The following is a 55,674-nucleotide window of genomic DNA, read 5'->3' as shown; positions in this document are numbered from 1 at the left end:
ACGGTCCGCCCCGCCGAAGCAGATGTTGGTGCAATAGCCTTCGGGTGCCTCGTGGAACTCGAGCAGATCCCCGGCCGGCGAGAACACGCTGATGCCGCCGCGCACCAGGGTGGCGACGCAGATGTTGCCGCCCTCCTCCACCGCCAGCGAATCGAATCGCTGGAAGCCGGGCAGGCCATGCACCAGCCGGCCGCCGTTCGGAGACGGCCAGGCTTCGTGCCCGAGCTGTCCGCGCCCGGTGACGGGGTAGGACCAGAGCCGGCTGGTCTCGGTCTCGCTCACGTACAGCGTGCGGCCGTCCGGAGACAGGCCGACGCCGTTGGGCGTCAGCACCGGGTGCGCGGCGCGGCGGATGAAGCTGCCGTCGGCGCGGGCGTAGTACACCGCGCCGCGCAGCATGCGGTCCTCGAAGGTCTTGCCGAAATCGCTGAACCAGAAGCCGCCGTCGGCGTCGAACACGATGTCGTTCGGGCCGTGCAGCGGAACGCCATCGCAGTGGGTGTAGAGCATCCGCACCGCGCCGGTGGCGAGGTTCACGCGCTGGATCGCGCCGCCCTCGTAGTCGGCGGCCGGGCCGGTCGGGCGCGTGAAGCCCTCGTCCGTGCGCCAGCTGAAGCCGCCGTTGTTGCAGACGTAGCAGTGGCCGTCCGGTCCCATCGCCGCACCGTTGGGACCGCCGCCCAGCGTCGCCACCACGCTCAGCTCGCCCGAGGGCAGGACGCGGGTCAGCCGGCCGGCGGCGATCTCGACCACCAGCACGCTGCCGTCGGGCAGCGCGACGGGGCCTTCGGGAAATTGCAATCCGGTGGCGATCACCTCGCCCTGCAACTTCAGGTTCACGGTCTCTCCTTGCTTCATGCGTGGGCCGCCTCTGCCGCTTGCTGCCGCGCGCCCAGGTAGGCCTCGATGGCCTGCTGCCGTCCTTCGCGGGTGCGCAGCGCCTGGGCGTCGAGCTCGCCCACGATGTGGCCGTGCCGCATCACCCAGGCGCGTGCCGCCAGCTTGGCAGCGGCGTGGAAGCTCTGCTCGACCAGCAGCGCGGCCAGCTTCTGCTCCCGCTGGATCACGGCCAGCCGCTCGTAGACGCGGGCCACCAGCAGCGGCGCCAGTCCGAGTGAAGGCTCGTCCAGCAGCAGCAGGCGCGGCGCCGACATCAACCCGCGGCCGATGGCCAGCATCTGCTGCTCGCCGCCGCTCAACAGGCCCGCTGGCGACTTCAGGCGGTTGGCGATTTCTGGGAAGAAGTCGAGCACGACCTGGCGCCGCCGCGCACGCGTGGCGGCATCGACGAAATAGGACCCGAGCGTGAGGTTGTCGGCGACCGAGAGGTCGGCCACGATCGCCCGGCCCTCGGGCACGTAGGCGATGCCGGCGCGAAAGCGCCTGGCCGACGACCAGCCGCTGATGTCCTGGCCTTCGAACAGAACACGGCCCTGCGCCGGCTCCAGGCCGGCGATCGCCCGCAGCGTGCTCGACTTGCCGGCGCCGTTGGCGCCCAGCAGCGCCGCCACCGTCGCCCTCGGCACGCCCAGGGCGATGCCGTGCACCACCGGGCCGGCGCCGTAGCGCACCGTCAGGTTCTCGACCTGCAGCAGGTCCATGGCGGCCTCACTCATCGTCGTCTCCGAGATAGACGCGCACCACGTCCGGGTTGGCGCGAACCTGCGCCGGGCTGCCCGAGGCCAGCAGCCGGCCCACGTTGAGCACGTGGATGGTGTCGCACACCTCCATGATCAGGTCCATGTCGTGCTCCACCACCACCATCACCAGTTGCGGCGAGCGCAGCCTCATCAGCGCCGTCGAGAGGTCGCGCGTCTCGACCGAGTTGAGTCCGGCCGCGGGCTCGTCGAGCAGCAGCACGCGCGGCGCGCCGGCGATGGCGCGGGCGATCTCGGCGAGCCGCAGCACGCCCGGCGGCAGGTTGGCGGGCGCCTCGTCGGCCACCTGCGCGATGCCGAGCCGGGCCAGCGCCGCCAGCGCGAGTTCGCGATGCAGCGCACGCTCGCGGCGGCCGCGCGGCAGCGGCAGGAAGGCATCGAGCCAACCCGCGGCCGATTGGCGGTCCAGCCCGATCATCACGTTCTCGACGATGCTGAGCTCCGGGCACAGCGCCACGTGCTGGAAGCTGCGCGAGAAGCCGAGCGCGGCGCGGCCGGTCGGCGCGATGCCCTCGAGGGCGATGTCGCCCAGGCGCATGCGGCCCTGCTGCGGCGCGTACAGCCCGGTCAGGCAATTGAAGAAGCTGGTCTTGCCGGCGCCGTTGGGGCCGATCAGCCCCGTGATCTCGCCGGGCTGCATCTGCAGCGCGATGCCCTGCAGCACCTGGATGCCGCCGAAGGACAGCGCCAGCTCATCCACGACCAGCGGGAGCGTGGAATCCATGGCCACAGCGACGCTCATGAATGGCCTCCCTCGAGGCGCGCCCGCACGGACGCCGGCAGCGCATTGACGCCGAGCACCACCGCCAGCAGCGCGCCGCCGTAGAGGATCGGCACCCAGTCGCCGGCACCGGCGAGCAGCAAGGGGACCAGCGTCAGGAAGATGCCGCCCACCAGGCTGCCCGCGAAGGACATCGCATGCAGGCACACCACCGAGCCGACCAGCAGGAAGATCGACGTCCACAGCGTGAAGCTGTTGGGCGAGACGGTGGACGAACTGAAGGACAGCAGCGCGCCGCCGATGGCGGCGATCGCGGCGCTCAGCGCCATGCACGACAGGCGGGCCCAGCTGCGGCGCACGCCGAAGGATTCGGCCGCATGCGCCGAGGTGCGGATCAGCAGCAGCGCCATCGCCTGCCGCGAGCGGCGGAAGTGGCGCAGCAGCAGGGCCACGGCAACCAGTCCGACCAGCGGCAGGTAGTAGCGCTGCAGGTTCTTGGGCACGCCCGGCAGCGCGTCGAGCTTCACGTAGAGCCCCTCGTAGCCGCCAGACACGCTGGAGAAATGCAGCAGCAGTTCCGGCAGTGCCAGCGCCAGCGCCATGGTCGTCACCGCGAGGTAGATGCCGGACATGTTGCGCGACGGAAAGGCGAACACCACGCCGAGCAGCGCCCCGAGGACCGCGGCCAGCGGCAGGCTGGCGAGCAGCGAGAGGCCGAGGTACTTCTCGACCAGGGCGACCGTGTAGGCGCCGGCGGCGACGAACACGCCATGGCCGATCGAGACCTCGCCGCCATAGCGCACCAGGAAGCTCACCGAGATGATCGCGATCGCGTTGGCGAAGCAGACGCCGAGCGTGAAGGTCCAGTAGCCGCCGGAGACCAGCGGCAGCAGCAGCAGCACCAGCAGGCCGAGCGCGCTGCCGGTCTTGCGGGCCCAGCCGCCGGCGGCGGGCCGGGCCTCGGGGCCGGACGGCGCCGCGGCGGCGGCGGAGGCGAGGGTCGGACGGATCGGCAGGCTAGACACGGGCACCCCCTCGAATGGCGAGCACGCCCTTGGGAAACACGTTGAGCACGAGCAGGATCGTCACCAGCAGGTAGCTGTTGTTGAACTCCGCCGAGACGTAGAACGACAGCAGGTTCATCAGCACGCCGATGAAGATGCCGCCCACCACCGCGCCCGCCAGGCTGCTGAAGCCGCCGACCACGGCGGCCGCGAAGGACTGCAGCATGAAGGAGGCGACGCTGGTGGACGACAGGAAGGTGGTCGGCACGATCAGCAGCGACGCGACCAGCCCGAGCAGGCCGGCCACCACCCACGAGAACACATGCACCCCGCGCAGGTTCAGCCCGCAGACCCGGCTGGCGAACGGATTCGCCGACACGGCCCGAAAGGCGATGCCGATGCGGGTGCGCTCGATCAGCAGGTAGAGCAGCCCGATCGCCAGGGCCGTCACGACCAGCACCGCCAGGTCGTAGGAAGACACCTGGAGCGACCCCAGGTGCAGGCGCCAGCGCGGCAGGGGCAGCTCCATCGACACCACGTTGGAGCCGAACAGCAGCTGCGTCAGGCCCTGCACGACCAGGCCCACGCCCAGCGTCGCGATGGTGCTGATCAGGTCGGACTTGAACACCAGCGGCGCGATCAGCAGGTAGCTCAGCGCCATCACGGCGACCATGATCGCCAGCGTCAGCAGCACGCCCGCGAGCCACGGCATGTCGGCGAAGGTGCCGGCCGTGAAGCCGAACACAAGAAAGGCGGCGAACCCGGCGAGGTTGCCGTGCGCGAAATTCACGACATTCGAGCTCTTGTAGATGAGCACGATGCCGATCGCGCCCATCGCGTACAAGGAGCCGCTGATGATGCCCGCCCAGACCAGGCCGATGAAGTCGGACATGGGGTCAGGCGTTGTCGGCGGCCGCGGCGGGCGCCGGACCGAGGTTGCGGTCGATCAGCTCGATCACCGCCGGGAAATAGCGCCCGCTCCAGCCCTGGCTCGCGGTCGCCGCGTAGTAGCGCTGCGCCAGTTCGGTGACATGCGCCGAGGTGCCCACCTGCTTCGCCAGCTCGAGCATGTAGCCGATGTCCTTGAGCGCGTATTCAGGCGGGAAGGCCTTCTCGGGGAACTGGCGCGGCAGCATCGCCTTGCGGCCGTGGTTGCGCAGCACGAAGCTGTCGCCGGAGCCCTTGGAGACGGCGTCGAGCAGCACGCCCGGCTGCACTCCGGCGCGCTCGCCGATCACCATCATCTCGGCCAGCGCCATCGTGTGCTCGAAGACCAGCGCGTTGTTGATCAGCTTCACGACCTGGCCGCAGCCCAGCTCGCCGCAGCGCGTCACGTCCGAGCCGATGTAGCGCAGCAGCGGCTCGATCCGTGCGAACAGCGATTCGCTCGCGCCGACCATGATGCTCAGCTCGCCGCGCTGCGCGGCTTCGCGGGTGCGCGCCACCGGGGCGTCGGCGAACTCGACGTCGCGCTGGCCGAGCGCGGCGCCGACACGGCGGGCGCTCTCGACCGTGGTGGTGCTCAGGTCGACGATGACCGAGGGACGGCGCCCACCGGCAGCAAGACCTTGCGGCCCGAGGCAGACCTGCTCGACCTGCGGCCCGCCGGGCAGCGAGAGGAAGACCACGTCGGCCTGCGCCGCCACCTCGGCCGGCGTGCCGGCGCGGCGCGCCCGCGTGCCTTCCAGCACCTCGAACGCATTCGGGTTCATGTCGAAGGCGATGAGCTCGCCCGCGTGCTTGGCGGCCATGTTGCGGCACATCGGTCCGCCCATCACGCCGAGACCGATGAAGCCGATCACTGCTGCTGCGTCTGCCATCTGATGCGTCCTTCGTCAGTCCATCCACATGCCGCCGCTGATGTCCAGCGACGTGCCCGTGATCCAGTTGGAGGCCGGCGAGCACAGGAACAGCGCCGCCTGCGCGATGTCCTCCGCGTTGCCGTAGCGGCCGAGCGGCACGGTGGCGTTGGCCGACGGCGCCACGCTGCCGCCCGTGACGTTGGCCCACATCGCCGTTTCCACTGGGCCGGGCGCCAGCACGTTGGCGTAGACGCCGTGCGGCGCGCCGGCCTTCGCGACCCAGCGCATCATTCCGTGGACCGCGGCCTTCGAGGCCACATAGGCCGGGCCCGAGGCGACGCCGCCGTTCTTGGCGGCGATCGACCCGGCCGCGAGGATCTTGCCGAAGCCGCGCTCGCACATCAGCGGGAACAGCTTGCGCGTCGGGTTGACCACGCCGCGCAGGTTCACCGACATGATCGCGTCCCATTCTTCATCGGTGCTGTCGGCCAGTGGCGTGCGCGCGATGATGCCGGCGCACAGCACCAGGATGTCCACCTTGCCATGCTCGGCGATCACCTCGTCGACCACCCGGTCGGTCTCGGTGCGGGACACCACGTCGTAGCGGCGATACGCGATGCCGGGGCCGATGTCCTCGTGCTCCGCCCGGTCGGTGGCGACCACGTGCGCGCCGGCCGCCTTGAAGGCCCTGGCGATGGCGCGGCCCATGCCGCCTGCGCCGCCGGTGATCAGCGCGACCTGGCCTTCGAGGCTCGCCGGTCCGCTCAAGTGCTGTGCCATGTCTCTTGTCTCCTGCTTCGATGATGTGAATGTCTGGGTACGCGCGCCGGGTTCAGTCGAAGGCCGCGGTGGCCGACATCGCCAGTTCGCCGTCGGGGCCGCGCGCCCACAGCGCCAGGCTGCCGTCGGCCAGGGCCTGCCCCTCGAGGCGGAACGCACGGTCGACGAACAGCGGACTGACACCGCGGAAGTCGAACTGCGCCAGCCGCCTGCCGCCGCCGTGTTCGACGGCCAGCTGCTGCAGCAGGGTCGCGGTCAGCGGGCCATGCACCACCAGGCCGGGGTAGCCTTCCTCGTCGCGCGCATAGGCGGGGTCGTAGTGGATGCGGTGGCCGTTGAAGGTCAGCGCCGAATAGCGGAACAGCAAGGTCGTGTCGGGCTGGAACGCGCGTCCCCACTGGGCCTCGCCGTCGTGGCGCTGCGGTGCCGGCGCGGGCGCGGCGCCCGGCGGCGTCGGCTCGCGATAGACGATGTCCTGTTCCTCGACGATGCACGGACGGCCTTCGCAGGCGATGGCGTGCGCCACCGTCACGAACCAGAGCGAGCCGCGCTTGCCGACCTTGTTCTCCACCCTCAGGATGCGGCTGCGCCGGCTCGCCTCGGCATCGACCGGCAGGTCGGCCAGGTAGCGCACCCGGCTGCCGGCCCACATCCGGCGCGGCAGCTCGATCGGCGGCAGGAAGCCGCCGCGCTTCGGATGGCCGTCGAGCCCGAGTTCGCTGCGCCGCGCCGCCGGGTTGAAGAACAGCCACTGCCATCCCGGTGGCAGCGGGTCGCCGGCGGCAGCTGCGGTGTCGAGGTCCAGCGTGGCGGCCATGGCCTGCACCGCGGACGCGAGGATGCGCTGCGTGCGCTCCTCCTCGCGGCCGATCCAGTCGTCGTATGCAGTGCTCAAGTCAGGTCCTCAAGACAGTTTGGCGTCGAACACTTCGGCCGGGAAGGGCCGGAACTCGCGCAGCAGCTTGAAGCTGCCGTCGGGCATCGCCTGGATGATCCCCTCCTGGCGCACGCCACGGTGGTCGCCGGGCCTGAAGGTCACGTTGCGCGCACCGCCGATGGTCTGGCTGGTCATCGTCTCCATCACGTCCACGAGGTTCTCCCGTGTCAGGGGCTTGCCGCTCGCCAGCAGGGCCTGGAAGCCCTTGACGAACAGCGCCCCGTTGCTCCAGCCGTTGAGGCCGAAGACGCCGATCGGGTCGTTCGGGTAGTACTTGGCGACGTTGTCGCGGTAGGCCTTGACCTCGGGTTCGTCGGAGGTGACCGGCAGCAGCCACGAGGAGAAGTAGGCCCCGTCGAGCAGCGATCCGGCCAGCTTGCGGGTGGTCGGGTCGGCCGTGAAGAAGGGGCCCATCCACTTGGCCTCGTAGCTGATGCGCTCGGCAGCCTTGAGCGCCGCCGCCAGGTTGGCGTTGGAGCCGAACAGGATCACGACCTCGGCCTTCGCGTTGGCGAGCCGGCGCACATGCGGCGTGAAGTCGGTGCTGCGGACCTCGAACGGAATCGACTCGGCCGGCTGCTTCTTGCGCGCTTCCATGTACAGGTCGAAGCCGCGCTTGGCCGAGCGGCCCAGCTCGTCGTTCTCCCAGAGCAGGGCGACGCGACTGGCGTTGAGGCCGCTCCAGGCGTAGTCGAGATTGGACGCCGCCGACCAGCCGTAGTCCGGCAGCAGGGGGAAGACCAGCCGCTCGGAGAACAGGGCACTGGCGCCGCCGATCGGCCCGATCATCGGCAAGCCCACCTCCTTGGCATAGGGAATGACGGCCACCGACTGGGCGGTGCCGGTTGCGGCGGTGAGCGCGAAGATCTTGTTCTCCTCGACCAGGCGGCGCGTCACGGCCACGCTGCGCGCCGGCTCGTAGCCGTCGTCGTAGGTGACCAAGTTGATCTTCCAGCCGCTCAGCGCGTTGCTGTCGTTGGCCCACTTGAAATACGAGTCCGCCGCATGCGTGAGGATCGTATAGAAGGGCACCGGCCCCGTGATCGGGGTGAACGCCCCCACGGTGACGGTCTTGCTCGCCATGTCGATGCCGGGCGACACCTGCTGCGCCTGGGCCCAGCCCGGCAAGGCGACCGAGGCGGCGGCGGCGCCACTGTAGAGAAATGTCCTTCTGCGCATGACGTTGTCTCCTGGATGTTCTTGAGGTCTGGTGGGCGAGTCACAGCTCGTAGAATGCATTGTATAAATTGCATCATTGACCGAAATCCGGGTTTGCCCCAGGTTAAACAAGTGTTTTCGGCTTTTCTGCTGTTGCCAAGAAAATATAAAATGCATTCATATTCAGGAGACATCACCCATGGAGCAATCCGTTCTGGCCGGACGCCGTGTGATCGAGCTGGGCACCATGCTCGCCGCACCCTTTGCCGCGCACATCCTCTCGCAGCTCGGCGCCGAGGTCATCAAGGTCGAACCGCCGCGCGGCGACCCGACGAGAAGCCTGGTTCGAGGCGGCCCGAGCGGCACCTTCATCGCGTACAGCCACGGCAAGAAAAGCGTCTGCATCGACCTGTCCGACCCGGAAGGACATGCCGCGTTCTGCAAGTTGCTGGCAACGGCCGACATCTTCATCCACAACCTGGCACCGAAAGCGGCGCGCAAGCTCAAGCTGACGCGTGCCGACTGCGAAGCGGTGAATCCCCGCCTGGCTTACTGCCACATCCGCGGCTACGCGGCGGGCCCGCAAGAGGACGATCTGGCCTCGAACCCCGTCGCCGAAGCGTCCTCCGGCGTGATGGAATCCAACCGCATCGACGGCCGGCCCAGCCGGCTCGGGCCCTCCTACCATGACCAGTTCGCCGGCGCCTACGCGGTGATCGGCATCCTGGCCTCGATGCTGGGATCGAAGGCAGGCCGGCCCGTGCGGCCCGTCGAAGTGGGTCTCTACGAGACCGGCCTCCATGTCGCCTCGCGCGACCTGACCGGTGCCCAACTGAAGCTGCAACTGCTGGGCCGGCCGGAGCGTGAACCCAACGGCGAGTTCAGCATGCCGGGCTACGGGGCCTACGCCACCCGCGACGAGCGCTGGATCTATCTGTTGATGCTGACGGACGCCCACTGGCTCAAGTTCTGCCGCGCCATGGCCTTGCCGCAGGCCGGCGACGCCTCCCTGGGCAGCCTGCGCCAGCGCAAGAAGGCGCGCGAGCAGGTGGAGGACATCGTGAGATCCGCCGTGGCGGCCTGCACCTTCGACCAGGCCGCCGCGCGCCTGAAGGCCGGGGATGTCGGGTTCACGGAGGTACTGCCGCTCGAGCACGTGCTCGACGCGCCGCAGGCACGCCAGCCGGGCAAGCTGCGGCGGGTTCACTATCGCGGACTCGGATTCGACGTGCCCGAGTTCCCGCGGCTGGACGCGGCGACCGACAAGGTCGCCACCCTGCCCCCGCCCGAGCTCGGCGAACACACGCTGGAGCTGCTGAAATCCGCGGGGGTGGCAGCGCAGAAATGCGACGAACTGCTCGCCCACGGCGTCATCGGCTCGCCCAAGCCCGACGATTTCGCCTGGGCCGCGGTGCGACATGCGGCCTGATGCTCAAGCGAACGGCTGCAAGCCGAACCGACCGAACACCCGATACTGGAGCGAACCGACATGATCCACCCCGCCGCGCGAAAGGTCCTCGTTGCATGCCTGTTGTGCGTTGCCGCCGCGGCCCACGCGGCGGACTATCCTGCGCGCCCGATCCGCCTGCTGGTGGGCTTCCTCCCGGGAGGCGGGGCCGATTTCGTCGCCCGGCAGGTCGCACAGCATCTCTCGCAGGCGCTGGGCACCAGCGTCGTCGTCGACAACAAGCCGGGCGCCAACGGCACCCTCGCAGCCGCGGACGTGGCGCGCATGCCCGCCGATGGCTACACGCTCCTGCTGGGTGTCAGTGCCAGTCAGTCGATCAGCCCGGTTCTCATGCCCAAACTGGCCTACGACCCGCTGCGCGACTTCACGCCGATCACCCAGATCGGCTACACCCCCCTGGTGCTTGTCGTCAACAACCGCACGCCCGTCAACAGCGTGGGTGAGTTTGTGAAGTACGTGAACGCGCGCAGCGAGCCGGTTGCCTACGGCTCGGCGGGCACGGGCAACATCACCCATATGGCCGCCGAGCTCTTCGTGCAATCGACCGGCACGACCAAGCTGCGGCATATCCCCTACAAGGGGAGCAGCCAGGTCATCACCGACCTGATCGGCGGCCACATCGCCGCCTACTTCGACACCTTGCCTTCGTCGCTCCCGTTCATCCAGAGCGGCCAGCTCAGGGCGCTGGGCGTCACCAGTGGCCGACGGTCCGGCGCCGCGCCCGAGATCCCGACCCTGCGCGAGGCGGGTGTGCCCGACTACGAAGCCACGACCTGGTTCGGCGTCTTCGCGCCGCCTGGTCTCAGCGCCGAATTGACCAACCGCCTCTACGAGGCGATTCACGACAGCATGGACACGCCCGCAGCCCGCCAAGCGATGACGATGCGCGGCGTCGAGCCTGTTCTCGAACCACCGGCGCGCTTCCGATCGGAACTGGAGGCCGATATTGCCCGCTGGCGCGAGGTCACCCGCAAGGCGAAAGTCAGCTTGGACTGACCATGCTGAACTGGCTCCGGCATGTCGGATCGGCTGTTCATCGCCTCGTCGTCGCGTCGGGTGCATTGGTCGGCGCCGCCTACATTGCGCCGGCCGATACGCCGCCGGATGCAGTGTCATCGTGCGACATCGCCGACCGGTCTTCGCAGGGCGGCGCGGACCCTCTCAACCCTTGAGCATTCGCATGATGGCTTGGGCCACCAGCACTGCCTTGCATGAAGACGAGCCCGGGCGTGCGGCGGAAAACCCTTCCCCGCGCTTCCACCAACATCCCGCGGCTAGTCGGCGCGCATGCCTGTCTTCTGAATCAGCGGGCCCCACTTGCCGCGCTCCGCGCGCGCGAACCGTCCAAGTTCCTCCGGCGTACCGCCTCCGACATCGAAGCCAAGCTCCAGGAAGCGCGCCTTGGTTTCAGGCTGCGCAAGGATCTTGTTCACCTCCGCATGGAGCCGCGCGATCACGGCCGCAGGCGTACCCTTCGGCGCGTACAGCGCATTCCACGCGATGACCTCGAAACCAGGCACGCCTTGCTCGGCCACTGTCGGAACGTCGGGAAGAAGCGAGGTCCGCTTCCCGGAGGTCACCGCCAAGGCCTTGAGCTTGCCGGCCTCCACCTGCGGCCGTACCGCTGTGACCGTGTCGATCATCAAAGGGATCTGTCCGCCCAAGACGTCCGTCAAGACTGCCGTGGACCCCTTGTAGGGAACGCCGAAGAGAGGGCTGGCGGTCTTCTCTTTCAGGAATTCGAACACCAGGCGCGCCGTCGTGCTGGGAATGCCGATGTCGGCGGACTTCGGGCCGGTCTTGGCGCCATTGAGGACGTCCTGCAGCGAACCCAGCGGCGAGCCGGCCTGTGCGAGCAGGACCATTGGAAAAGTCCCGATGAGGATGATTGGATCGAATCCCGTCTCGGCATTGAAGCCGGAGGACGCATACATGAACTGATTGAGGACATGCGTCCCATTGGTCCCCATGGTCAAGGTGTAGCCGTCGGGCGCGGCGCGAGCGACCAACTCGGTGCCGATGTTGCCACCTGCCCCGCCCCGGTTCTCGACATAGAACGTTTTTCCCGTCGCCACGCTCAGCCGATCCGCGATGTAGCGCGTCGCCACGTCCGTGCCCTGCCCGGCCTGGTAGGCGACAACGATCTTCACGGGCTTCGAGGGGTAGTCGTCGGCATGGGCCGTGCCCGCCAGCGCCACCACTGCGGCGAGAAAAGCCATCTTCACTGCGTACTTCATCTTTGTCTCCTTCTTGGTTTCATTCGAGCCGGATCGGGTTTCGCAAGGCAGGCTCCGCAGGGAGCCACGCATTGGCAGCTTCTCAGAGCATGCCGACGAAGCTGCGCAGCTTGTCGGAGCGGCTCGGGTGCTTGAGCTTGCGCAGCGGCTTGACCCGTTCGCCGGACGCCGCGGCAGCCGGATCACCCGGCGTCGCGCTGGCTGCGCGGCGTGCACGTTGCTGGCGTTCGATGACGACGGTCGTCTCGACCGGGAACGGCTCGGAGTTGTGCATCAGGCTCCTAGCGCTGCGCTTGAGCCGGGAGCACGCCACTGTCACGAAGCGCGGCGACCTCCCTGGCGGGAATTCCGGCCTCCGCCATGACCTCGTCCGTGTGCTGGGCGTAGCTTGGCGGGGATGAACTGGGCGCTCCAGGGGTCCGCGACAGCCGAACCGGCAGGCCGACGCCCCGGTACCCCTCTCGTTCGACGACCATCTTGCGGTGCAGCGTGTGGTCTTGACCGAAGGCTTCGGCGACAGTGTTCACCGGCCCGGCCGGCACGCCACACTGCATCAGCCTCTGGCACAGCACTTGCCGCGAGCAGGCGCTCAAAGCCTCCTCGATCCGAGCCCGCAACTCGGGCCGATGGGCGAGGCGAAGCGAATTGTTGATGAATCGAGGGTCGGTGGCCAACTCGGGGCGACCGACGCTTTCGCAGAATCGACGGAACTGCCCGTCGTTCAGGATGCCGAGAAAGATCTCGCCATCGCCGCACATGAACTTGTCATAGGGTGCGATGTTGGGATGCGCGCTGCCAAGCAGTCCGGGTGTCTGGGCTGAGCTCAACCAGTTGGCTGCGTGCGGCACCAGCAGGCTCAGTGCGGCGTCGAACAGTGTCGCCTCGACCGCTTGACCGCGGCCGGTACGGTGGCGCTCATGCAAGGCCATCAGAATCCCGGAAAGCGCGGTGTATCCGGTCAGATGATCGACGATCGGTACGCCGATACGAGTGGCTCCTGATCCGGGCTCGCCGTTGATGCTCATCAGTCCGCACATGGCCTGAAGCACCGCGTCGTAGCCGGGCAGCGCACCCAGCGGCCCGTCGGCGCCGAAGCCGCTGATGCTGCAGTAGACAAGCCGGGGGAACCGATCCGACAGCTTCGTCTCGAAATCCAGTCCCCATCGCTTCATCGTGCCTGGAATGAAGTTCTCCACCAGGACGTCTGCCTGCTCGAGCAGGTGAAAGAGGACGGCCTTTCCCTCGGGCTTGGCAAGATCCAGTCCGATCGCACGCTTGCCGCGATTGACAGCCGAGAAGTACGCCGCGTCGCCCGAGGCGTCGAACGGCGGGCCCAGCCATCGCGTGTCATCTCCAGCCGGAGGCTCGATCTTGACGACATCGGCGCCGTGATCGGCGAGCATCTGCGTGCACAGCGGACCTGCCAATACCCGGGACAGGTCGAGCACGCGGATGCCGTCCAATGAGCCTCGAGCTTGATTCGTCCGTTCAGTGGTCGGGTTCGAAGGGGTCCGCATACGGCTCCGCCGGAAAAAAGGGCAGCTCGGTGGCTGGGGCGTGCCGACCAGGCGGTCGAGCACGTCGTCAGGCTCGCAGGACGGAACCGAAGGGCCCCGTCCCGCCGAGGGTGGTCAGGACCGCGAGGGCAGCTCGACGATGCCGGAACCCACCACGGACAGCTCGTCGTCCTGGTTGCGCGCTTCCTGCGCGATCTCGACCAGATGGCGCCCGCCTTCCACGAACTTGCGCTTCACGTGGCCCTTGATGAAGAGCATGTCGCCTTCGGGGTTGTGGCGGCGAATCTTGCAGCTGGCCTTGGCCAGGAAGCCGTCGTCGCCGGCCCAGTTCGTCAGGTGGTGCGTCAGCCACGACGTCCGCTCGGGACCGTAGTCGTAGGCGCCGGGCGCGCCGACTTCGAGTGCGAAGTCCTCTTCCCAGTGCACGCGCTCGGGAACATCAGGAATGCCGAAGCGGTTGGTGATGCCGACGCCCGGGTGGGCGTCGATCAGCTTCCACGCCAGCTTGTTGGCCCGGATGTAGAGACCCCCCCATCCCTGGGCATAGGCGATGAAGCCGGTGACCGTCATCGGGCCTTTCATCATGACGGGCAGCGCCTCGCCTTCCTTGACATCCTCCCAGTAGCGCGGCGTCGCGCCGCGCACGGGCTCGTCGCGATAGAGCTTGAAGGCTTCGCCGATCTCTTCGGGCGTGTAGCGGCGGGGCTCGCGCGCACGAACTTCCTTGTACTTCGTGCCCTGCTCACGCGCGTGGTCGCGCTCGGTGCGGAAGCACCAGCTGTCCGCCTCCGCCACCTTGTCGCCCTTCTGGTTGAAGAAATCGACGTGGTAGATCTGTTGCACGGCGCGACCGGCAAACTTGGTCTGGTGTTCGACCAGATCCTTGAGGTAGGCCTCGGTCGAGATCTCGTCGTTGCGCAGCACCGGCTTGTGCCAGGTCCAGTCGGAACCGGACCACATCGCGTGCACGCCGGGCAGACCGCCGACGTAGCCCGACACGATCCGGCTGGTCGAGAAGAGGAAGCTGGGCAGCGCCACGATGCCGCCGTACTTGGTCTTCGCCGCATAGTCCGGCTCGCACCACAGGGGATTGTCATCGCCGATGCCGTGGGCGTAGTGCCGGATGTTGTCGCGTGTCGCTTCGTGGCACCACGGCTCCGCCGTCGCGCCGATCGGCTTGCCGATGCGCTCCCTCAATTCGTCTAGGCCGCTCTCCGTGATCTTGGGGAAGCTTCGTTCGGTCTGCGTGGACATCAATGTCTCCTTTTCTTTACTTCAGTGGATTGCGGCGAGCGCCGCGGTTGAATTCGCAAGCTCTCGCTCACGGAGAATCTTTCGGTGGACCTTGCCGGCGGGCGTCTTGGGAAGCTCCGCCACGAACGCCACCTGGCGCGGATACTCGTGCTGGCTGAGGCGGCTGCGCACCAGTTCCTGGATCTCACCCAGGAAGGCGTCGTCCCCGGCCCGGTCGGAGACCACGAAAGCCTTCACCACCTGGCCGCGGAGCTCGTCGGGCACGCCGATCGCAGCGGCCTCGAGCACATCGGAGTGCTTGAGAATCGCGTCCTCGATCTCGACGGCGCTCATCGTCCAGCCGGCGGAGATGATCACGTCGTCGGCACGCCCGCCGTGATAGAAGTAGCCGTCGTCATCGATCCGGCCAAGGTCCTTGGTGGGCACCCAGCCGTCCTTGCGCCAAAGCTTCAGCTCACCCGCGACACCGGGCGCACACGGCGCACCGTGGATGTCCTGCACCTCGACCCGCGTGCCGGGGACCGCCTTGCCCAGCGAACCCGGCTTGACCACGAAATCCGCCGCGCCCGGGTAGTTCACGAGGATGACCCCGATCTCGGTGGTTCCGTACATGCTGCAGACCGGTCGGCCGAAGGTCGCCTCGGCGAAGGCCGAGGTCTCGCTGTCGATCGGCTCGCCCGTGAAAGAGAGCTTCTCGAGGAAGTAGTCGTACTTCGAGGCAGCGCCCGAGTGCCGCATCATCCGGTAGTGGGTGGCGGCCGCGGAGATGTTCGTGAACCGCCCGCCGTGCAGCGCTTGAAGCAGGCGCTCGGCGTTGAACTTCCCGGCGTAGGCGCCGATCGTCACGCCCAGCGCCAGCGGCGCCAGGGTGCCATGCCAGAGCCCGTGGCCCCAGGCCGGCGACGAAGGACAGAAGAAGCGGTCTCCCGGGCGAATGCCCGTTCCGTAGAGCGCCGCGAGCATGAGCGTGACGATGGATTTGTGCGTGTGACGCACCGCGGCCGGCAACTCCCGCGTGGTGCCGGAGGTGTACTGGAAGATGGCGAAATCGTCGCCCCTGGTTTGCGGCTCGAACTGGCTCGGGTAGCCCTCGAGGGCGGCGAGGAACGCGTTCGAGGCCACGACGACCTCGACGTTCTCGATGCTGCTCGCCATCGGCGACTTCTCTGCGTTCGTGATCAGCAGCTTGGGATTGCAGTCGTTCACCCGAAGCCGGATGCCGTCGGGTCCGAACAGCGTGAACAGCGGCACGGCGACGGCCCCGGCCTTCATGGCGCCAAAGATGGACACATAGAAGGCGCGGGACGGCTCGAGCATCACGGCCACCCGGTCGCCGCGCTGGATTCCCTTGTCGACGAGGTAGTTCGCGAAGCGCGAGGAAGCGTCGGCGAGTTCGGCGAAGGTCAACGTCTCCTCGCTGCCGTCCGCATGCGCCACGATGACCGCCTGCCGCGAACCGTTGGCGTGCCGGTCGATGCACTCGTGCGAAATGTTCAGGGAGTCACGGTCTCCGTCGAACAGTTCCCACAGCTTGTCTGTTGAACAGAGGCGCTGGGCATCCGCGTAGGAGGTGAAGTCTGTGAGCTTCCTCATGGTGTCTGTTGTCTCTGCGTTGTGAATCGGATTGACGCAACTATGCGTGCCAGTTCACGTATTGTCAATCGCATTATGTAATTGTACTAAGACAATCACTGTCGACGCTCTCGTCATGCTGCCCAAGGGCCTGCGCGACGCCTGGCCTCCAGCGACAAGTCACGGCTGCGGCTCACGAGTTCCGCGCATCGTTTCTGGTAAAACGCGTCCAACCCTCCCCAACGCCATGCCACCTGATATCTCAAAGTCGCGTTCGCCTGCACCGCCCGCGCCGAAGGCGCGTCGCGTTCGTCCCGTTCCCGCAGTCACGCGCTCGATCGCCATCCTTCGCCTTCTGGGAGAGTCGCCTCCCATGGGCGTCAAATCCATCGCGGAACACCTCGGGCTGGTACCCAGCACCTGCCTGCACATCGTTCGCGTGCTGGTGGATGAGCAGCTCCTGAAGGTCGATGAGGCAAGCAAGCGCTACTCGCTCGGCATCGGCATGCTCAGCCTCGCGCGCAGCGTGGTGAAGAACAGCACCTTCTCCAGTCTGGCTCAGCCGATGCTTGACGACTTGTCGAAGGAATGGGGCGTGACGACGATGGGGGTCGAGACCGCGGGCGCCGAGCACATGGCGGTCGTCGCACTGTCGAGAGCGCAGGCGCCTTTCGGACTCCACGTGGACATCGGGAGCCGTTTCCCCGCCCTGGTCAGCGCCACAGGCCGACTCGTGGCGGCATTCGGCCAGGCGTCGTGGCCGCAGTTGCAGAAGCGCTTCAAGACCGTACGCTGGGACAAGCCGATTGAGTTCGCGGCGTGGAAGAAAGAGGTCGAGCTCGCGCGCAAGAACGGCTACAGCATCGACCGCGGCAACTACATCAACGGCGTCACGATCGTCGCCGTTCCGGTGCTGGATGAAGGGCAGCGCATGAGTCACTCCCTCGTTGCGGCTGGCCTCTCGGATCAACTGAACGGACCGACCGGGACGGCGATCGCCAAGGCGATGCTGGAGGTTGCCGATTCGCTCTCGACAATGCTCCCCTACAAGCGCTGAGCAGCCTCGGCGAAGGAACACCCAATGAACAAGCCTGTCGATGCGGCGAGCGCCCCGTCCGCGCAGCCGGAGGTCGTCCTTCGCGTCATCCCCATGCCGGCGGACACGGTTCTGGAGAATCTGATCTCCGGCGGCTGGGTCATGGGCAAGCTCGATGCCGCCGGCAGCGTTCTGCCCATGAGGATCTCCGGACGACTGGTCGCGCTGGTTGCTGTCGACAAGCTCGTCTTCGCGCAGCCGATACTTCTGGGGGAGTTGGTGACCTTCCTTGCCACTGTCGTGAGCATCGGAACGACCTCCGTCACGGTCCACGTCGAAGCGGTGACCGAACGGCGAGGCGGCGGCGTACCGACCAAGGTGACTGAATGCCGGATGACCTATGTGGCGCTCGACGATGACCGCCGACCGACGAAGGTGCGGTAGCGAGCTGCATCGGCCGCCGGGCTCCGGACGACGAAGAGCGCGGCTATCGGCGATTGGCCATCCTTGCGGCATCCACGATCCGGTCGTAAGTCGCTTCATCCAGAAACCCAAGTGATAACGCTGCAGCTCGCGGGGTGATTCCCTCCTCGAGCGCTACAGCGGTAATCCGCGCCACTCGGTCATATCCAAGGTGTGGATTCAACGCCGTCACCATCAGCAACGCGTTCTCGACATTGCCGGCCAATCGCACCGGGTCCACCTCGATCCCCTGAACCAATCGCCGGGCCAGCACGCTCGACGCGTCGGCAACCACGCGAATCGATTGCAGCAGGTTGGCAATCAGCACCGGCTTGGCGACGTTCAGTTCGAAATTGCCCGATGCATTGGCCATGGTGATCGTCGCGTGGTTGCCCACGGCCTGCATACAGGCCTGCGCCAGCACCTCCGCGATGGTCGGGTTGCGCTTGCCCGGCATGATCGAACTCGTGAGGCCGTCATCCGGAATCTTCAGTTCTCCCAGGCCGCAACGCGGCCCGGATCCGAGCCAGCGCAGATCGTTGGCGATCTTGAGCAGCGAAGTCGCCAGCACGTTCAGCGCGCCTGACACTTCAACCAAAGCGTCGTGCGCCGCCATGCCCTCGAACTTCGATGCATTGGGCGAGACGTTGCGGCCCGTGAGTGCGCTGATCTCCTCGCAGAAGATCACATCGAACCCTGGCGCCGCGTTCAAACCCGTGCCAGCAGCCGTCCCACCCTGCGGCAGGGATGAAAGCCGCGGCATGGTGGCGTCGATCCGCTCGATCCCAAGTGCGACCTGGCGGGCGAAGGTGTCGAAGGTCTGCCCCATCGTCATCGGCACGGCATCCATCAGGTGCGTTCGCGCGATCTTCACGACATCGGAAAAGGCATCGGCGCGCTCCCGCAAACTGTCGTGCAGCAATGCGAGCGATGGCTTCAGCCGCTGCTCGAGCTCCAGCAGCGTGACCAGGTGCATGACGGTCGGGAAGCTGTCGTTCGAAGACTGCGAAGCATTGACATGGTCGTTGGGATGCACCGGCGACTTGGTGCCCAACGGCTGACCCAGCAGCTCGTTGGCCCGGTTCGCGATCACCTCGTTGGCGTTCATGTTCGTCTGCGTTCCCGAGCCGGTCTGCCAGATCGTGAGTGGGAAGTGCGCATCGAAGCGGCCGTCGCGCAGTTCGCCGGCAGCCGCCAGGATCGGTTCTGCCAGCATCGCATCGAGTGCCCCGCAGCGCAGGTTGGCGCGCGCGGCCGCCGCCTTCTGCAGCCCGAACGCACGGATCAGGCAGGCAGGAAAGCGCTCTTCGCCGACCTCGAAGACGCCGAGCGCGCGCTGCGTCTGTGCGCCCCAGTATCGGTCGGCGGGTATGTCGACCGGGCCGAAGGCGTCATGCTCGATACGTGATGCGACCATGCTCAATCCAGCGAGATGTTGGTCTTGGCCGCAACCGTCTTCCATCGCGCGACCTCGCTTTCGGTGTGCTTGCCCAATGCCGCGCCGGTGTATTGATCGGCCGGCAGCAACTGGATCGCCTGCTCGGCCATCTTGTCCGTGAAGGTCTTGTCGGTCATGACCTTCTGATAGGCCGCCTGCACCTTGTCGAGCACAGGCTGCGGCGTGCCCCTGGGCGCGTAGATCCCGTACCAGGTGGAAGCTTCGAAGTTCGGCAGCACGGTTTCCGAGAGCGTCGGGACATCCTTGAGCTGCGGCAGCCGGACCTTCGAGGTGACGGCCAGCGGACGCACCTTCGCCTCCTTGATCTGGGGCAGCGCCGTGTTGGTCTGGTCGAAGATGCCGTCCACCTGCCCGCCGATCACGTCGATCAGTGCCGGCCCGGCGCCCTTGTAGGGCACCTGCGAAACCTTGATGCCCGCGGAAGAGGCGAACAGCGCGGCAATCAGGTGCGAGCTGGAGCCGACGCCCGCATTGCTGATGAACAGCTTGTCCGGGTTGGCGCGACCGAAGTCGACCAGCGCCTTGATGTCCTTGGCCGGATGCTCCTTGCGAACCATCAGTACCAACGGCGTATCCGGGAAACGGAACACCGGGGCGAAGTCCTTGACCGGATCGTAGTTGAGCTTCTTGTACAAGGCAGGCGCGGCGCCCATGTAGCCCATGTGGCCGACCAGCATGGTGTAGCCGTCGGGCGCAGCGCGTGCCGCCTTGGCTGCGCCGACCGTGCCGCCTGCCCCCGGCGTGTTGTCGATGATGATCGGCTGGCCAAGTTCGCGGGCCACGCGCTCGGCGATGTTGCGCGCGAGCGCATCGGTGGGTCCGCCGGCCGCGAAAGGAACGATCCAGGTGACCGGCTTCGTCGGGTAGGCCTGGGCGAACGCACTTCCTGCAACGAACGCCAGGGCGAATGCGCCAAGTTTCCAGTTCGACTTCATGATGAATTCCTCGGGAAATGGGTAGAGGTCAGCGAGCGGGGGCCGGCACATGCATGTCGATGCCGGCGGGATGGGGATTGGTGTCCTTCATGTCTTCCGGCAGCAGATTGCCGTCGTCCAGTTGCGCATCGGCTGCGGCGATGTCCGGATAGCGCTCGGGATACAGGTGTCGCTCGGCGACCTTCGGATCGAAGGTGCCCGACCATTTCGCGACGACCACGACGGCGACGCTGTTGCCGATCGTGTTGCAGGTGGCGATCGCCATCGACAGGAAGCGATAGACGCCGAAGATGACCGCCAGACCCTCGACCGGAAGAATCCCCGTCGAGGCCACGGTGGCCGCGAAGACCACGAACGAGCCGCCCGACACCGTGGCCGCGCCCTTGGACGTCAGAAGCATCAGCAGAAGAATGCCGATCTGGTGATCGATCGAGAGCGGAACGCCGTACGCATGCGAGATGAACATCACGCCCATCGCCATGAAGATCGACGTGCCGTCGAGATTGAAGGCGTAGCCGGTGGGCAGCACCAGGCCGACCGTCTGCTTGGCACAGCCCAGGCGCTCCAGCTTGATCAGCAGGCGCGGCAGCGCGCTTTCCGAGGACGCCGTGCCGAGCACGATCAGGATCTCGTCCTTGATGTAGCGCAGGAAGCGCCACAGGCTGAAGCCGGCGACCTTTGCGACCAGGCCGAGGACCACTGCGATGAAGATCGCGATGACGGCGTAGAAGCTCAGCACCAGCTGTGCCAGGGCAATCAGTACCGCGCCGCCGTTGCTGCCAACCGAGTACGCGATGGCGCCGAAGGTGCCGATCGGAGCCAGCTTCATCACCAGGTTGATGAACGAGAACAGCACTTCGGAGATGTAGTCCAGTCCGCCATTGACCTTCTCGCGGCGCCCTTCCGRGATCGCGAGGATCCCGATCCCGACCATCACGGCGAGCACCACCACTTGGAGCAACTCGCCCTTGGCGAAGGCACCGACGAAGTTGTCGGGGACGATGTGCGCCATGAACTCCAGGAAGCCCTGGGGTGCCGCTGCCTTCGCCACCGGCGCGGCGGCGCCGCTCACGACGGTGGTCATGCCCTTGCCGATACCCAGCAGGTTGCCCGCCAGCAGGCCCAAGCACAGCGCGATCGTCGAGATCACTTCGAAGTAGACGATCGAGCGCCACCCGACGCGCCCGGCGCTCTTGACGTCGCCGGCTGAGGCGATGCCGTGCACGATGGTGAGGAACACCAGCGGCGCGACACCCGCCTTGATCAGCGAGAGGAACATGTCGCCGAGCAATTTGAGCTGCGATGCGAACTTGGGAAAGGCGAAGCCGACCAGAATGCCCAGAATCAGCGAGACCAGCACCTGCATGCCGAGCTTGCGATACCAGGGAAGCTTCTTCGGCAGGGCCAGCGCGGTCGCCCCGACGGTGGATGTGGTTGTCATGTTGTCTCTCTCCATGCGCCTCAGGCGCCGACTTCAGCGGACAGCGCCAGCGCGCGATCCACCATCTGCGGCGCAAGGCCGAGATAGTTGGCGGGATCGGTGAGGCGATCGATGGTGGCTCGGTCGAAGTGCTTCGTGACTTCGGGGATGGCCGCCAGGGCTTCGGCCAGGTTGCCGCCCTTCTCGTTCACGGTGCGACAGGCGTCGTAGACCACGTCGTGCGCCTGCTGGCGTCCGATGTGAGGCGCCATGCCCATCATCACGGCCTCGGCCACGATCAGGCCCTTGGTGATGCCGAGGTTGTGCGCCATGCGGGCCTCGTCGACGATCAGTCCGCCGAGCGCGAACTTCGCCTGGTGCAAGGCGCCCGAGGTCAGGATGAAACTCTCGGGGATCGCGATCCATTCGGCATGCCACGGACCGGTGGCGCGCTCGAAGTCCTGCACCATCGCGTCGACCATCAGGCCGGCGTGCTGGCGCACCGCCTTGGAGGCCGCCAGCATCAGCTCGCTGGAAATCGGATTGCGCTTCTGCGGCATCGTGCTCGACGCGCCGCGGCCCTTGACGAAGGGCTCGTAGACCTCGGCGAACTCGGTCGACGCCATGATCATGATGTCGAGCGCAATCTTGCCGAGCGAGCCGGTGACGAGAGCCAGCAGGTTCACCGCCTCGGCAAAGCCGTCGCGCGCCACGTGCCAGGTCGTGGCGGGCACGCCCAGCTTGAGTTCGGCGGCCATCGCCTTCTGGACCTCGAAGCCCTTGTCGCCGAGCGATGCCAGCGTACCAGCCGCACCGGCGAACTCGACGACCGCCACACGCGGGCGCAATTCGGCGAGGCGCTGCTGGTGACGGTCGAACATCGCGAGCCAGACCGCCACCTTGTAGCCGAAGGTCACGGGCAGCGCCTGCTGCAGGTGGGTGCGGCCAGCCATCGGCGTGTCGCGGTGCTTGCGCGCCAGTGAGGCCAGGATGCTGCGCAACGCGCGGATGTCGCCATCGATGCTGTCGAGCGCGTCGCGCACCTGGAGGGCGACGGCCGTGTCCATGATGTCCTGCGTCGTCGCGCCCCAGTGCACGTAGCGGCCGGCCTCGCCGCACATCTCGACGAGCTGGTGCACCAGCGGCAGGATCGGGTAGCCGACGATGTCCGTCTCGTGGCGCATGTGGTCGAAGTCGATGCGCTCGATCCTCGATTCGCGTGCGATCACCTCGGCCGCATCGGCCGGAATCACGCCGACGCGCGCTTCGGCCTTCGCCAGCGCCACCTCGACATCGATGTAGCGCTGGATGAGCGCGCCATCGGAGAAAATCTGTCGCATCTTCTGCGTGCCGAAGGCGTCGCGAAACAGGATGGAATCAACGACGGTGCTGGCCATGGAAAACGAAGGAGTCGACATGAATGCCTCTTGAAGTGGGAAGAGATGAATACTAATATGTCCGAACATATTCGACTTTAATATGTTCGGACATAACTTCAATTTGGGGTTTACCCTTAAGCCATGAACACCACGCTTGAACCGGCTCCGCAGAGGGCCAACTTCGCGAACATTGCCCGCCACCTGACCGAGGCGATCACGTCGGGTCACTTCAGCGTCGGCGCGCTGCTGCCGACTGAGCTCGAGCTGTGCAAGCACTACGGCACCAGCAGGCACACCGTGCGGGCTGCGCTGGCCGAACTGCAGCAGCTTGGACTGGTGTCGCGGCGCAAGAACGTCGGCACGCGGGTCATTTCGGCGAAGCCGAGGGCGGGCTTTCGCCCGTCGCTGGCATCCGTCGATGATCTGGTCCAGTTCGGCGAGGAGCATCTGCGCGTGGTGCAGTCGATCGCGCCCGAGACGGTGACAGGCGACCTGGCGAAGGAGTTGGGGTGCGGCGATGGAACATCCTGGCTGCGCATCTCCACGTTGCGCATGGTCGGAGATGAAGATGCAATGCCGATCGGCTGGACCGACGTGTACATCGACCCCAACTATGCCGAGATCGGAGAACTCGTGGAGGCATCGCCGGACGCCTTGATCAGTTCGTTGATCGAGGAGCGCTACGACCGGCACATCGCAGAGATCCACCAGGATGTCCGGGCGTTCACGATCACGGATGGCGACATGGCCCGGAAGCTCCAGGTGGAGGCAGGCGCATCGGCGCTGAAGATCGTGCGTCGCTATTTCGATGCGGACGGCGAGCTTTTCGAGGTTTCAGTCTCGGTGCATCCCGCGGACAGGTTTTCGGTTTCGATGCGACTGCGCAGATGACGGGCAGCTTTCACGCCGGACTGCGGGTCGGCCGGTGGCCGCAAGCCAGCCCGGATCGCGCGGTCACGCCGGGTCGAAATCGGTGCCGCGGCTCACGGCTTCCCAAGCCGCAGTCTCCGCAAGCAGCGCTTCGGCGTGAGCGCGGATCGCATCGACGGCATCGCCGCCAAGTTGTAGCCGCAATGGCGTGCTCTCGGCATTCAGCGCCGCTTCGATCGCCGCGCCAGCCTTGCGCGGGTCTCCCGGCTGCGTGTTGTGCATCGCATGCGCGAACTCGCGCGTCGGTCCGACGATGGGCTGGTAGGCCTCGATCACCGGCATGTGGCGCATGCCGCTGCCGCCCAGCTGCGTGCGGAACTGGCCGGGCTCGACGATCAGCACCTTGATGCCGAAGGGCGCGACCTCCTGCGCCAGCGCTTCGGACGCGCCTTCGAGCGCGAACTTCGAGGCCGAGTAGGCGCTGAACCCCGAAAACGAGAGCTGGCCGCCCAGGCTCGAGATGTTGACGATGGCGCCCGATCRCTGCGCGCGCAGCACCGGCAGCGCGGCGCGCGTGACGGCCATGGCGCCGAAGAAGTTGGTGTTCATGAGCGCGCGCAGGTCGGCGTCGGAGGTCTCTTCGAGCGCACCCACCACACCGTAGCCCGCGTTGTTGATGAGCACGTCGATGCGGCCGAAGCGCGCGACCGCGGCTTGCACGGCGACTTCGGCGGCGCCGGACGCGTCGACGTCGAGCGCGGCGGCGAGCACGCGGCCGGGGGCGAGGGCGACGAGCCCGGCGAGGCGGTCGGTGTCGCGCGCGGTGGCGACCACGTTGTGGCCTTGCGCCAGCGCATGCTCGGCGAAGGCACGGCCGAAGCCCGAGGCGGCGCCGGTGACGAACCAGGTCTGAGGGGTGGCTGCGGTCATGGTGGATCTCCTTCGGTGCGTTGTGGGTGCGACGGGTTTCATCGGGGCATGGCCTGACTTTCGCAGCAATTCGATTCGGCGAATAGATCGTTTTGATCGAAAGCACTGTGCGATACGATGCATGAATGGATCGAACGCTTCTGCCCCATCTCGCGATCGTTCTCGCGGTGCATCGCCGCGGCGGCTTCGCGGCGGCGGCGGCCGAACTGGGCATGAGCGCATCGGCCGTGAGCCATGCGGTGCGCACGGTCGAAGAGCAGCTCGGCCAGCCGCTGTTCGCGCGCACCACGCGCAGCGTCCGGCTCACCGAGGCCGGCACGGCCTTCATTGGCCTGCTGGCGCCTGCGATGGGCGAGATCTCGGACGCGGTCGATGCTTTCGGCGCCGAGAGCGGGCGCATGGGCGGCCTGCTGCGCATCAACGCACCGCATGTGGCGCTGCCGCTCGCCATCACGCCGCTGGTGGCGGAAATGGCGCGGCGCCATCCCGAACTCGTGGTCGAGGTCGCCTCCGACGATGGCCTGACCGACATCGTCGCCGCCGGCTACGACGCGGGCGTGCGCCTCGGCCACACGGTGGCTCAGGACATGGTGGCGGTGCGGCTCACGCCGCCGTTCGACGCCATCATGGTGGCGTCGCCGGAGTACCTCTCGCGGGCCGGCGAACCGCGCAGCATCGCGGCGCTCGCGAAGCACAACTGCATCGGCTATCGCTTCGTGAGTTCCGGCGGCGTGTACGCGTGGGACCTGCGCGAGCGGGGCGCGCAGGTGTCCGTCGAGGTGCCGGGCTCGGTGCGCGTGACCGATGCGTTGTACGCCAAAGAGCTCGCGCTGGCCGGCGTGGGCATCGCGTACCTGTTCGAACCGCTGGTGCGCGCGGAGATTCGTGATGGACAGCTCCGGCAGTTGGTTCCCAGGTCGGCCTTCGAGGAGCCGGGTCTGTTCTTGTACTTTCCGAGGCGCGCGTCACAGGCGCCCAAGCTGCGCGCGTTCGTCGATCTGGCGCAGGAGCTGAGAAAGACCCCCTCGACCCTTCACCGCTAGGGCTTCCAGTTCGACAAGACGCGGTCCCGTTCCGTCCGCACCGCGGGCGGCGGTGCAGCAACGATCGTTCCGATGCTGACGAACCCGGCCAGCGTCTCCGCAGGGGCGATGCCAAGCGCCTCGCGGAGGATCGCGTCCTTGCAGCGCTCCCCGCTGAGCACGATGGCGCCGAAGCCCATCGCATGCGCCGCCAGCAGCAGTTGGCCCAGCGCCGCGCCCGCGCCCAGCCACTGCTCGTGGACCGGCACCTTGGCATCGGACTCGGGCCGCACGACGAAGGCCAGCATGGTCGGCGTCTGCGTCGCATGCGCGCGGGCGCGCTCGATGTCCTGGGGTGTCGCATCCGGCGTCCGGCGGCGCTTCTCGTCCTCGAACAGCTGCGCCAGCTCCTCCCGCTGCGCGGCCGCGAAATCGATCAGCCGCCAGGGCAGCATGCGCCCGTGGTCCGGCGCGCGAAGCGCCGCATCCACCATCAGTCCGAGCTGCGCCGCGCTCGGCCCCGGCAGCCCCAGGCGCCGCGGCGAAACCGAGCGCCGCGCCAGCATCGTCCACAGCAGCGCATCCGCAGTCATGGCGCGCTCCGGCCCGACATCGTCGCCGCCATCCGACCGCGATCGATCACCGCCGCCTCGATCTCCGGCGACCGCCGATAGCTGTAGTTGAGCCGCATGAAGTGCCCGTAGGTGTTTGAGGTCGAGAACATCCGGCCGGGCCCGATCGTCAGGCCGCGCTCCGGCGCCGCGCGAACCCCAGGCCAGCTTCGGTCAGGGCCGCCGCTACATTCTGATCCTGCGACCGACAGTGGGCCTCTCGAAACCCGGAGCCGCCCCGAACACATTTCGATACGCCCACGGTAGGATGCGGGGCGTCAGCCCCCGGTCGCTACCGGACCTCCCACGGATCACAAGGCAAATGAAGAAGTCCTGGCTTCAAGAGTTCACTCTGCGAGGTCGACTCGGTCGAGCCTCGTTCTGGCTTCGAGTCGGCACGTTCCTGCCGCTCGGTCTCTGGCTGTGCATCGGGGTGCGGCAGCACCTCGGCCCACCCTTCGACCTGATCCCGGTGCTGGCCCTCGTGGTGCACATGGTCTCGGTATGGGGCCGCCGGCTTCATGACCGGGGCCGGTCGGCGGCGTGGCTCCTGCTTGCCGCCGTTCCTGTCGCCGGCGCCATCGTCCTCCTCGTGGAGTGCGGATTTCGCGGCACGGCCGCCGGCGCCGAACGCTACGGATCGCCTGCCGATCTGCGAGCCGACTACCTTCGCGTGACCTCTCCTGCCGACGCTTCCCTGCAATGACCAACCATCACATCGTCAACGACGTCACGCAACTGAACCCGGTGCGGGTCATGGCCATCGTCGCACCCAGTTGCACCGCGGATGTCGTCGAGGCCTTGCGCCGGACCTCCGGACCGGTCTCCATCGGCGGCGGCCGCTTCAGCATGGGCGGGCAGACGGCGAGCCCCGGCAGCCTGCATTTCGACATGCGTTCGATGAATCGAATCGTCGCTTTCTCGCCCGGCGACAAGACGATCCGCGTGCAACCCGGCGTGCGCTGGTGCGACATCCAGAAGTTCGTCGATCCGCATGGCATGGCGGTCAAGATCATGCAGACCTATGCCAACTTCACGGTCGGCGGCGCGCTGAGCGTCAACTGCCACGGTCGATACGTGGGGCTGGGACCCCTGGTGCTGTCGGTGCGAAGCATCGAGGTGGCCCTGCATGACGGCGAGCTGCGGCACGCGAGCCGGGAGCTCAACCCGGACCTGTTCTTCGGTGTCATCGGCGGCTACGGCGGCCTGGGCGTGGTGGTCGAGATCGAACTCGACCTGGCCGAGAACAAGCGCGTTCAGCGCGTCGACAAGGTCATGCCGCTGGCCGACTATTGGACGCATTTCAAGAACGAGATCCGGAACAACCCCAAGGCGGTGTTCCACAACGCCGACCTGTACGCGCCGCACTACGCCACGGTGCGTTCGGTGACCTGGGTCGAGACCGAAGCGCCGGYGACGACGACGGCGCGACTGCAGCCGCTTGCGAAGTCGTACCCGCTGCACCAGTACTTCCTCTGGGCCGTCTCCGAGACGCCTTTCGGCAAGGAGCGCCGCGAGAAGTTCATCGACCCCCTGCTGTACCTTCGGAAGAAGGTGCATTGGCGCAACTACGAGGCCGGCTACGACGTCGCGGAGCTGGAGCCGCCCTCGCGCAAGGACCGCACCTACGTTCTGCAGGAGTACTTCGTGCCGGTCGAGAAGCTGGAGCAATTCGTGCCCCTGATGGCCGCCGTCCTTCGGCGCCACCGGGTGAATGCGCTGAACGTCTCGATCCGGCATGCCATGCCCGACCCCCACACGCTCTTGAGCTGGGCACCGAGGGAGACCTTCGCCTTTGTGCTCTACCACAAGCAGCGCACCCGCGAGAACGCGAAGAGCCGGGTGGGCGTCTGGACGCGCGAGCTGATCGACGCCGTGCTGTCGGTCGGCGGCACCTACTACCTGCCCTACCAGCCCCATGGCACGCCGGAGCAGTTCCATCGCGCCTACCCGCGGGCGAGGGAGTACCTCGCGCTCAAGGAGAAGCTGGATCCGGACTTCAGGTTCACCAATGTCCTCTGGAACAAGTACCACCGGACGGGCTTGGTCGGCAGCGGCACGGCAAGGACGCCAGCTTTGCCACCCCGTTCCGAATTCCATCAGGTCTTCGGCGACGTGCGGCAGTCCGATGCCTTCTATCGCTTTCTCCAGAGCGTGTTCCGAACCGTCCCGGAGGACCGGTTCCACCAGCTCATTCGCGAGGCGTGCCAGCTGCACCCCGACGAGGAGAGCGTCTACCGCTACATCCAGCGCGAGCTCAAGGGCATCAAGCCGCTGCTCGCCGACCTGACCCATGCCCTGCCCTCGCTGATCAAGCAGAAGGCGGAGATGACGCGCCAGACCCTGCAGGTCCTCGGGGGCCGCGACCGCTTCGAAGGCTACGCCGAGATCGGCTCCAAGGGCCGGTACTTCCGCGGGCTCGATGCCGCGCTCCAGATCAGCGGGCCCCGGTTCTTCATCGACGACAAGGCGCCCACCTTTTCGCCCGTCGACATCATGGAGCGGGGACAGCTGCGCAAGCTCGGCGGCGTGCACCTCCTGCTGGCCGACTACGCCCCGCTGCCACCCGACGCGGTCGCCGACGAGAGCCTCGACCTCGTGGCCTGCTACGTCGGGCTTCATCACATGACGGTGCAGCGCCTGGAAGGGTTCCTGGCGTCGATCCATCGGGTGTTGCGCCCGGGCGGCGCCTTCATCGTTCGCGATCACGACGTGCGCTCCGAAGATCTGCGCGCGATGGTGTCGCTCGCCCACACGGTCTTCAACGCCGGTCTCGGCGAGACCTGGGAGACGAACCAGGCGGAGCTTCGCTTCTTCGAGCCCGTGTCGACGTGGGTCGAGCGGCTGGCACGCGCCGGCTTCTCGGACACCGGTGCGCGCGTTCTCCAGGAGAACGACCCGACCGACAACGTGCTGCTGTGCTTCGTGAAGCAAGCCCCGGCGACTCGGCAGCTGGCCGCATGAAGCGCCTTCGCACGTTCAGCCTCGCCGCGGCGATCTGGGCCGGTGCGCTGGCCGCGGGCGCGGCCCCCGTCACGCCGGAAGAGCATCGGCGCACACCCGACCAGACCTTCCTGACCTTCCCCGAGTGGTACCTGGTGCACAGCCCCGCGGAGTACGCCGCCTACTTGTCCAGCGGCGCGACGCCGAGCGCCTTTCCGCTGTTCGCCCACATCGGGCAGTTCTGGCAGGGCTACGGCGCGGTCAATGGCGAGCTCGGCAAGTACCCCTTCAACGGCGGCTACCACCTGATGGTGATGGTGATCGGCACCAGCACCACCGTCGAGTACGCCTTGAAAGGCATCTACGAGCACACCGTGGGCCGGCTGGCGGAAGCCACCAAGTCCGGCCCGGCCAGCGTCCCCGAGGAGAAGTTCGCCGCCCGCTATGCGCAGGCCTACGTGGACTTCATCCGCGTCGACCCCTGGTACCTGTTCGACTTCTGGGGCCAACTCCAGCAGTTGTGGGCGGCCCAGCTCCCGCTCACCGGTCCCGACCTGATCCGGCGATGGGAGCGCCGCTTCGCGCTCACCACCGAGCTGCTCGTGAAGGCCGGCTATGCCCAGGCCATCCAGCTCGGCACGCATGCCATCTATGACGCCCCCTTGCCGGTCACCGCGGTGGTCCTCAGCAAGGAACCCGTAAAGGACGGCGCACACCCGGACTACAAGGTCCTGAGCGGCACGGCGCCCGATGGGCTGGCGACGATCCCGCGCTATGAGGGATTCACGGCCTACAGCCGCTGGCTCGCGGGCCAGGGCATCGACTTCAAGGAGATCGCCGGCAACAGCGGCGAGATCGTGGTCAGCCTGCGGGTGCCGGAGAACTGGTCGGCCGCAGACCCTCGGACGCGCTTGCTCTTCAAGCAACCCATCCTGACTCGGCCGGGGACGGTGCGTGTGGTGATGGCCGCGCCCGTCGCCCGGCTCGGCGCGCTTCTGCGCCAGGTCGAAGCCGATCTGGGCGCCGGTGCGATCGAACATGTCTACGACTTCTAGGCCATGAGCGGACCGAAGGCCAGCGCGGGCGGCTCGGCCGCGAAGCGTGGCGCCACCGTGCTGCTGCTCCTCCTTGGCGCTGTCCTGGCGGCCATCCTGGGATGGACCGCCTGCGCACAGGTGGCTCGCGCCATGCGGGAGACGAAGACCGTCGAGCAGATCGCCGCCGGGAAGGGGCGTTGGGTGCGCGCGGGAGACGCGCAGCTGTACCTGCAGGAGTGGGGCGACCCCCAGCGCCCGACCGTTCTCCTTCTGCACGGCACCGGCGCCTGGAGTGGGACCTGGTTCGAACTGCCCCGGACGCTCGGCGAAGCGGGCTGGCACGTGGTGGCGGTGGACCTGCCTCCCTTCGGTCTGTCGAAGGCCGCGGGGCAGGATGCGGGACTGGACTATTCGCGTTCGGCGCAAGCCCGGCGGGTGTTGAGCCTCATCGACAGCCTGGGGGGCTCGGTCACCCTCGTGGGGCATTCGTTCGGCTCGGGCCCGGCGCTCGAGGCTGCGATGCGCGCAGGCGGGCGTGTTCGCAAGCTCGTGCTCGTCGATCCGGCGCTTGGCCTTGGCCCCCTCGGCGAAGCGCCTGCCTGCGATGTCGACGCAGGCCCGAACTTCTTGCTGTCCAACCGTGGCGTTCGAACCGCCGTCGTCGCAGCGACCGCGACGTGGCCAGGGCTCACGGGAACCCTTCTGAAGAAGTTCGTGCACCGCACGGAAGTCGTGACCGATCAGCTCACGCCGTACTACCAGGTGCCTTTCCAACGTCAAGGTTTCAGCGCGGGGCTCGGAGACTGGGCGCTCGCATTCGCGGGCGCTTCCTGCGAATCCGCTGCCAGTCTCTCGCCCTCGATGATCCGGGCGTGGGCCAGCGGCGGACCGCCAGTCAGGCTCATCTGGGGCGAGCAGGACACCATCACGCCGTTGGCGCAGGCCCGTTCGCTGCAAGCCTGGATCCCGCAGGCGACGCTCACTGTCTTGCCCGGGGTGGGACACATCCCCCACATCGAGCGCCCGCAGGCGTTTGCCGACGCACTTCGGGTTCAATTGAATCCCGGGCCTTGATCGCTACAGATATTTCCCTTATTTGAATGCAACGAATCGGTAGTTCGCCATGGGCGGACGCGCCCGCAGAATCGGCAGCCTCGTGCTGATTGGCACGGTCTCCCGATCTGGCTCCGATGAATTTCCAACAACTGCGCTCCGTGCGCGAGGCCGTGCGATGCGGCTTCAACCTCACCGAAGCGGCCCAGGCGCTGCATACCTCGCAACCCGGCGTCAGCCGGCAGATCCGCGAACTGGAGGACGAGCTCGGCCTGGCCCTGTTCGCCCGCGCCGGCAAGCGGCTGACCGGCCTGACCGCGCCCGGCGACCATCTGCTGCCGATCATCGAGCGGGTGCTGCTCGAAAGCCACAACCTGYGCCAGGCGGGACAGGAGTTCCTGGCGCAGGAGAGCGGTTCGCTGTCGATCGCCGCGACCCACTCGCAGGCACGCTACGCGCTGCCGGTCGCCGTGCAGGAGTTCCGCGGCAAGTTTCCCAACGTGCAGCTGCACCTGCGCCAGGGCTCGCCCAAGCAAGTGGCGCAGATGCTGCTCGACGGCGAGGCCGACGTCGGCATCGCCACCGAGGCGCTGGCCGACTACCCCCAGCTGGTCGCCCTGCCCTGCTACCGCTGGACCCACTCGGTCATCGCGCCGCCCGGGCATCCGCTGCTCGACGGCCCGCTCACTCTCGAGCGGCTGGCACGCTTCCCGCTGGTCACCTACGACGCCGGATTCACCGGCCGGACCCGCATCGATGCGGCCTTTGCCCACAGCGGCATCCGGCCCGACTTCGCCATCACGGCAATGGACGCCGACGTGATCAAGACCTATGTCGAGCTCGGCATGGGCGTGGGCATCGTCGCCGGCATCGCCTACGAGACCGAGCGCGACACGCAGTTGCGCGCGGTCGATGCCGGCCACCTGTTCGGCATCAACGAGACCAAGCTGGCGGTGCGCCGCGGCAACTACCTGCGCGGCTATGTCTACGCCTTCATCGAGTCCTTCGCGCCGACGCTGCCGCGCACGGAAGTCGAGGAAGCGCTGGACGGCAGCGGCACCGAGGACGCCTCGGCCCTCGATGCGGCGCTGGCGCATTGAATCAACGCCACTGCAGCAGCAACGACCAGGGCTGGCGGCTCATGTGGCGGTCGACGCAGCCGGCCCGGGCGGCACCGCAGCCATCGGGCAGGTAGCTCGGGTCGAGCAGCGTGCTGCCCGGGGCGAAGGCCAGCCGGCGCAAGGTGACGGACTGCAGCACATTGCCGCCGATGACGTCGAACCCCTGGGCATCGACGCTGACGACGACGTCGCAGTGCATCGGCAGCTCGCCGCCGGTGCGGCGCGCAGCCAGCACCTCGCCGATCTTCTCGAAGCTGTCGAGGCCGGCACCGGCACCGCGCGCCTGGCAGACCAGGTCGCCGACGCGCGGCGAGGTGCGCGTGATGTCGCAGGCGCGCATCGCATAGGCGGTCGGGCGGCCGGCCGCTTCGGCGCTGCCGGCCTGCCACGCCGCGCCCGCATAGTCGGCATGTGCCTCGGCGAACCGGAACTCCTCGGCGCCGAGCCCGGCCTCGCGCGCGAGCCAGCTCACGAAGGCAGCGGACCAGGGCGTGTCGATCACGGCGACGCGGTCGATGGCGGCCTGCGCGGCGCGCAGTTCGTGCGATTCCAGCCCCTGGTCGGGCCCGACGCCCAGGCCCTGCAGGCGCGCGGTCGTGGCCTGGTTCAGTGCCTGCGCCAGGAGTTGGCGATCGGCCGGCCGGAGGGCGCCGAATCGAACCAGCGAGGGCAGGCGGCCCGGCTGGGGATCGGCCGCGCGCCAATAGCCGAGCACCCGCTCCCAGGGTGCCGACGACCACGGACGGGAGCGCACGTCCTCGGCCTCCGAAAGACCCGATTCGATCAACCGTCCCTCGGCATCCATGGCCTGGCCGCCGAAGGCCTGATGCTCGCGCCGCGCGGCGGCGGCCATGGCCAGCGCACGGGCCGGCGCCGGTGACTGCGCGGCGGTCTCGAGGCAGCGCGAAGCCGCGGCGGCGCCAAGCGGCGCGGCCAGCGACAGGAGGGCAGCGGCGAGCGAGACCGGGCGCCGCAACGCGGGTAGGAAGGACATGCGGACCCAAGCATAGCCCGCACGGCCGGCGATCGAATACGTGATGGGGCTGCTGCTTGCGCGAGCGGGCGGAGCAGCGCAAGGAATCTGCCTTGAGTTCTACTCCGGCTTGATGTTCAGCTTGTCGAGAACGCCCTGCCAGGTCCTGCGGTCGTCGTCGATGTACTTTGCCAGTTGCTCCGGCGTGCCGGGGCGCGGGTACGTGCCCAGCTCTCGGGACTTGGCAACCACATCAGGCAGCAGCAATGCTTCGCCCATGTCCTTGTTGAGCCTGGCGAGGATGGCGGGGTCGACCCCCCTCTTCGCGATCACGGCGAACCAGCCGAAGGCCACGGCGCCGGGGACTGTGTCCTTGGCAAGCGGGAACTTGTCCAGGCCAGGCTCGACGCGATCGCTCATCGACGCCAGCACGCGCATCTTGCCACCTTGCACATTGCCTGCCACCACGTTGTACGTCTCGACCATCATCTTGGTCTGACCGCCGAGCGTCGCCTGCATGGCCTGGGCCCCACCCGGATAGTGCACCTCGAGAAACTGGGCGCCCGACTGAAGGCCGAGCAGCGCAGAGGCGAGGTGAGGCGCGGTGCCGCGACCGTTGTCGGCGACTTCGATGCCTTGCGGCTTCACCTTCGCGTCGGCGATGAAATCGCCAAGCGTCTTGTAGGGAGAATCGCCCGGCACAGCCAGCATGAAGGGCGCCACGGCCGCCAGGGTGACCGGCACGAAGTCGCGATTGAAATCGTAGGCCACGCCCTTGATCGTGCTCGGAGCCACCGAGATCGCGGAACCTTGCACGAAACCGAACGTGCTGCCGTCGGTGGGGCCGGTGAGGAGGGTGTTCATGCCAATGACACCGCTGCCGCCGGGCTTGTTGTCGATCACCACCGCCTGCCCCCACTTGTCGGAGAGCTTGACACCGACGAATCGGATCAGCACATCAGGGGCTGAGCCAGCAGGAAACGGGACCACGAAGCGCACCGGCTGGCTCGGCCACTTCGCGCCAGCGGACTGCGCCTGTGCCGCGGGCATCACAGCGACCATCGAAATCGCCAATGCGACAAGCGATCGGCGAACGCTCATTCGATTCATGAAAGTCTCCTTTGTCATTTTCAATATCCACGTGCAGCTCCGAGTTCGCGTACGTGGTGCGTATCGAGCGACGAGAACGCCGCGGCGCCCAGCGGCGCCCGGGGTCGAAGCTCAGCCGGCCTCGCTCATGCCGGGTGTCTGGTGAACACGCCCGTGCTCGATGTCTTTCAGCAGGTCGAGTGCCACGTCGACGATCATGTCTTCCTGGCCACCCACCATGCGGCGCCGTCCCAGCTCAACCAGGATGTCGACCGTCTTCAGGCCATACTTCCGGGCAGCCACTTCCGAATGGCGCAGGAAGCTCGAATAGACACCGGCATAGCCCAGCGCAAGCGTCTCGCGGTCCACCCGCACGGGTCGGTCCTGCAGCGGGCGCACGATGTCGTCGGCCGCATCCATCAGCTTGTACAGGTCCGTTCCATGGTTCCATCCCAGGCGCGCAGCTGCGGCAATGAACACTTCCAGCGGCGCGTTGCCCGCTCCTGCGCCCATGCCCGCGAGGCTCGCGTCCACACGGTCGCAGCCCTCTTCCACCGCAACGATGCTGTTGGCAACGCCCAGGCTCAGGTTGTGGTGCGCGTGCATGCCCGTCTCTGTCTCGGGCTGAAGCACATCCTTGAAAGCGCGGAACCGGTTGCGCACATCGTTCATGCTCAACGCGCCACCCGAGTCCACCACATAGCAGCAGGTCGCGCCGTAGCTCTCCATCCGCTTGGCCTGTTGCGCGAGCGCCTGCGGCGTGGTCATGTGGCTCATCATCAGGAAGCCCACGGCCTCCATGCCAAGGTGCCGCGCATACTCGATGTGCTGCTTCGAGATGTCGGCCTCGGTGCAGTGCGTGGCCACGCGAACGATGCGCGCGCCGGCGTCATGAGCAGCCTTGAGGTCATGCACGGTTCCGATGCCCGGCAAGAGCAAGGTCGCGATCCTGGCATGCTTGATCACGCTGGCGACCGCCTCGATCCACTCGATGTCGGTGTGGGCGCCGAAGCCGTAGTTGAAGCTGCCGCCCTGCAGACCGTCGCCGTGGGCCACTTCGATGGAATCGACCTTGGCCTCATCCAGCGCCTTGGCGATCGTCTTGGCCTGCTCCACGCTGTACTGGTGGCGAATGGCATGGCTGCCGTCGCGCAGCGTCACGTCAGAGATGTAGATCTTCTTGTTCACTTCTTGGCTCATGTCCGGTCTCCTTCAAGCGGCCACGGCGGCGAGCATCCGCTCGGCCATCGACTCCGCGGTGCGCAGGGCCGCGCTGGTCATGATGTCGAGGTTGCCTGCGTAGGCCGGCAGGTAGTGCGCAGCGCCTTCCACCTCCAGAAAGACGGAGGTCTTGAGTCCATGCATGCGCGCACCCACGCCTGGGATCCGGATGGGACGGTCGGCCTCGATCCGGTCGAACTGAACCCGTTGCTTGAGGCGATAGCCCGGCACGTAGGCCTGCACCTCGGCGGCCATGCGGGCGACCGACGCCGCGATCTCGTCTTCGTCGGCAAATTCGCTCAGCGTGTAGACCGTATCGCGCATCATCAACGGCGGCTCGGCCGGATTCAGGACAATGATGGCCTTGCCCTTGGCAGCCCCTCCGACCACCTCGATGGCCTTGGATGTTGTCTCGGTGAACTCGTCGATGTTGGCGCGTGTGCCCGGTCCGGCGCTCTTGCTGGAGATGCTCGCGACGATCTCGCCGTAGTGCACCTTCGCCACGCGCGAGACGGCCGCCACCATCGGGATGGTGGCTTGGCCGCCGCAGGTCACCATGTTGACGTTGGGTGCGTCCAGATGCGCCTGGCCATTGACCACAGGAATGCAATAGGGACCGATCGCCGCGGGTGTCAGGTCCACCAAACGGATCTCCGGCTTGAGTTCACGCAGGAAGGCATCGTTCCAGACGTGCGCACGCGCTGAAGTCGCGTCGAAGACAAGGTCGATGTCCGCGAACACCGGCAGGCGCGCGAGCCCTTCCACTCCTTCATGGGTGGTGGCCACGCCCAGGCGCGCCGCGCGGGCCAAGCCGTCGGAGGCGGCGTCGATGCCAACCATGGCGCCCATTTCGACATGTCGGCCATGGCGCAGGATCTTGATCATCAAGTCCGTACCGATATTGCCGCTGCCGATGATGGCAACTTTCAACTTGCGATCAGCCACGGTTCACCCCCTGCTCTGCAGCGACTCCCTTGGGAACGCCGCCCACGCCCCAATGCGCGGCCGGCACTTCCTGCAGGATCACGCGAATGGAGTCGCGCGGCGCAGCGGTGGCTTCGACGGCAGCGTCGGTGAGCCCGCGGATCAGGGCGGTCTTTGCCTCGGCACTGCGGCCCTCTATCAGGGTGACCTGGATCAATGGCATGTTCGCCTCATTCGGTGGTGTTGAATTCGACGCGGCCGAGACCTTGCATCTCGAGCGCAACGTGCTGTCCGGGCTCGAGGGCTTCGGCGGCGGTTGCACCGCCGGCCATCACCAGCCACCCAGGCGCCAGCGGCTCGTCCGCGGCTGCGCTCAAACGCGCCGCAGCAACGAGCGACCGCAGGGGATTGCCCAGAATTCCAGCGGTGCTGCCGACCTGCCGCGGCCTGCCGTCGATCGACAGGATGAGCCCCAGATTGCTGAAGTCCTGCAGCGGATCGCACCAGGGACCGATCACGTATCCCGACGACGATGCGTTGTCGGCAATGACGTCCTCCAGCGAGAAGCGGAAATTCTCGAAGCGCGAATCGATGATCTCGAGCGCCGGAGCGATCGCGATCACGGCGTCGAGGGCCTGCGCGAGGCTGGCTCCCGCGGGCAGTGGCTTGCCGAGGAGGAAGGCCAGCTCGGGCTCCACGCGCGCATGGACGAAGCGGCTCAGCGACACCTGCCCGCCGTCCGGCACGGCCATGGCGTCGGTCAGCCGACCCCAGATCATGTCGTGCACGCCCATCTGGACCATCTTGGCGCGGCTGGTGAAGCCCATCTTCATGCCGGTGCGCCGTTCACCGCGCGCCAGGCGCTGGGCGATCGAGCCGCGTTGAATCTCGTAGGCCGCGTCGACGCCGAGCGCTTCCTCCTGAGCGAACTGCGAGATAGGCTTCGCATGGCGAGCCGCATCGTCGACACGCTGCGCCAAGCTTGCAATGCGTTGCGGGTTCATTGTTGCTGCTCCTCGAATACCGCGCGTACCGACCCGAGTCCCTGGATGCGGGCTTCGAAGACATCTCCGGGCTTGACAGGAACCATCGGGCCCAGTGCACCGGTGAGCACCACGTCACCGGCCTTCAACCCGCGGCCGAGCGCGGCCATCTTGTTGGCGAGCCACAGGGCGGCATTGAGCGGGTGTCCCAGGCACGCAGCGCCCGCGCCGAGACTGACCTGCTCGCCTTTGCGCTCCATGACCATGCCCGCCAGGCGCAGGTCGAGGCCGTCGAGGCGCACCGGGGTGTTTCCGAGCACGAACGAAGCGCTGGAGGCGTTGTCCGCCACCGTGTCGACGAACCGGATGTCCCATTCGGCGATGCGGCTTCCCACGATCTCGATGGCCGGCAGCGCAAACGCGACGCCGCGCAGCATCTGCGCCATCGTGATGCCGGGTTCGAGCAGGTCATGCGCCATGACCAGTGCGACCTCGGCCTCGACCTTGGGTTGCATCAGCGTCGACCAGCGCACCGGCTCGCCGTCCGCTATCGCCATGTCGGCAAACAACATGCCGTAGTCGGGCTGGTCCACGCCGAGCTGCTTCTGCACCGCCTTCGCAGTGAGGCCGATCTTCCGGCCGACCAGCCGCCCGCCGGCTTGGAGCTTGCGCTGCGTGTTGATCTCCTGGACGGCGTAAGCCTCTTCCGGGCCGAATCCGGTGAAGGTCTCCCGCAAGGGCGCGATCGCCTTGCCGCCGGTTGCGGCGCTCCACAGCGACTGCGCTGCCGCTTCGATTTCACGCGTCGTCATGGCGTCGCTCCGTTGAACTTGATGCATATGTTGGAGAGCTCGGTGTAGAACTCGAGCGAGTGAACGCCTCCCTCGCGTCCGATGCCGGATGCACCGGAGCCCCCGAAAGCGGTGCGCAGGTCGCGCAGGAACCAGGTGTTGACCCACACGACGCCGACCTTCAAGGCGGCGGCGAACCTGTGCGCCCTGTCGACGTCCTGCGTATAGACCGAAGCGGCCAGGCCGTAGCGCGTGTCGTTCGCCATCTGCAGTGCCTCGGACTCGCGGTCGAAAGGGATGACGCAGCAGCAGGGGCCGAAAATCTCTTCGCTGGCCACACGCGAGCCGTGCGGCAGTCCCGTCCACACCGTCGGTTCGATCCAGGCGCCGCCCTTGAGCGCTGGCGGTACGTTCGGCACCCCACCGCCATGGACCACCGTGGCGCCCTCATCCCTCGCCAAGGCGTAGTAGCCGAGGACCTTGGTCTGGTGCTCGGCCGACACCAGGGGTCCGAAATTGGCCTCGGCGTCGTCGGGTCGTCCGGGCTTCAAGCGCGCCGCGGCGGCAGCCAGTCGCTGCACGACGGCGTCGAACACCGGGCGCTGCACGTACACACGCTCCGTGCCAAGGCAGACCTGGCCCGAGTTCTCGAAGACCGAGCGGGCCAGGCCGGCGATGGTCACGTCCAGGTCCGCATCCTCGAACACGACCGCTGCGTTCTTGCCACCGAGCTCCATCGAGACGGGTTTGATGCCTTCGGCGGCCGCCCGCATGATCGCGGCACCCGTGCACGTCTCTCCCGTGAAGGTGACAGCATCGATGTCCGGGTGCGTGGTGAGAAATTCGCCGGCGGAGTCCGGTCCGAAGCCGTGCACCACGTTGTAGACGCCCTTGGGGATGCCCGCGGCGTTCATGACCTCACCCAACAGCGCCGCCGTGGCCGGCGTCTCCTCGGAGGGCTTGACGACGACGGTGTTTCCACAAGCCAACGCAGGCCCGACTTTCCACGTCATCAGCAGCAGGGGCAGATTCCACGGACAAACGACGGCCACCACGCCCTTCGGCCGCCTCGATGCGTAGTTCAGCGCGGGCTTGCCATCCGGCGCGTGGCCGGCAAAGCTCTCCGTCGGCACGTTGCGCACCACATCCGCAAAGACGCGGAAGTTCGCGGCGCCGCGCGGGATGTCGAGGTGCGACGCCAGCGAGCGCGGCTTGCCAGTGTCTGCCACCTCGGCGGCAATGAAGTCCTCCGCGCGGCGATCGATCTCGGCGGCGAGCCCATGGAGCAGGTCGCAGCGTTGTGCGAGTTTGAGGGAGCCCCAAGGACCACGAAGCGCCTCACGTGCCGCGCGCACCGCATCGTCGACGTCCTCGCGCGCGGCTTCGCTGACCTTGTCGACGAGCGTGCCATCGACGGGGTTGATGTCGTCAAAGGTCCGACCGCTTCGGCCCTTGCGGTATTCGCCGTTGATGAAGTTGAGAATCAAGGTTGTGCCTCCTGGACATTGGTTTCTGGGTCGCCTGCGGTCAGGAACTGCCACATTCGCTCGAAAATTCCACCCGCCTCGGTGGCCCGCTGTTCACGCTCGAGCGCATCGAACACGACCGACTCGTCCTGCAAACCGGCCGCCAGCACGGCAAGCTCGATCCGCGCGGCATCTTCGAGGTACCAGGTGAGCACCACCGCCTTGGCCAGCGAGTCGCTCGTGACCAGCACCCCATTGCCGCGCATCACGATCGCGTTGGCGTTCCCCATCGCGTCGACGACCGCGGCGGCCCGGTCGTCGTCCCGAACGAGTTGCGGGTCGTCCCACAAGGCCGCACCGGCACCGAAGTAGGCGCCCATCCCATGGCGAGTCCGGGGCGTACGCCGTGCGGTGCCGAGCGCCATGAGCAGGGGCGGCATCGTGCGGGTCACGGCATTGACGTTGGCGTGACGTTGATAGATCTGCTGGTGCAGTCGAACCTCACCCAGCACGCCTGCGGGCAAGGCGCCGGCCACGGGCACCACCGTGCCTGGCTCGCCGGGTCCGATCAGGCCCATCGGCCGCGCAGCGCAGACCAGGAAGCTGCCCTCATCGAGCCGGACGCTGCAATGGCCATAGGCGTGGGCCAGACCATGGCGCGCCAACGCGCGGGCAGCCACCCGCAGTTCGCGCCGATCGGCTGGGGACGCGTTCAAGCCTGCGCTCCTTCGGCGGGTTCGCGAAACTCGGCGATGTCCGGCACAGCCCCCCACATGCAGAACGATTCGTTGGCACGAGGAAACTGCCGCGGCTGATAAGTCGCCTCCTCTTCCGCGGAGATGGTGCGCACGCCGGTGGAGTACTCGTAGATCATTTCGTCCGGTCCGCGAAAGTAGAGAAAGCGAGCGCCGGAGGTCGGGTGGCGACCAGGACCGAAAGCGATCTCGATCCCTTTCTGCTGGAGCAGGTACCAGGCGCGCATGATGTCGTCCACGCTGTCGACCTGGTGATTGACGTGCTGAACGCCCGAGCGGTTCGCCGGGAACAATGCGATCTTGTGATGCACCTCGTCGATCCGCAGCAATGGCGCATCGCCGATGCGGTCGCTCACGCGCGCCCCGAGCACCTGGGTCCAGAAGCGCTCGTCGCGCCGAGCGTCGGTCGTGCAAAGTCCCACATGGCTGAAGCCCGTGATGCCGGCATCCCGCGACGGGAAATGGCGGCGCCCGCTGTGATGCGGGCCGAGCACCAGATCGATCTTGTTGCCGGTGGGATCCCTGAAGTGGACGAAGCTCTGCACGTGGCGCTGCTCGCACTCGTCCGCGGAACCGGGGCGAACGTCGACATCGGCGTTGCTCAGTTCCGCAGCGGCCGCCTCCAATTCCTCGGCGGTACGCAATTCGAAGCCCACCGTATGGTCCGCGGGGTCGCCGTCGAAATACACCAGGGTGTGGTCGCGACTGTCGCTGCGGAAGTAGGAGGCGCCCGCCTCCTGCCGCGCCCGCTCCAGGCCGAGCACCTCACGCGCGAAGCGGTCCGTCTGGTCACGCTGCGGGGTGCCGAGCCGCACATAACGAATGTCGAGCAGGTTGATCACGGAATGTCTCCTTTTTCCTATCTGCCGCCACTGTAGAAAGTTCAGTGACATTCCTGAAATGAAAAAATAGAATTCGTGATATGTCCTCAGCACATGTCAAGACAAGCCGCACTTCCCGCCTCCTTTCGCGCCAGGTCGACCTCAATCTGCTTGAACTCTTCGAGACGGTCTATCGCACACGAAACCTGACGGCAGCCGGTGCGCAGCTCAGCCTGACCCAGCCCGCGGTCAGCCGAGGACTCGGGCGGCTTCGTGAGATGTACGGAGACGCGTTGTTCGTGCGGCAACAGCGCGGCGTGGTGCCGACGCCCTTCGCCGATGCGTTGGTATCTCCCGTGAGCTCGGCGCTGGAGATCCTGCGCGCCACCGTCAACCGGCCCACGTTCAATCAAGGCGAGGAGGCGCGCACATTCAGGGTCGCGATGAGCGACATCGGCGAGCGGCTCTTTCTTCCGCGCTTGATGCTGCACCTCGCCGACGTGGCGCCGAATGTCATCATCGAAGCTGTTTCGCCGAGCCAGGGCGAGCTCTTCGACGGTTTGGCATCAGGCCGGATCGACCTTGCGGTGGGCTACCTTGGCGACCTCGGCAAGCAGATGCACCACCAGCGGCTTTTTCGCGAGCATTTCGTCTATCTGGCCCGCACGGATCATCCGCAGGTCAGGGGAAGCCTGCGCCGCGAGCAACTGCGTGAGCTGGCCCATGTGGTGGCTGGGCCCAAGGGCATGCAACATGCCGCGGCGGTCGAGAAGGTTCTGGCAAGCGCTCGCGTGAAGGCAAGGGTTGCACTAAGGGTTCACAGCTTCCTGTGCGTGGGTCCCGTCGTGGCGAGCACCGATTTGATCGGCGCAGTGCCCAGCAACCTCGGTGCAATGGTTGCGCGTCACATGCAATTGCAGCTCGTTGCACCACCCGTGCAGTTCCCGGCCTTCGACGTTTCGATGACCTGGCACCAGAGGTTCCACCGTGACCCGGGCAGCGAGTGGTTGCGCCGTGTGTTCGTCGAACTGTTCGACTCGCTGAAGATGTCCGCCGAGGCCGCGAGGTAGGCAGACCCGCTCTGCCCTCCACGAGTATCAGGTCGAGCTCAGTCGGTGCGCGAAACCTAACCGATATCAACGCTCTCGGGCGGTTCCAGCCGTGCAGCCATTGTTCTTCTTGTGGACCCCTAGACATCGATGGCGGCTTGCTTAGGTTCTCGCGGCAACTGGGCCGCGACCGTCTCGACCAGGCTTTCGATGTGGATCTGCGCTTGCTCGGCCTCGGCACCTTCCATGAAATTGAGGCGGCAACTTGCGCAGGACAGCACGACCGTGTCGGCGCCCGTGGCATCGATCTGCGCGCGCTTGATTTGCCAGGCCTTGTGTCGAAGAGGCGCCGCGCGGTTGATCAGGAAAGCCCCGGCGCCTCCGCCGCAACACCAATTCAGTTCCGCAGTGGGCGAGGTCTCCCGAAAATCCACGCCCAGCGCATTCAGCGCGGCTCGTGGCTCATCGAGAACGCCGCCATGGCGCGCCAGCTTGCAGGCGTCGTGATAGGTCAACTTGCGATCGGGATCACCGGGCACCAACGCGAGGCGTCCGTCGCGGATCTCACGTCCGACAAACTCGGCAACCGCCAACACCTCGAATGGCAACGCTTTCCCATCGGGCAGCCGCCCGTCCCAGCGCAGCGCCGGGTAGGCATGGCCGCATTCGGGCAGGATCACCGCCTTGGCGCCGATTGCAACGGCCTCGTCGATAAGTCGCTTGCTCGCCGCTCTCTGCAATGCCTCGTTTCCGGACAACAGTCCGAAGTTGGCTGCCTCGAACCCTGCGCTGCGCAATGTCCAGTCGATGTTCAGATGGTTCAGGATTTTTGCAGTTGCGGCCAAGGCATCCTGGAACAGCAGCACGTCGATCACTGTCGTGACCAGCATCACGTCGGCCCGTGGCTCGTCGAGCGGTATCCGGATGCCCCTGGCGCGCAGCACCTCCACCACGTGAGCCAGTTCAACCGGCCCAACGCCGAACACCGTGCCGCGTCCGGCTTGCTCCTGCGCAACCGCCATGAGTTCCAGCGGCACCAGGCCCGCCTCCGACAGCGCTTCGCGCATCACGTTGACGCCGCGAGCGATGTTGATGCCCATGGGGCAGACCATGCTGCAGCGGCCACACTCGGTGCATGAGTCGTAGACCAACTCCTGCCATTCCCGCAGATCATCCGCGCTGATGTCACGTGTGAACCAGCGCCGGACGGCCGCGAACGCCGAGCCCTCCCGGGCGTGCACGCGCCGTAGAAGATCCAGCTTGCGCGTAGGGGTGTACTTCGGATCCTGCGTGCTCCGGTAGAAATGGCAGGCCTCGGAACAGTAGCCGCAATTCACGCATGCCTCGAGATCGAGCGCCAATGCGCGGTCGGTCTTGCGTCGCATGACGGCCTTGGCCCGGATGACCCGCTCCTCGTCGGCCATCGGCTCGGGCCTCGCCATCTCGCCCAGGTGCTCGATGGCCTCCTGGAACTGCTTGAAGACGGCCATGTCGATCATGGCCGTACTCCGCGGCGCCCGAGGAAGGTGGCCAGTTGCATGCGCGCAGGCAGGAAGAGGAACGCGTGCATCAGCTTGCCGAAAGGAAACCAGATCAGCAGCAGCTCAAGGCTCATCAGATGGATCGCGAGCGGCCCGCGATACAGAACATGGTGCTGCGCGAGGATGGCTGAGGAAGGCTCGCCCACCAGCGCCATGYCGGTCATCAGCGGCAGCATCGTCACTGCCCAGGTCACCATATCGTCGGCTCGGGAGATCTTCTTGAGCACGGGGTCAGTCAGCCTGAACATCAGCGCCATCAACAGGGAGACGATGGTCGCTGCGGCTGAGAGATACATGACGAAGTCGGGCAGTGCCGGCCATCCCAGGCCGGTCAGGTAGCGAATGAAGGCGATGTGCGGTGCATAGCCGAAGAAGATCAGTGCGAGACCGATGTGGAACACATAGGGGTTGAATGTCACCAGCGTTGCGCTGCCCGGCATGCCCTGGCGTGGCCACATTCGTATGAGCGCTGCGCGAAACGCGTCGGTCTTGCCGAAGGGCTTGCGGGCGGGGGCTGGCTCCGGCGCGGCCGGAAGTTGAACCAGGGCGAACAGTCGCCATGCCACACCGAACACGAAAACCGTCAATGCCGCATAGAACAATGGCCCTCTCGCCCAGTCCAGCATGTCCATCCGCTGCTCCCATGCGCCATGTTTGTCGAACTGCAGCCTAGGCTGCTTGCCCGAGACCGACCTTGACGGAAATCAAATCGTCGAGGCCTGCCTTGGCACCTCGGCGCCGGATGCCGGCCTTGAGAGGAGGCCGTCCGGCGCGCGGACCGGGTCGTTCGACTTGACGAACTTGCGCCGGCGAACCTGAGACCTCGCGGCGCCAGCTTCCATCGATGATCTCCGGAACCGATGAATCAGCGCTCGAGCCGCTCGATGCCGAGCGCCTTGAGGACATACTTCTCGTAGATCGGCTCGGATGTGCCGTTCTTCATCTTGTACATGAAGTACTTCTCGAATGCGACTTTGGCCAGGTGGACCCATTTGCCCTTCTTGAACCAGTTGACATTGCGCGGCGGGATCTGCGGCAGTGCCACGAAGGCAGCGCCGGTGTCTCCCATGTCGGCAAGGCAGATCGCGTTCCAAGTGCCTTTGGCGTCTGCCGGCCGGCCGTTGAGTTCGGCGACGATGTTGTGCACGATGGCTGTGATCATGGTCTCGATCATGTAGCCGGTCTTCGGTGCGCCCGTCGGAACGGGGGTCACTTCGACCGGCGGAATGGCGACGCAGACCCCGGCTGAAAAGATGTTTCGGTAATTCTTGCTGCGCTGGTACTCGTCGATCAATACGAATCCGCGCGGGTTGCACAGGCCCTCGACCGAAGCCACCGCGTCGACGCCCTTGAACGCAGGCAGCATCATGCTGAACTTGAAAGGCAGCTCGTGCTCCTTCTTCGGCTGACCGTGTTCGTCCATCTCGGTCACGAACATCTTGCCGGGCTCGATTCGCGTGACCTTGGCGTTGGTGATCCACTTGATGTCGTTGTTGCGGAACTCGCTTTCGAGCATCGACTTGGAGTCGCCAACGCCGCCCAGCCCCAGGTGGCCGATGTAGGGCTCGCTGGTCACGTATGTGATGGGCACCTTGTTGCGCAGCTTGCGGCGCTTGAGATCGGTGTTGAAGATGAAAGAGAACTCGTAGGCAGGCCCGAAGCACGATGCACCAGGCATCGCACCGATGACTGCCGGGCCGGGGTCGTTCAGGAACTGTTGGTACTGCGTCCAGGTCTTCTCGGCATGGTCAACCAGGCAGATCGACTGGGTGTGCCCATCCGGGCCGGCGCCAGGCACCTCGTCGAAGGCGAGCTTGGGGCCGGTGGTGATGACGAGATAGTCGTAGGCGAGCTTGCTGCCGTCCTGCAGCTCGAGCGCGTTGCCCGTTGCATCGATGCGCGTCACGCGTTGGGCGACGAACTCGATGCCCTTCTGCTCCAGGTAGGGGCGGATCTGGAAGGTGATCGCGCTGCGCTCCCGCCAGCCCACTGCGAGCCACGGGTTGGAAGGAACGAACTGGAAGTAGTCGACGGCGTTCACGACCGTGATGCGGTGCGATTTGTCCAGTGCGGCGCGCAACTCGTAGGCGGCAGGCATGCCGCCGGTGCCGGCACCAAGAATGACGATGTGGGCCATGGTTGTGTCTCCTCGTTGCCGGTGTGCCCGGCCATCGGTAGTGAAAGAGGTCTGAAGCGGGTGGTTATTGCCGAGGCGCCGGGATCGGCTCAAGGTCCTCATTGACCGAGCGCCAGGAGACGTCGTCCAGTTGCCCGACAAGCGCCGCGAGGCGTAGCCGATCCATCAAGAGTCCGGCGCGGGCCTGCACCAGCGCCAGGCGGGCTGCGGCGGTATCGTTCTCGGCGTTCAGCAGGTCCAGGGTGGTGCGTTGGCCGACCTGGTGTCCCAGGTGCGTTGCATCCCGCCGCGCCTCGCTCGCCTTCACGCCATCCGAGAGGGCATGCACCCGTTCGGCACCGACGCTCAAGCCCAGCCAGGCGGACCGGACCTGCTGTGCGGTCGTCTGCCGACTGCGATCGGCTTCCGTGGCTGCCTTGTCGGCCAGGCGCAGGGCCTCTTCCTGCTTGGCGCTGCGATAGCCTCCGGTGAACAGGGGCACGGAGATCTGCACCCCGATCATGCGGTCCGTTCCCTTGTTGGAGGCGGAGCCGAAGTCACCGCTGCCGTTGAGCTGCTCGCGCGAGGCCTGAGCAACGACGTCCACCGCGACGGACGACTGCAGGCTGAATTTCGACGCTTCCTGCTTCGCGACTTCGGAGGCCAGTTCCCGGATGCGGACGTCGGGATTTCCGGCCTGCGCGTCGGCCAGCCACGCCGCCAATGGCCGCGGCTGGGTGTCCGCGGAGCGGCCGGCCGGCAGGCGGGCTGACAGCGTCGGGGCCGGCATCCCGGTGCTGTCGGCCAGCAGGTTGCGCTTGAGCTGCACATCGCTTTCGGCTGCCAGCACCTGCGCCCGAATGCCAGCCAGGCGGGCGCCCGTCTCATACGTGTCGGTGACCGGTGTCGCGCCCATCGTGAAACGGTCCTTCGCCTCGGTCGAAGCTCGTTGCACGGCATCCAGCTGGAGCTTCAGAACGCGCAGCGACTCTTCCGCCAGCGCGAGGTCGAAATAGCGCTGCGCGGTGCGCAGCATCAGCGACTGCCGGGCAGTCTGCCACTCGAGGTCGGCCAGGTCGACCGACAAGCCGAGCAGTTGCTGCTGGGCGCGTCGCTCGGGGTTGTAGAGGGGCTGGCTTGCCGTGAGCGCCCAACGTCCCGCCGTGCCTCCATTGACCGACGTGTTGAAGTTCACGTTGTTCGAGACGCCGAAACCGGGCGCGGAGAATTGGGCACCGCGGGTCTCCGTGTCACGGGTGGCGAATCCGGCCGAGGCACTCGCGTTGACACGCGGCAGCCAGAGTGCTGCGGCCTGGTCGCGGCGCGGCAGCGCGGCCTCATGTGCAGCCCGTGCCACGGCGTAGTCCATGTCGCTTTGCTCGGCCGCCCGCAGGACTTCGATCAGGTCGGCCGCACGGGCTGCCTGCGAGGTGCAGGCGAGCGCCATCGCGCCGACCAGGAGCCAGCCTTGCAGGGTCGACAACCCTCGGGCAGCGGCCGGGCTCGCGCCACTTGCCGATTGCCCGACGGGGAGGCCGCGTGCTGCCACGCTCAGGCGCCCGGGCGCGCACCGAGCTTGCGCATGATCGTCTCCATGAGGCACCACTTCGTCAGTGCGCTCTGCAGCAGGTTCGCGCCGACGAACGCGGTGAAGGCCAGCCACCAGGAACTGACGAAGATCGGGCTGCCAGGGATGCCCAGTGCCAACGACAGCAGGATGAATGAGCCGGCGACGAGACGCACGAGTTGCCAGGAAGTCATGATGAAGCTCCTTCAGGTAGGACAGAGAAAGTGGACGAGTCCGGTTTTGCAGACCCAGTGATCGCGCCCAGGCGGTTGCGATAGGCGACGTAGTAGAGGATCGGAATGACGACCAGCGTCAACACGGTGGAGACGAAGATGCCGAAGATCAGCGAGATCGCCAGGCCGTTGAAGATCGGGTCGTCGAGAATGAAGAAGGCGCCCAGCATCGCCGAAAGACCGGTCAGCATGATCGGCTGTGCTCGCGTGATGGCCGAGTGCACGATGGCGTCCTTGAACGGCATCCCCTCGCGGACCTGGAGGTTGATGAAGTCCACCAGCAGGATCGAGTTGCGCACGATGATCCCGGCCAGCGCGATCATTCCGATCATGCTGGTCGCCGTGTATTGCGCGCCCAGCAGCGCGTGACCGGGCATTACGCCGATGATCGTCAGCGGGATCGGCGCCATGATGATCAGCGGCGTCAGATAGGAGCCGAACTGTGCCACGACCAGGAGGTAGATCAGTATCAGGCCGACGGCATAGGCGGCACCCATGTCGCGGAAGGTCTCGTAGGTGATCTGCCACTCGCCATCCCACTTGAGCGCGTAATCGCGGTAGGCGTCCTCGGGCTGGCGGATGAAATACTCGACAAGTGAGCCTCCACCTGGTGTCGCGATCTTGGCCAGCTCACTGCGCATCGAAAAGACGCCGTAGAGCGGGCTGTCGAGCTTCCCGGCCATGTCGGCGACGACATAGTTCACCGGCAGCAGGTCCTTGTGATAGAGCGGTTGCTCGCGCACGGTGTCCGTCACCTTGACGAGTTCGCGAATGGGCACCAGGTTGCCCGCGGCGCTGCGCACCGTGAGTTGCAGCAGCGTGTTCAGGTCCCCCTGGCGTTCGGCCGGCAACTGCAGGGTCGCGGCGGCGGGGTACTTGCTCTGGTCGTGCAGGTAAGCCGTGGCCTCGCCAGCCAGGCCCGCCCTGAGCGTGGTCACGATGGCCTGCTGCGGCACGCCCAGCATCGCCGCCTTCTGGCGGTCGATGAGCAGCAGGGTCTTCGGTGCCGCGGCGATGCTGCTGTCGTCGACGTCGACCACCCCCGGGGTCTTCTCGAACACTGCGCGTACCGACTTCGCGACCCGCTGCCGCCCTTCAGCCTCGGGTCCATAGATTTCGGCCACGATCGGCGACAGCACCGGCGGGCCAGGGGGAACTTCCACCACCTTGATGTTGGCGCCGAAGCGCTCGCCGATCTTCTGCAGAGCGGGCCGCACGCGTGTAGCGATCGCGTGGCTCTGCGCCTTGCGCTGGTGCTTGTCGACGAGATTGACTTGAAGGTCGCCGACTTCGCCGCCGGCGCGCAGGTAGTATTGGCGCACCAGTCCATTGAAGTTGATCGGCGCAGCGATGCCGGCATAGGCCTGGTAGTCGGTGACTTCGGGCACGGTTGCCAGGTAAGCGCCCAGCTCTTGCAGCACCGCGGCGGTTTGTTCGACCGGGGTGCCAGCCGGCATGTCGACGACGACCTGGAACTCCGACTTGTTGTCGAAAGGCAGCATCTTCAGCAGGACCAGGCCAGTCGCGGGCAGCGCGAGGGAGAGCGCGATCAGGATGCCGATGCCAAGGCCGAGCAGGCGGCGATTGCGCGAGCCGCGCTGTTMATCGAGCAGCGGACGGAACACGCGTTCGAACAGCGGCGCGAGCTTGGCTGCCAGGCCGTGAGCAGCCTTGTGGCCATCGGCCTTGGCAACGTGGGCCGGTGCTCCCTTCATCCAGAGGCGTGCCAGCCAGGGCGTGACCATGAAGGCGATCGCCAGCGACAGCAGCATGCCCATGCTCGCGTTGATCGGGATCGGGCTCATGTAGGGCCCCATCAAGCCGGACACGAATGCCATCGGCAACAGCGCAGCGATCACGGTCAGGGTCGCCAGGATGGTCGGTCCGCCCACTTCGTCCACCGCGCCCGGGATGATCTGCGCCAACGTGCGCTCGGGATGCAACTGCTGATGGCGGTGAATGTTCTCGACCACGACGATCGCGTCGTCGACCAGGATGCCGATCGAGAAGATCAGGGCGAACAGCGACACCCGGTTCAACGTGAAGCCCCAGGCCCAGGATGCGAAGAGCGTGACCGTCAGCGTCAGGATCACCGCAGCGCCAACGATCGCGGCTTCCCGCCGACCCAGCGCGAGGAACACCAGCGCCACCACCGAGGCGGTGGCGAACAGCAGTTTCTGAATCAGCTTCTGGGCCTTGTCGTTGGCAGTCGCGCCGTAGTTGCGGGTTTCGGCAACCTGTACGTCGGCGGGAATCACGGTATTGCGCAGAACCTCGACCCGCCGCATCACGGCGTTGGCGACATCGATGGCGTTTTCGCCAGGCTTCTTGGTGACCGCGAGGGTGACCGCTGGAAACTCAGCCGCGCCGGCACCGTCCTTGCCAGCCTCGCCATACCAGACGTAGCGGCTGGGCGGCAGCGGGCCATCGCGCACCGTGGCGACATCGCGCAGGAACACCGGCTTTCCGCCATGCACGCCGACCACCAGTTCGCCGACCTCGCTGGCTTGCCGCAGAAACGGACCGGATTCGATGGCCACGGCCTGGTTCCCCGAGATCAGTTCTCCGACCGGCAACCCGAGGTTGGCGGATTGCAGCGCGGTTCGGAGGTCTGACACGGTGACGCTGGCGCCGGCCATGCGCGCGGGGTCGAGTTCAACCAGAATGGCGCGGCCCGCTCCGGCGATCGTGTTCACTTCGCGGGTGCCTGCCACGCGTTTCAAGTCAGCCTCGATGCTATGTGCCACGCGCTCCAGATCGTAGGGTCCGACCGCGGCGTTCTTGCTGAAGAGCGTCAGTGTCACGATCGGCACATCGTCGATGCCCTTGGGCTTGACGATCGGATCGAGAACGCCCAGGCCCTTGGGCAGCCAGTCGGCATTCGCGTTGACCGTGTCGTACAAGCGCACCAGGGCTTCGGTACGCGGCACGCCGACCTTGAACTGCACCGTGATCACGGCCAGGCCCGGTCGCGACACGGACATCACGTGCTCGACGCCTGAGATCTGGGCCAGCACCTGCTCGGCCGGCCCGGCCACCATCTGCTCGACGTCCCGCACGCTCGCACCCGGGAAGGGGATGAGCACATTGGCCATCGTGACGTTGATCTGCGGCTCTTCCTCTCGCGGCGTCACCAACACGGCGAACGCGCCGAGCAGAAGTGCCATCAGTGCGAGCAACGGCGTGATCTGGGCGCTCTGGAAGAACGCCGCAATCCGGCCTGAAATGCCCAGCGACGAGGACCGGCCTTGCTGTGTCATGGCGTGGTCTGGCGGATGCGAGCGGCGGCCTGCGGGTCGGTGGCCACTTTCTCGCCGGGCATCAGGCCCGAGAGGATCTCGACCTTGTCGCCGTCGACACGGCCCAGCCGCACCTGGCGGAGCATGGGACGGCCTTCCGAATTGAGGACGTAGAGTCCCGTCAGCTCAGCACGGCGCACGATGGCGGAAAGCGGGACCGACAGGCTCGGCATGGCGCTCGCACCCCCGCCGGCCACGGGCAGCCACAGCCGCGCGAACATGCCGGGTACGACACCGTCCAGACCGGGCGGAAGATCGACGCGAAGCTGCACCGTATGGGTGGCTGCGTCAATCGTGGGCAGGATCTGCATGCGTACCGGAGTGACCCATTGGCGCTGTGCGCTCAGTCCGGGCAATTCCGCCCGCGGCAACTGGCCGGTCGCCACTTGCGCTGCTACGGTCTGGGGCACGGCTGCGGTAATCCGCAGGGCGGAAGGATCGTAGACAGTGATCAGGGCACGGCCCGGCATCGCCATGTCGCCCAACGACACCGGGACTTCCGCGATCACGCCCGCATAAGGCGCTCGGATGACATGGAAGCCGCTCTGCGTTCGTGCCACGCCGGCTTGGGCACCTTGTGCCGCGACTTGCGCCCGGGTCGCCTTGAACTCGGATTCGGCGCGTTCCAGCGCCGCCTGGCTGATGTAGTTCTTCTGGAACAGCTGCTTCTGCCGCTCGTATTCCTTGGTCGCGACCTCCAGCGATGCGCGTGCGGCCTGGACCTGAGCATCGCTTGCGGCGGCGTTCTGGTCGGCAGCCCTGGCATCGATCTGCAGCAGCACTTGGCCGGCCTTGACGAAGTCGCCGACCCTGGCGTCAAGGTGGACCACCGCGCCAGACACTTGCGCGGCGATGACCGTCTGTCGCACAGCTTCGACGACGCCGTCAAAACCCGATGCGGCGGTCGCAGAAGGCCGGGCCGTCACGGTACTCAATGGCTCAGCGGCCGCCCAGGCGGACGCGGCTAGCGTGACCCCGGCGAGAAGGGCTGTGAGAGTGATCGAGCGAATCTTGAGCATACGGACAGTTCAGAGGGCGGTGCCCAATCCGAATACGCTGGGACTGGAACAGCACCGATGTTTCGTATAGTATTTGCGCACATAGCTAAATAGTCAAGTGGGTAAGTAAGTGATTGCGCGGAGACGAGTATGAGAAGGGAGCACTGAGGCATGATTGCGCCAGATCAACTTCAGGCATGTCCAAGCATGGAAGGACTTTCCGACGAAGCGTTGGTGCAGGTGGCGGCGTATTTCCAGGCGCTGGCCGAGCCGACTCGGCTGCAGATTCTCAATCTCCTGCGCCAACAGGAGCGCAACGTGGGCGAGCTGGCGCAGCTGTGCGGCTACAGCTCGGCCAACATCTCACGGCACCTCACTCTGTTGACGCAGCACGGGCTGGTGTCGCGGGAAACCCGTGGAAACAGTGCCTACTTCCGCATCGCGGATGCCGCGGTCTACGAGCTGTGCGATCTGGTGTGCGGCAACATTGCGCGGCAGTTCGAGCGAACGGCTCCGAAGCGGGCCGCATTCGCCGCGCCCGCCGGGCGGCGGCGGAGGCCGCGTTCTCCAGCGGGTCTCGGAGGGCCTTCTAGCTAACGCGGTCGAGAACCAGGCCAGGAGTCTGGCGAGAATCCGATCCGGCCATGTCCTTTGAGCCGGAGGGGCTTGCCGCGCCCGCCTCGCGAACAGAGTGGGGCTCAGGCCCCAGGCATCAATCTGCGGCTCGGGCAGCGACGCAAACAGCCGGTAGACGGTTCCAGTCGATAGGCATCAGGTCTCCTTCGGACAGTAGAGACGGTAGAGCAGCGCGAGGATCTCAAGCATCGAGGTATCGGCCACCCTGTAGAAGATGCTCTTTCCCTCGCGGCGCGTATGGACAGCTCCCTCGCCGCGTAACACGCCCAGTTGCTGTGAAAGGGTCGGCTGGCGAATGTCCAGTGCGCTTTCCAGCTCGCTCACGCACATCTCTCCTTGCGAGAGCTGGCAAAGCAGGAGCAGTCGGTCTTCATTGGCGAGCACCTTGAGAGCGCCAACAGCCTTGCCTGCGGCGCCGCGCAGGGCGTCGGGATCGATGACCAAAGCGGAAGCCTTCATAAAGAGAAGAAAGGGACAGTTTCGATTGACATATTATGTATACATCGATAATATACGTCAATCGGTGACCCACTGATCCCATGAAGACCCGCACGACGACCCAAGGCTTCTTCGACCCCCACACGTGGACGGTTTCCTACGTCATCTGGGACGATGCGACGGAACGAGCCGCGGTCATCGACCCGGTGCTGGACTACGATTTCAAGTCGGGGCACACCAGCACGGCTTCGGCCGACCGGCTGCTGGCCTATGTGCGGGAGAAAGGCCTGCAGGTCGACTGGATTCTGGAAACCCACGCGCACGCCGACCACCTGTCCGGCGCACGCTACGTCCAGGCCCAGGTCGGCGGCCTGATCRCCATCGGCGAGAACATCCGCACCGTGCAGGCGACCTTCAAGAAGCTCTTCAACCTCGAGCGCAGCTTTCTGCCGGACGGGAGCCAGTTCGACCACCTCTTCAGGGACGGCGAGGTGTTCAAGATTGGCAGCGTCGAGGCCACCGCACTGCTGGTGCCGGGTCACACCCCGGCTGACATGGCCTACCTGGTGGACGGCTCCGTCTTCGTCGGCGACACGCTCTTCATGCCCGACGTCGGCAGCGCGCGCGCGGACTTCCCTGGTGGCAACGCACGCCAGCTCTACGCCTCGATGCGCAGACTGCTGGACCTGCCGCCCGAGACCACGATGTACGTCTGTCACGACTACCCACCGGGGTCTCGACAGCCCCGATGGCAGACCACCGTCGCCGAGCAACGAGCCCACAACATCCATGTCCGCGACGGCATCAGCGAGGACGCCTTCGTCGCCATGCGCACGGCCCGGGACGCAACCCTGGATGTTCCGACGCTCATCCTTCCCTCGATTCAGGTGAACGTGCGGGGTGGGCAGCTGCCGCCCCCGGACGACAACGGGGTCGCTTACCTCCGTATCCCGGTGAACGCGCTTCCTGTGCACTGAACCGGTGACATTTGATCATTCACATAAGTTAATAGTCATGAAATCTGCTCACGATCTCGTTGCCGCCGCCAAGGCTCGCGTCCAGGAAGTCTCCGTTGACCAGGCAGAACAAGCCATCCGCGAGGCCGACGTTCTCATCGACGTGCGCGAGGCTGACGAGTACCAGGCGGGACACGTCCCGGGTGCCGTCCATGCCTCACGCGGACTGCTGGAATTCAAGCTCAGCAGCAGTCCTCAACTCGCATCGCGTGACCTCAAGGTGGTTTTGTATTGCAAGTCCAGCGGTCGCGCGGCCTTGGCCGCCTGCGCCATGCACGACATGGGCTACCTGCAGGTGCAGTCGATAGCGGGCGGGTTTGACGCCTGGGTCGCTGCCGGCAAGCCCGTAGCATCGCCCACGACGCCTTCTTTCGAGTGACACGGAACGACATCGACTTCGCTCGACTGTTGCACGCCCAGCCCTACAGCAATCGAAGGAACGCCGTGAAATCTCGCGACGGCCACCTCGGTTGCTGTTCAGTCGACAGCCAGATCGTTCTTGACGAGCAGGACTGGCACCGGGCTACTGCGTGCCACCGCCGCTGCCTCGCTACCTAAGGTGAGGCGCCTCAGCCCGCGGCGCCCGTGCGTGCCCATGACGATCAGGTCGCAGCCGGATCGCCTGGCTTCGTCCACGATGACGTTCGCAATGCGGCCATGTATTCCCTCGTTCAGGACGACTTCGGCCTGAATGCCGGCCTTGGCAGCCCATCGCTTGCCGGTTGTAAGCACTTCCTCGCCGAGTGCGCGCATCTTCTGCCTGGATTCATCAAGACTGGATAGGGCCGACATCTCATCGAGGTCGGGAGCGTCTTCGATGACAGTAAGCGGCTGGTCGTCCCACCTTGCCAGATGATCCCGGATCAGGGGCCGTTGACCTCGTCGACGGTTTCACCGTCGTCGTAGTACGCACCGATGGCTCGATCGAGTCGCTTGAGCAGCGCGTTGAGTGTTTCTCCGTCTCGGCGTACCAGCATTGCCAGGGCGTTGTTGCCGTCGGCGGCGGTGGCTGCGCATTCATGGGGCGGGAGCGCGCCGAGCGTGATCTCGCCGCCGTCGTCGATCAATGCTTGGATGTTCTTCATGGCACTGTCGTCGCGGGCTCTGGCGCGCACCACCGATGCGGCAACAGCTCTTCGATGCGGTGGTTGGGATGCAGCGGCAACCGCTCGAGCACGTCCTTGAGGTAGATCCAGGGATCGTGACCGTGCAGCTTGGCCGAGTGCGCGAGGCTCATGACGACGGCTGCGCGTTGACCCGCCAACTCGCTGCCAGCAAACAGCCATGCCTTTCGACCCATCGCCCAGGGACGGATCAAGTTTTCGCAGTGGTTGTTGTCGATGCTCACCTCGCCGTCGACCAGGAAGCGGCC

At 66.5% G+C, this 55,674-nt stretch carries 57 protein-coding genes (1 of these 57 only partly in view); 16 read left to right on the top strand and 41 right to left on the bottom strand.

All coding sequences use genetic code 11. From position 1 onward, the window contains the following. The 9 genes in view from AC1D2E_RS02780 to AC1D2E_RS02740 are tightly spaced (at most 52 nt apart) and all read right to left on the bottom strand, a layout consistent with a single transcriptional unit that may run on beyond the window. Nucleotides 1-858, bottom strand: the 5' portion of a protein-coding gene (locus AC1D2E_RS02780; RefSeq protein WP_478195980.1) for an SMP-30/gluconolactonase/LRE family protein. The gene continues 84 nt to the left of window position 1, outside the view; 858 of the gene's 942 nt are visible here — the first part of the coding sequence; the start codon lies at nt 856-858; its stop codon lies off the left edge, out of view. After that, nucleotides 855-1,616, bottom strand: coding sequence for an ABC transporter ATP-binding protein (locus AC1D2E_RS02775; protein ID WP_478195979.1), 762 nt, complete (start codon nt 1,614-1,616; stop codon nt 855-857). Before AC1D2E_RS02775 ends, AC1D2E_RS02780 begins: the two co-directional genes overlap by 4 nt. After that, the gene (locus tag AC1D2E_RS02770; protein WP_478195978.1) at nt 1,609-2,400 is read right to left on the bottom strand and encodes an ABC transporter ATP-binding protein; all 792 of its coding nucleotides are present in this window, start codon (nt 2,398-2,400) and stop codon (nt 1,609-1,611) included. The genes AC1D2E_RS02775 and AC1D2E_RS02770 overlap by 8 nt, the downstream gene beginning before the upstream one ends. Next, nucleotides 2,397-3,404 carry a branched-chain amino acid ABC transporter permease gene (locus tag AC1D2E_RS02765; protein WP_478195977.1) on the bottom strand — a complete coding sequence of 336 codons (1,008 nt, stop codon included), beginning with the start codon at nt 3,402-3,404 and terminating at the stop codon, nt 2,397-2,399. Before AC1D2E_RS02765 ends, AC1D2E_RS02770 begins: the two co-directional genes overlap by 4 nt. Then, the gene (locus AC1D2E_RS02760) at nt 3,397-4,275 is read right to left on the bottom strand and encodes a branched-chain amino acid ABC transporter permease (RefSeq protein WP_478195976.1); all 879 of its coding nucleotides are present in this window, start codon (nt 4,273-4,275) and stop codon (nt 3,397-3,399) included. The genes AC1D2E_RS02765 and AC1D2E_RS02760 overlap by 8 nt, the downstream gene beginning before the upstream one ends. Nucleotides 4,276-4,279: 4 nt before the next feature. Next, nucleotides 4,280-5,203 (bottom strand): NAD(P)-dependent oxidoreductase, encoded by a 924-nt coding sequence (locus AC1D2E_RS02755; RefSeq protein ID WP_478195975.1) that lies wholly within the window; start codon nt 5,201-5,203, stop codon nt 4,280-4,282. A gap of 15 nt (nt 5,204-5,218) precedes the next feature. Next, nucleotides 5,219-5,965: an SDR family NAD(P)-dependent oxidoreductase gene (locus tag AC1D2E_RS02750; protein ID WP_478195974.1), complete on the bottom strand. Its 747-nt coding sequence runs from the start codon at nt 5,963-5,965 to the stop codon at nt 5,219-5,221. A 52-nt stretch (nt 5,966-6,017) separates the two neighbouring features. Further along, on the bottom strand, nt 6,018-6,860 hold the full coding sequence (locus AC1D2E_RS02745) for an HTD2 family dehydratase (RefSeq protein WP_478195973.1): 843 nt from the start codon (nt 6,858-6,860) through the stop codon (nt 6,018-6,020). Nucleotides 6,861-6,869: 9 nt separating this feature from the next. Beyond that, the gene (locus AC1D2E_RS02740; RefSeq protein WP_478195972.1) at nt 6,870-8,081 is read right to left on the bottom strand and encodes an ABC transporter substrate-binding protein; all 1,212 of its coding nucleotides are present in this window, start codon (nt 8,079-8,081) and stop codon (nt 6,870-6,872) included. 178 nt (nt 8,082-8,259) lie between these two features. Here AC1D2E_RS02740 and AC1D2E_RS02735 point away from each other — a divergent pair, with 178 nt between their 5' ends. Genes AC1D2E_RS02735 through AC1D2E_RS02725 form a run of 3 tightly spaced genes read left to right on the top strand, consistent with a single transcriptional unit; the run spans nt 8,260 to nt 10,700 of the window. Then, complete coding sequence (locus AC1D2E_RS02735) at nt 8,260-9,489, top strand: CaiB/BaiF CoA transferase family protein (RefSeq protein WP_478195971.1); 1,230 nt, start codon at nt 8,260-8,262, stop codon at nt 9,487-9,489. A gap of 60 nt (nt 9,490-9,549) precedes the next feature. Continuing rightward, nucleotides 9,550-10,524 carry a Bug family tripartite tricarboxylate transporter substrate binding protein gene (locus AC1D2E_RS02730; protein WP_478195970.1) on the top strand — a complete coding sequence of 325 codons (975 nt, stop codon included), beginning with the start codon at nt 9,550-9,552 and terminating at the stop codon, nt 10,522-10,524. Nucleotides 10,525-10,526: 2 nt separating this feature from the next. Next, nucleotides 10,527-10,700, top strand: a complete 174-nt coding sequence (locus AC1D2E_RS02725) for a hypothetical protein (RefSeq protein WP_478195969.1) — start codon at nt 10,527-10,529, stop codon at nt 10,698-10,700. Between the two features lie 102 nt (nt 10,701-10,802). Here AC1D2E_RS02725 and AC1D2E_RS02720 read toward each other — a convergent pair whose 3' ends face one another. From AC1D2E_RS02720 to AC1D2E_RS02700, 5 genes are all read right to left on the bottom strand, one after another. After that, nucleotides 10,803-11,765 (bottom strand): Bug family tripartite tricarboxylate transporter substrate binding protein, encoded by a 963-nt coding sequence (locus tag AC1D2E_RS02720; protein WP_478195968.1) that lies wholly within the window; start codon nt 11,763-11,765, stop codon nt 10,803-10,805. An 82-nt stretch (nt 11,766-11,847) separates the two neighbouring features. Beyond that, the gene (locus AC1D2E_RS02715) at nt 11,848-12,039 is read right to left on the bottom strand and encodes a hypothetical protein (protein ID WP_478195967.1); all 192 of its coding nucleotides are present in this window, start codon (nt 12,037-12,039) and stop codon (nt 11,848-11,850) included. A 7-nt stretch (nt 12,040-12,046) separates the two neighbouring features. Further along, complete coding sequence (locus AC1D2E_RS02710) at nt 12,047-13,282, bottom strand: CaiB/BaiF CoA transferase family protein (protein WP_478196053.1); 1,236 nt, start codon at nt 13,280-13,282, stop codon at nt 12,047-12,049. A 114-nt stretch (nt 13,283-13,396) separates the two neighbouring features. Next, complete coding sequence (locus AC1D2E_RS02705; RefSeq protein WP_478173376.1) at nt 13,397-14,536, bottom strand: FAS1-like dehydratase domain-containing protein; 1,140 nt, start codon at nt 14,534-14,536, stop codon at nt 13,397-13,399. Between the two features lie 21 nt (nt 14,537-14,557). Next, on the bottom strand, nt 14,558-16,129 hold the full coding sequence (locus AC1D2E_RS02700; RefSeq protein WP_478195966.1) for an acetate--CoA ligase: 1,572 nt from the start codon (nt 16,127-16,129) through the stop codon (nt 14,558-14,560). Nucleotides 16,130-16,355: 226 nt separating this feature from the next. Here AC1D2E_RS02700 and AC1D2E_RS02695 point away from each other — a divergent pair, with 226 nt between their 5' ends. Both AC1D2E_RS02695 and AC1D2E_RS02690 read left to right on the top strand, forming a co-directional pair. Further along, complete coding sequence (locus tag AC1D2E_RS02695) at nt 16,356-17,165, top strand: IclR family transcriptional regulator (RefSeq protein ID WP_478195965.1); 810 nt, start codon at nt 16,356-16,358, stop codon at nt 17,163-17,165. A gap of 24 nt (nt 17,166-17,189) precedes the next feature. Further along, nucleotides 17,190-17,588: an acyl-CoA thioesterase gene (locus AC1D2E_RS02690; RefSeq protein WP_478195964.1), complete on the top strand. Its 399-nt coding sequence runs from the start codon at nt 17,190-17,192 to the stop codon at nt 17,586-17,588. Between the two features lie 43 nt (nt 17,589-17,631). Here the strand turns inward: AC1D2E_RS02690 and AC1D2E_RS02685 are convergent, their stop codons facing one another. Genes AC1D2E_RS02685 through pcaB form a run of 4 tightly spaced genes read right to left on the bottom strand, consistent with a single transcriptional unit; the run spans nt 17,632 to nt 22,838 of the window. Then, nucleotides 17,632-19,023, bottom strand: coding sequence for a class II fumarate hydratase (locus tag AC1D2E_RS02685; RefSeq protein WP_478195963.1), 1,392 nt, complete (start codon nt 19,021-19,023; stop codon nt 17,632-17,634). 2 nt (nt 19,024-19,025) lie between these two features. Then, nucleotides 19,026-20,000 (bottom strand): tripartite tricarboxylate transporter substrate binding protein BugD, encoded by a 975-nt coding sequence (locus tag AC1D2E_RS02680; protein ID WP_478195962.1) that lies wholly within the window; start codon nt 19,998-20,000, stop codon nt 19,026-19,028. A gap of 28 nt (nt 20,001-20,028) precedes the next feature. Continuing rightward, the gene (locus tag AC1D2E_RS02675; protein WP_478195961.1) at nt 20,029-21,441 is read right to left on the bottom strand and encodes a cation:dicarboxylate symporter family transporter; all 1,413 of its coding nucleotides are present in this window, start codon (nt 21,439-21,441) and stop codon (nt 20,029-20,031) included. Nucleotides 21,442-21,461: 20 nt separating this feature from the next. Beyond that, complete coding sequence (pcaB, locus tag AC1D2E_RS02670) at nt 21,462-22,838, bottom strand: 3-carboxy-cis,cis-muconate cycloisomerase (RefSeq protein ID WP_478195960.1); 1,377 nt, start codon at nt 22,836-22,838, stop codon at nt 21,462-21,464. Between the two features lie 102 nt (nt 22,839-22,940). Here pcaB and AC1D2E_RS02665 point away from each other — a divergent pair, with 102 nt between their 5' ends. Then, nucleotides 22,941-23,690: a GntR family transcriptional regulator gene (locus AC1D2E_RS02665; RefSeq protein WP_478195959.1), complete on the top strand. Its 750-nt coding sequence runs from the start codon at nt 22,941-22,943 to the stop codon at nt 23,688-23,690. Between the two features lie 63 nt (nt 23,691-23,753). On the opposite strand, the gene AC1D2E_RS02660 is transcribed toward AC1D2E_RS02665, so the two are convergent. After that, nucleotides 23,754-24,599: an oxidoreductase gene (locus AC1D2E_RS02660; RefSeq protein WP_478195958.1), complete on the bottom strand. Its 846-nt coding sequence runs from the start codon at nt 24,597-24,599 to the stop codon at nt 23,754-23,756. Nucleotides 24,600-24,724: 125 nt separating this feature from the next. Here AC1D2E_RS02660 and AC1D2E_RS02655 point away from each other — a divergent pair, with 125 nt between their 5' ends. After that, the gene (locus tag AC1D2E_RS02655; protein WP_478195957.1) at nt 24,725-25,642 is read left to right on the top strand and encodes a LysR family transcriptional regulator; all 918 of its coding nucleotides are present in this window, start codon (nt 24,725-24,727) and stop codon (nt 25,640-25,642) included. Here the strand turns inward: AC1D2E_RS02655 and AC1D2E_RS02650 are convergent. Further along, the gene (locus AC1D2E_RS02650) at nt 25,639-26,214 is read right to left on the bottom strand and encodes a nitroreductase family protein (protein WP_478195956.1); all 576 of its coding nucleotides are present in this window, start codon (nt 26,212-26,214) and stop codon (nt 25,639-25,641) included. The two genes, AC1D2E_RS02655 and AC1D2E_RS02650, sit on opposite strands and share 4 nt — an antisense overlap. A gap of 340 nt (nt 26,215-26,554) precedes the next feature. Here AC1D2E_RS02650 and AC1D2E_RS02645 point away from each other — a divergent pair, with 340 nt between their 5' ends. From AC1D2E_RS02645 to AC1D2E_RS02625, 5 genes are all read left to right on the top strand, one after another. Next, entirely contained in the window at nt 26,555-26,938 is a 384-nt protein-coding gene (locus AC1D2E_RS02645) for a DUF805 domain-containing protein (protein ID WP_478195955.1), read from the top strand. Beyond that, on the top strand, nt 26,935-29,196 hold the full coding sequence (locus tag AC1D2E_RS02640; protein ID WP_478195954.1) for an FAD-binding protein: 2,262 nt from the start codon (nt 26,935-26,937) through the stop codon (nt 29,194-29,196). Before AC1D2E_RS02645 ends, AC1D2E_RS02640 begins: the two co-directional genes overlap by 4 nt. Further along, nucleotides 29,193-30,230, top strand: a complete 1,038-nt coding sequence (locus tag AC1D2E_RS02635; RefSeq protein WP_478195953.1) for a hypothetical protein — start codon at nt 29,193-29,195, stop codon at nt 30,228-30,230. The genes AC1D2E_RS02640 and AC1D2E_RS02635 overlap by 4 nt, the downstream gene beginning before the upstream one ends. Before the next feature lie 3 nt (nt 30,231-30,233). Then, nucleotides 30,234-31,286, top strand: a complete 1,053-nt coding sequence (locus AC1D2E_RS02630; RefSeq protein ID WP_478195952.1) for an alpha/beta fold hydrolase — start codon at nt 30,234-30,236, stop codon at nt 31,284-31,286. A gap of 116 nt (nt 31,287-31,402) precedes the next feature. Then, nucleotides 31,403-32,365: a CysB family HTH-type transcriptional regulator gene (locus AC1D2E_RS02625; RefSeq protein WP_478195951.1), complete on the top strand. Its 963-nt coding sequence runs from the start codon at nt 31,403-31,405 to the stop codon at nt 32,363-32,365. 1 nt (nt 32,366) lies between these two features. On the opposite strand, the gene AC1D2E_RS02620 is transcribed toward AC1D2E_RS02625, so the two are convergent. The 10 genes from AC1D2E_RS02620 to AC1D2E_RS02575 form a co-directional block, all read right to left on the bottom strand. Next, nucleotides 32,367-33,380, bottom strand: coding sequence for a DUF2272 domain-containing protein (locus AC1D2E_RS02620; RefSeq protein WP_478195950.1), 1,014 nt, complete (start codon nt 33,378-33,380; stop codon nt 32,367-32,369). 99 nt (nt 33,381-33,479) lie between these two features. Next, on the bottom strand, nt 33,480-34,469 hold the full coding sequence (locus tag AC1D2E_RS02615) for a Bug family tripartite tricarboxylate transporter substrate binding protein (protein ID WP_478195949.1): 990 nt from the start codon (nt 34,467-34,469) through the stop codon (nt 33,480-33,482). Nucleotides 34,470-34,580: 111 nt separating this feature from the next. Continuing rightward, entirely contained in the window at nt 34,581-35,648 is a 1,068-nt protein-coding gene (gene dmpG / locus AC1D2E_RS02610; RefSeq protein WP_478195948.1) for a 4-hydroxy-2-oxovalerate aldolase, read from the bottom strand. Nucleotides 35,649-35,660: 12 nt separating this feature from the next. After that, on the bottom strand, nt 35,661-36,614 hold the full coding sequence (locus AC1D2E_RS02605; protein ID WP_478195947.1) for an acetaldehyde dehydrogenase (acetylating): 954 nt from the start codon (nt 36,612-36,614) through the stop codon (nt 35,661-35,663). Beyond that, nucleotides 36,607-36,816 carry a 2-hydroxymuconate tautomerase gene (locus tag AC1D2E_RS02600; protein ID WP_478195946.1) on the bottom strand — a complete coding sequence of 70 codons (210 nt, stop codon included), beginning with the start codon at nt 36,814-36,816 and terminating at the stop codon, nt 36,607-36,609. Before AC1D2E_RS02600 ends, AC1D2E_RS02605 begins: the two co-directional genes overlap by 8 nt. A gap of 7 nt (nt 36,817-36,823) precedes the next feature. After that, entirely contained in the window at nt 36,824-37,597 is a 774-nt protein-coding gene (locus AC1D2E_RS02595; protein ID WP_478195945.1) for a 2-keto-4-pentenoate hydratase, read from the bottom strand. Then, a complete protein-coding gene (locus AC1D2E_RS02590) occupies nt 37,594-38,388 on the bottom strand; it encodes a 2-keto-4-pentenoate hydratase (protein ID WP_478195944.1) in 795 nt (264 codons plus the stop codon). The genes AC1D2E_RS02595 and AC1D2E_RS02590 overlap by 4 nt, the downstream gene beginning before the upstream one ends. Next, on the bottom strand, nt 38,385-39,854 hold the full coding sequence (locus AC1D2E_RS02585) for a 2-hydroxymuconic semialdehyde dehydrogenase (protein ID WP_478195943.1): 1,470 nt from the start codon (nt 39,852-39,854) through the stop codon (nt 38,385-38,387). Before AC1D2E_RS02585 ends, AC1D2E_RS02590 begins: the two co-directional genes overlap by 4 nt. Continuing rightward, entirely contained in the window at nt 39,851-40,549 is a 699-nt protein-coding gene (locus AC1D2E_RS02580; protein ID WP_478195942.1) for a class II aldolase/adducin family protein, read from the bottom strand. The genes AC1D2E_RS02585 and AC1D2E_RS02580 overlap by 4 nt, the downstream gene beginning before the upstream one ends. Further along, nucleotides 40,546-41,430, bottom strand: coding sequence for a VOC family protein (locus tag AC1D2E_RS02575; protein WP_478195941.1), 885 nt, complete (start codon nt 41,428-41,430; stop codon nt 40,546-40,548). The genes AC1D2E_RS02580 and AC1D2E_RS02575 overlap by 4 nt, the downstream gene beginning before the upstream one ends. 80 nt (nt 41,431-41,510) lie before the next feature. On the opposite strand from AC1D2E_RS02575, the gene AC1D2E_RS02570 reads away from it, so the two are divergent. Further along, nucleotides 41,511-42,479, top strand: coding sequence for a LysR family transcriptional regulator (locus AC1D2E_RS02570; protein ID WP_478195940.1), 969 nt, complete (start codon nt 41,511-41,513; stop codon nt 42,477-42,479). Nucleotides 42,480-42,598: 119 nt separating this feature from the next. Here AC1D2E_RS02570 and AC1D2E_RS02565 read toward each other — a convergent pair whose 3' ends face one another. From AC1D2E_RS02565 to AC1D2E_RS02535, 7 genes are all read right to left on the bottom strand, one after another. Beyond that, entirely contained in the window at nt 42,599-43,957 is a 1,359-nt protein-coding gene (locus AC1D2E_RS02565; RefSeq protein WP_478195939.1) for a (Fe-S)-binding protein, read from the bottom strand. Continuing rightward, the gene (locus tag AC1D2E_RS02560; RefSeq protein ID WP_478195938.1) at nt 43,954-44,631 is read right to left on the bottom strand and encodes a hypothetical protein; all 678 of its coding nucleotides are present in this window, start codon (nt 44,629-44,631) and stop codon (nt 43,954-43,956) included. The genes AC1D2E_RS02565 and AC1D2E_RS02560 overlap by 4 nt, the downstream gene beginning before the upstream one ends. Nucleotides 44,632-44,864: 233 nt before the next feature. Next, nucleotides 44,865-46,136, bottom strand: coding sequence for an NAD(P)/FAD-dependent oxidoreductase (locus AC1D2E_RS02555; RefSeq protein ID WP_478195937.1), 1,272 nt, complete (start codon nt 46,134-46,136; stop codon nt 44,865-44,867). 64 nt (nt 46,137-46,200) lie between these two features. Next, nucleotides 46,201-47,598: a TolC family protein gene (locus AC1D2E_RS02550; protein WP_478195936.1), complete on the bottom strand. Its 1,398-nt coding sequence runs from the start codon at nt 47,596-47,598 to the stop codon at nt 46,201-46,203. A gap of 68 nt (nt 47,599-47,666) precedes the next feature. Further along, nucleotides 47,667-47,876 (bottom strand): YgaP family membrane protein, encoded by a 210-nt coding sequence (locus AC1D2E_RS02545; RefSeq protein WP_478173443.1) that lies wholly within the window; start codon nt 47,874-47,876, stop codon nt 47,667-47,669. Further along, nucleotides 47,873-51,175: an efflux RND transporter permease subunit gene (locus AC1D2E_RS02540; RefSeq protein ID WP_478195935.1), complete on the bottom strand. Its 3,303-nt coding sequence runs from the start codon at nt 51,173-51,175 to the stop codon at nt 47,873-47,875. Before AC1D2E_RS02540 ends, AC1D2E_RS02545 begins: the two co-directional genes overlap by 4 nt. Beyond that, the gene (locus AC1D2E_RS02535) at nt 51,172-52,233 is read right to left on the bottom strand and encodes an efflux RND transporter periplasmic adaptor subunit (protein ID WP_478195934.1); all 1,062 of its coding nucleotides are present in this window, start codon (nt 52,231-52,233) and stop codon (nt 51,172-51,174) included. The genes AC1D2E_RS02540 and AC1D2E_RS02535 overlap by 4 nt, the downstream gene beginning before the upstream one ends. A 186-nt stretch (nt 52,234-52,419) precedes the next feature. Between AC1D2E_RS02535 and AC1D2E_RS02530 the strand changes: the two genes are divergently transcribed. Continuing rightward, nucleotides 52,420-52,809 carry an ArsR/SmtB family transcription factor gene (locus AC1D2E_RS02530; RefSeq protein ID WP_478195933.1) on the top strand — a complete coding sequence of 130 codons (390 nt, stop codon included), beginning with the start codon at nt 52,420-52,422 and terminating at the stop codon, nt 52,807-52,809. Between the two features lie 174 nt (nt 52,810-52,983). Here the strand turns inward: AC1D2E_RS02530 and AC1D2E_RS02525 are convergent, their stop codons facing one another. Then, nucleotides 52,984-53,307: a metalloregulator ArsR/SmtB family transcription factor gene (locus tag AC1D2E_RS02525; protein WP_478195932.1), complete on the bottom strand. Its 324-nt coding sequence runs from the start codon at nt 53,305-53,307 to the stop codon at nt 52,984-52,986. Nucleotides 53,308-53,387: 80 nt separating this feature from the next. Between AC1D2E_RS02525 and AC1D2E_RS02520 the strand changes: the two genes are divergently transcribed. Both AC1D2E_RS02520 and AC1D2E_RS02515 read left to right on the top strand, forming a co-directional pair. Then, nucleotides 53,388-54,263, top strand: a complete 876-nt coding sequence (locus tag AC1D2E_RS02520) for an MBL fold metallo-hydrolase (protein WP_478195931.1) — start codon at nt 53,388-53,390, stop codon at nt 54,261-54,263. A 37-nt stretch (nt 54,264-54,300) separates the two neighbouring features. Beyond that, nucleotides 54,301-54,681, top strand: a complete 381-nt coding sequence (locus AC1D2E_RS02515) for a rhodanese-like domain-containing protein (protein ID WP_478195930.1) — start codon at nt 54,301-54,303, stop codon at nt 54,679-54,681. Nucleotides 54,682-54,779: 98 nt separating this feature from the next. On the opposite strand, the gene AC1D2E_RS02510 is transcribed toward AC1D2E_RS02515, so the two are convergent. The 3 genes from AC1D2E_RS02510 to AC1D2E_RS02500 form a co-directional block, all read right to left on the bottom strand. Then, a complete protein-coding gene (locus AC1D2E_RS02510; protein ID WP_478196052.1) occupies nt 54,780-55,121 on the bottom strand; it encodes a universal stress protein in 342 nt (113 codons plus the stop codon). A gap of 44 nt (nt 55,122-55,165) precedes the next feature. Further along, entirely contained in the window at nt 55,166-55,387 is a 222-nt protein-coding gene (locus tag AC1D2E_RS02505) for a hypothetical protein (RefSeq protein ID WP_478195929.1), read from the bottom strand. Further along, nucleotides 55,384-55,674 (bottom strand): transposase domain-containing protein (locus AC1D2E_RS02500; RefSeq protein ID WP_478195928.1); only part of this gene is annotated, 291 nt, incomplete at its 5' end. The genes AC1D2E_RS02500 and AC1D2E_RS02505, both read right to left, overlap by 4 nt.

Source organism: Variovorax sp. P1_H2, assembly GCF_056405295.1.
Note: the sequence above shows the minus strand (reverse complement) of the source record. Positions and strands in the feature narration are given on the sequence as shown.

Bases quoted from the DNA above. Each gene is read 5' to 3' on its own strand.
- AC1D2E_RS02775 (WP_478195979.1), bottom strand. From the start codon at position 1,616: ATGAGTGAGGCCGCCATGGACCTGCTGCAGGTCGAGAACCTGACGGTG.
- AC1D2E_RS02770 (WP_478195978.1), bottom strand. From the start codon at position 2,400: ATGAGCGTCGCTGTGGCCATGGATTCCACGCTCCCGCTGGTCGTGGAT.
- AC1D2E_RS02760 (WP_478195976.1), bottom strand. From the start codon at position 4,275: ATGTCCGACTTCATCGGCCTGGTCTGGGCGGGCATCATCAGCGGCTCC.
- AC1D2E_RS02755 (WP_478195975.1), bottom strand. From the start codon at position 5,203: ATGGCAGACGCAGCAGCAGTGATCGGCTTCATCGGTCTCGGCGTGATG.
- AC1D2E_RS02750 (WP_478195974.1), bottom strand. From the start codon at position 5,965: ATGGCACAGCACTTGAGCGGACCGGCGAGCCTCGAAGGCCAGGTCGCG.
- AC1D2E_RS02740 (WP_478195972.1), bottom strand. From the start codon at position 8,081: ATGCGCAGAAGGACATTTCTCTACAGTGGCGCCGCCGCCGCCTCGGTC.
- AC1D2E_RS02735 (WP_478195971.1), top strand. From the start codon at position 8,260: ATGGAGCAATCCGTTCTGGCCGGACGCCGTGTGATCGAGCTGGGCACC.
- AC1D2E_RS02730 (WP_478195970.1), top strand. From the start codon at position 9,550: ATGATCCACCCCGCCGCGCGAAAGGTCCTCGTTGCATGCCTGTTGTGC.
- AC1D2E_RS02725 (WP_478195969.1), top strand. From the start codon at position 10,527: ATGCTGAACTGGCTCCGGCATGTCGGATCGGCTGTTCATCGCCTCGTC.
- AC1D2E_RS02720 (WP_478195968.1), bottom strand. From the start codon at position 11,765: ATGAAGTACGCAGTGAAGATGGCTTTTCTCGCCGCAGTGGTGGCGCTG.
- AC1D2E_RS02715 (WP_478195967.1), bottom strand. From the start codon at position 12,039: ATGCACAACTCCGAGCCGTTCCCGGTCGAGACGACCGTCGTCATCGAA.
- AC1D2E_RS02710 (WP_478196053.1), bottom strand. From the start codon at position 13,282: ATGCGGACCCCTTCGAACCCGACCACTGAACGGACGAATCAAGCTCGA.
- AC1D2E_RS02705 (WP_478173376.1), bottom strand. From the start codon at position 14,536: ATGTCCACGCAGACCGAACGAAGCTTCCCCAAGATCACGGAGAGCGGC.
- AC1D2E_RS02700 (WP_478195966.1), bottom strand. From the start codon at position 16,129: ATGAGGAAGCTCACAGACTTCACCTCCTACGCGGATGCCCAGCGCCTC.
- AC1D2E_RS02695 (WP_478195965.1), top strand. From the start codon at position 16,356: ATGCCACCTGATATCTCAAAGTCGCGTTCGCCTGCACCGCCCGCGCCG.
- AC1D2E_RS02690 (WP_478195964.1), top strand. From the start codon at position 17,190: ATGAACAAGCCTGTCGATGCGGCGAGCGCCCCGTCCGCGCAGCCGGAG.
- AC1D2E_RS02685 (WP_478195963.1), bottom strand. From the start codon at position 19,023: ATGGTCGCATCACGTATCGAGCATGACGCCTTCGGCCCGGTCGACATA.
- AC1D2E_RS02680 (WP_478195962.1), bottom strand. From the start codon at position 20,000: ATGAAGTCGAACTGGAAACTTGGCGCATTCGCCCTGGCGTTCGTTGCA.
- pcaB (WP_478195960.1), bottom strand. From the start codon at position 22,838: ATGTCGACTCCTTCGTTTTCCATGGCCAGCACCGTCGTTGATTCCATC.
- AC1D2E_RS02665 (WP_478195959.1), top strand. From the start codon at position 22,941: ATGAACACCACGCTTGAACCGGCTCCGCAGAGGGCCAACTTCGCGAAC.
- AC1D2E_RS02655 (WP_478195957.1), top strand. From the start codon at position 24,725: ATGGATCGAACGCTTCTGCCCCATCTCGCGATCGTTCTCGCGGTGCAT.
- AC1D2E_RS02650 (WP_478195956.1), bottom strand. From the start codon at position 26,214: ATGACTGCGGATGCGCTGCTGTGGACGATGCTGGCGCGGCGCTCGGTT.
- AC1D2E_RS02645 (WP_478195955.1), top strand. From the start codon at position 26,555: ATGAAGAAGTCCTGGCTTCAAGAGTTCACTCTGCGAGGTCGACTCGGT.
- AC1D2E_RS02635 (WP_478195953.1), top strand. From the start codon at position 29,193: ATGAAGCGCCTTCGCACGTTCAGCCTCGCCGCGGCGATCTGGGCCGGT.
- AC1D2E_RS02630 (WP_478195952.1), top strand. From the start codon at position 30,234: ATGAGCGGACCGAAGGCCAGCGCGGGCGGCTCGGCCGCGAAGCGTGGC.
- AC1D2E_RS02620 (WP_478195950.1), bottom strand. From the start codon at position 33,380: ATGTCCTTCCTACCCGCGTTGCGGCGCCCGGTCTCGCTCGCCGCTGCC.
- AC1D2E_RS02615 (WP_478195949.1), bottom strand. From the start codon at position 34,469: ATGAATCGAATGAGCGTTCGCCGATCGCTTGTCGCATTGGCGATTTCG.
- dmpG (WP_478195948.1), bottom strand. From the start codon at position 35,648: ATGAGCCAAGAAGTGAACAAGAAGATCTACATCTCTGACGTGACGCTG.
- AC1D2E_RS02600 (WP_478195946.1), bottom strand. From the start codon at position 36,816: ATGCCATTGATCCAGGTCACCCTGATAGAGGGCCGCAGTGCCGAGGCA.
- AC1D2E_RS02595 (WP_478195945.1), bottom strand. From the start codon at position 37,597: ATGAACCCGCAACGCATTGCAAGCTTGGCGCAGCGTGTCGACGATGCG.
- AC1D2E_RS02590 (WP_478195944.1), bottom strand. From the start codon at position 38,388: ATGACGACGCGTGAAATCGAAGCGGCAGCGCAGTCGCTGTGGAGCGCC.
- AC1D2E_RS02570 (WP_478195940.1), top strand. From the start codon at position 41,511: ATGTCCTCAGCACATGTCAAGACAAGCCGCACTTCCCGCCTCCTTTCG.
- AC1D2E_RS02565 (WP_478195939.1), bottom strand. From the start codon at position 43,957: ATGATCGACATGGCCGTCTTCAAGCAGTTCCAGGAGGCCATCGAGCAC.
- AC1D2E_RS02555 (WP_478195937.1), bottom strand. From the start codon at position 46,136: ATGGCCCACATCGTCATTCTTGGTGCCGGCACCGGCGGCATGCCTGCC.
- AC1D2E_RS02545 (WP_478173443.1), bottom strand. From the start codon at position 47,876: ATGACTTCCTGGCAACTCGTGCGTCTCGTCGCCGGCTCATTCATCCTG.
- AC1D2E_RS02535 (WP_478195934.1), bottom strand. From the start codon at position 52,233: ATGCTCAAGATTCGCTCGATCACTCTCACAGCCCTTCTCGCCGGGGTC.
- AC1D2E_RS02530 (WP_478195933.1), top strand. From the start codon at position 52,420: ATGGAAGGACTTTCCGACGAAGCGTTGGTGCAGGTGGCGGCGTATTTC.
- AC1D2E_RS02525 (WP_478195932.1), bottom strand. From the start codon at position 53,307: ATGAAGGCTTCCGCTTTGGTCATCGATCCCGACGCCCTGCGCGGCGCC.
- AC1D2E_RS02515 (WP_478195930.1), top strand. From the start codon at position 54,301: ATGAAATCTGCTCACGATCTCGTTGCCGCCGCCAAGGCTCGCGTCCAG.
- AC1D2E_RS02505 (WP_478195929.1), bottom strand. From the start codon at position 55,387: ATGAAGAACATCCAAGCATTGATCGACGACGGCGGCGAGATCACGCTC.